Below are 52,095 nucleotides of genomic sequence, written 5' to 3'. Positions count from 1 at the left end.
GCCCGTGCCGTGTTGGACAAAAACGTCGGGAGCGTTTTTGAACAGCGTTTACGCTGGCCCGTAGGGCGAGCCCCAGGGATGGGGCGAGTAATCACGTCACGGGCGGCCCGAACCGCGAAGTCGAACGCCGAAGGTAGCGCGTAGCGCCGCAGTTTAGCCACCAGCCAGTGGTCAAGGAGAGGTGGCGCTTGCACCTCTCCTTGTCGTGCGTGCAATGAAGCAGCAAAGAAATTACACCGTTTATCCCGCACGAAATTATTCACTGACCGGACAAACTTCACCATTCACAAGACAATATAGCTGTTTGTCAACAGCCTCACACCGCCGTCGGCGGTGCTCTGCGCGGAGACGTAACCGCTGCCGACCGGGAGACGGCGGCAGCGGTCCGAATCAATAGTCGTCCGAATCAATCACAGGGCGGCTTACTTCATCCCCGCCGCGATGGTATCGACGTTGTGTTTAAACGCCGCGGTGTAGGTGGCGGCCGGGCCGTTGCTGTCGGTCAACGCTTCCGGATAGAGCTCGCCGCCTGGCTGCGCGCCGCTGGCGTCGGCGATTTGTTTCACCAGACGCGGGTCGGTCTGGTTCTCAATGAAGTACAGCTTCACGTGCTCTTTCTTGATCTGATTGATCAGTTTGGCCACGGTTTTGCTGCTGGCTTCGGACTCGGTGGAATAACCGATCGGCGACAGGAAATGCACGCCGTAGGCGGCGGCAAAATAGCCGAAGGCGTCATGACTGGTCAGCACTTTGCGCTTTTCTTTCGGAATAGCGGCAAACGTCTGGGTGGCGTAGTCATCCAGCTGTTGTAACTGCTGAATGTAGCTGTCGCCCTGTTTGCGGTACTCGTCGGCGTGCTCCGGGTCAGCCTTGACCAGCGCATCGACGATATTGTGGGCGTAGATGATGCCGTTTTTCATGCTGTTCCAGGCGTGCGGGTCGGTCACGGTTTTGCCGTCTTCTTCCATTTTCAGGGTTTTGATGCCTTTGGACGCGGTGATCACCTCGCCTTTGTAGCCGGAGGCTTTGATCAGCCGGTCCAGCCAGCCTTCCAGCCCCAGCCCGCTGACGAACACCACGTCGGCCTGCGACAGGGTTTTGCTGTCTTTCGGCGACGGTTCGAATTCATGCGGGTCTCCGTTCGGCTGCACCAGGTCGGTCACGTGTACGTGCTGGCCGCCAATCTGGCTGACCATGTCGCCCAGCACCGAAAAACTTGCCACCACATTCAGATCTTTCGCCATCGCCAGCGGGCTCAGCAGCAGGCTGGACAGCGCCATAACCAAAACAGAACGTTTCATTTTTTCCCTCTTCGTGTATTTGCCATGCAAAAACCATCAACTGTCAACGACGCGTGCGTAACATGCCGCCATTGGAACCGAACAGAACCGAAAAACAGAACAATAGCGTGGTGGTGAGGATCACCGCCGGGCCGGCGGGCAGATCGGCGTAATACGACCAGGTCAGCCCCACCAAACTGGCGCAGGCGCCGATGCCCACCGCGGTCAGCAGCATGACCGGCAGGCGATGGGACCAAAAGCGGGCGCAGGCGGCGGGCAACATCATCATGCCGACCGCCATCAGCGTGCCGAGCAACTGGAAGCCCGCCACCAGATTCAGCACCACCAGCGACAGAAACAGGCCGTGGATCAGCGCCCGCGACCGGCGCGACAGGATTTTCAGGAAGGTGACGTCAAACGATTCGATCACCAGCGCCCGGTAGATCAACGACAGCACCAGCACCGAGCAGGAACTGATGACGCCAATGGTGATCAGCGCATTGGCGTCGATAGCCAGAATGGAACCGAACAGCACGTGCAGCAGGTCGACGCTGGAACCGCGCAGCGACACCAACGTCACCCCCAGCGCCAGTGAGCCGAGATAGAACCCGGCGAAACTGGCGTCTTCCTTCAGTTCGGTGTGACGGCTGACCACGCCGGACAGCATCGCCACCGCCAGCCCGGCGATGAACCCGCCCACGCCCATCGCCACCAGCGACATGCCGGAAATCAGGTAGCCGATCGCCACGCCGGGCAGCACCGCGTGAGACAGCGCGTCGCCGATCAGGCTCATGCGGCGCAGCAGTAAGAAACAGCCGAGCGGCGCGGCGCTCAGGGTCAGCGCCAGACAGCCGACCAGCGCCCGGCGCATGAAGCCAAAATCGCCGAACGGTTCGGTCAACAGGTGAATCAGCATCATGGCACCAGCCTCAGTTGCGGCGGGGTGGTCGCGGCGGGCGCGGACGACAGCACCTCGCGGCAGTCGCCCCAGCGGTGACCTTCCGGGCGGAGCATCAGCACGCGCGGGAAGTGCGCTTCCACCTGTTCCAGATCGTGCAGCACCGCCAGGATGGTGCGGCCTTGCTGATGCAACTGCCGGATCACCGTCAGCAATGTGCGGGTGGTCTGGGCATCGATACCGGTAAAGGGTTCATCCAGCAGGATCACCGGCGACTGCATCACCAGCAGCCGGGCAAACAGCACGCGCTGCAACTGGCCGCCGGAGAGGGTGCCGATATGCACGGGCGCGAACTCCGCCATGCCGACGGTATCCAGCGCGTCGTGAGCCTTTTTCCGCCACGCGCCGGAAATGCGGCCAAACATGCCGCAATGCGGTACGCAACCCATCAACACCAGATCGTTGACGCTGAGCGGAAACTGGCGGTCGAACTCGGCCAGTTGCGGCAGGTAGCCCAATTGACGACGCGCCTGCGGCGCCATGCAGAAATGACCGCCAAGCGGCGGCAACAATCCCGCCAGCGTTTTCAGCAGGGTGGATTTGCCGGTGCCATTGGCGCCGACGATGGCGGTCAGCGAACCACTGTCAAAACAACCGTCCAGCGTGCCCAGCGGCGGCTGGCCCGGATAACCAAACATCAGTGTATGCAGTGTGATCATGTATGGTGCAGTCATGCCAGCGACACCGCCCAGGAAATCAAACCCCATAACAGCGCCAGCAAAACACCGGCGATACCCAGCCGGGCAACAGCGGAAAAAGCGTAAAGACTGGTCACAGTATCCCCCTTAATATCGTTATAATATAACATAACGTTTGTTCGCCAGCCGGCGAGAGGTAAAAAAATGTGTCTGAATCCTGAAGCGGCTGGTCAGCGAAGAAAATGGCGTGGCGAAAGGCGTTATGCAGGAATTTCAGTGCATTGGCGCAGCAGGTTGACCTCGTAACGCCCGATTGTGCGATCGAAATCACATATTTTGTCGCATTTTATTTTTTGAATTTGCCCGCATTCAGGAGGAGTCTCGTTGTTTCTTTTTTTATATAACGAATGGGGTAGAGAGTGAACATTCGGGTTAGGTATCAATTCGCCGTCGTGTTGGCGGCGGCATTATTCACGGGCAGCGCGGCACAAGCGCAGGATAAAATTCAGTTAACCTACGCCGGGTCGATGGGCGTGGTGATGGACAAGGCGTTGGGGCCGACGTTCGCCCAAAAAGAGAACCTGAGCTATCAGGGGCAGGGCCAGGGGGCGTACGGCATGGCGCGCCTGCTGGCCAGCAAGAAAGTGGTGGCGGACGTATTCGTGTCCATCACGCCGGGGCCGATGCAGATACTGAAAGACGCCGGACTGATCGACGACGCCATTCCGGTCGCCAGTACCCGTATGGTCATCGCCTACAATCCGAAAAGCCCGTTTGCCGCCAGACTGGCGGCGTCCGATAAGGCGAAGAATAGCGACTGGCTGAGCGTGTTGCGGGATAAATCGCTGAAATTCGGCCGCACCGACCCGTATAACGACCCGCAGGGCCAGAATATCGTCTTCACCATGCTGCTGGCCGAGAAGTACTATCACCAGCCGGATGCGGCCAAAAAGGCGCTGGGCGAGGTGCAGAACCCGGCGCAGGTGTTTATGGAAGGCGGGCTGCTGACCCGGCTGGAGTCCGGGCAGATCGACGCCACCTCCGGTTACGAGAGCGCGGTGCGCTCCGCCAAACTGCCTTATGTGTCGCTGCCGGATGAAATCAACCTCAGCAACCCGGCGATGTCGCAACAGTGGTACGACACCGTCAGCTTCACCATCAAAGACAGTGCCGGCAAGGATCAGGTGCTGCACACCCAGCCGCTGGTGTTCTACGCCGCGGTACTGAAAAACGCGCCCGATGCGGCGCAGGCCCGCAAATTCGTCAACTTTATGCTCAGCCCGGAAGGGCAGGCGCTGTTCCGCCAGAACGGCTATGACGTACCGAAAGGCGGTACGCTCTACGCCGCGAAGTAACCGAAGGATGGCGTTCTGGCTGGCGATACCGGCATTGCTGCTGCTGGCGGTGCCGTTTGTCACCCTGCTGGGGATTACGCCGTGGCATCATTTCCAACTGGCGTGGGGCGACGGCGACGCTATCGCCGTTTCCGTCAGCCTCGGCCTGCTGGCGATCGCGCTGGTGATACTGTTGGGGCTGCCGGTGGCGCTGTGGCTGGCGCGCGCGAACAACTCGCGCTGCCGCTGGCTGGTGGAATTGCTGGTGATGATCCCGCTGCTGACGCCGCCGCTGGCGATGGGGATCCTGCTGGTGTCGGTCTACGGGCCGTACAGCCCGATCGGCAGTCTGTTATCCCGCGCCGGGCTGGCGCTGGTGAACAATCCGGCGGCGTTCGTGACGGCGCAGGTCTACGGCGCGTTGCCTTATTTCATCACCGCGGCGCGTTCCGCTTTCGCCGGTATTCCCGTCACGGTGGACGAGGCCGGGCGCATTCTGGGGGCGAATGCCTGGCAACGCCTGATTTACCTGACCTTGCCGCAGGCCGCTTCCGGGCTGGCGGCGGCCGTCGCCATCGCCTGGGTGCGGGCGATGGGCGAGTTCGGCATCGTGATGATTTTCGCCTATTTTCCGCAGGGCATCCCGGTGAAGCTGTACATCAACCTGCAAAACGACGGCGTGGACGCGGTGTATGCGCTGGTGTGGCTGCTGCTGGTGATGACCTTGCCGCTGCCGTTGCTCTGCCTGCGCTGGGCGACGCGCCGGCAGGCGCGTGCGTGTTAAGGTATCAATATCAGGCGTAGAGCGCGTAGTGATTGACGGCGATCAGTCGCGCGCCGTCCAGCGCGTCGCCGGCGGGCGGCGATAGCCGCTGTTGCCAGGCTTCGGCCAGCCAGGGCCGGATATGCAAACCGATGCTGCCCATCAGCGACAGGCGGGGCAGTGGGTGTGTCGCCACCGCCGCCAGCAACCCTTCAATTTCGCGGGCGGTCTGTTGCAGCAGGCCGGTCGCCAGCGCATCGCCCTGACGGGCGCAGTCAAATACCGGTCGGGCGAAACGGGCGTAGTCGCCCGGCCTGGCCTGATCCAGCCAGACCGCTGCTTCCGCTTCGTTGTCGAATGGTAGCGCCTGCTGTCGGCTTAATGCCGACGGCGGTGCCCAGCCCTGTTTGACGCCCCAGAGGTATTGCAGGGTCGCCAGCCCGAGACGCGCGCCGCTGCCCTGATCGGATATCGGAAACTCGTGGCCGCCGTAAGCGGTGATGGCGCGTTGATGCCATGCCAGCCCGCAAGAGCCGGTGCCGGCGATCACCACCCCGGCGTCGTCCCCCTGATTGACCGCCAGACAGGCGCCCAACGCATCGGTATTCAACACCTGCGCGGCGTAGGAATGCGGCAACGTCAGAAACGCCTGATAGGCGCTACGGTGTTCGGCGCCGGCCAGCGCCAGCCCGACGTGCAGACGCGGGCGATCCTGCTCGCCCAGTCCGCTGTGTTTCAGCGCCTGCATCAGCGCCTCGTCCACCGCCTGACGTACCGTTTCCACGCCCAGCAGCAAATTGGCGCGGCCGCCAACCCCCTGACCGAGCGGCGTGCCGTCGGCCCGGTAAATTCGCGCCCGGCAGCCGGTGCCGCCGCCGTCAACGCCGGCATAAAGCGTTTCGTCGGCATAAGGCGTGGTGGTCGTGGTCATGAGCGGGCCTGCTGCGTGAAATAAGGGAGACAAGCCGCCGCCAGTGCGCCGCTAAAGCAGAGCTGTTCCGGCTGGCGTGCGTCAGACAGGCGCACCAGCGTAGCCAGTTCACGGGCGGCGCGTTTCAGCAGCGGCACCGCCAGCGGGTCGTCCGGCTGCGCGAGAATATCGGCCGCCAGCGCGGCGTAATCGCCGGCCTGCGCCTGTTTCGACCAGTCCACCACCTGTTCGATGTGGTTGTCGAAACGGGCAAACAGCGTGTCGGCCAGCGGCGTGAGCGGCGTCATGCCTTCCACCGCCTGCAGCATCGCCTGTACGCCCCACAGCCCGAGCCGCGCCTGACTGGCCGGGTCGCCCACCGGAAACAGGCTGCCGCCGTAGCGTTGCAGCCGACCCTGCTGCCAGCACAGCAGCCGGGTGAAAGTGCCGGTGACCACCAAAAAGCGGTCTTCATCCGGCCACCGCTGCTGGCAGAGGTCGTTTTCCGTCTGCCAGTCAAACGGCGCGTCGCCGTCGATAGGCAGGTGAATCAACTGGCGTTTCATACTCATCCGTTACTGACTCCTCCGTTACTGGGCTTTCTGCTGTTGCTGCCGGTTGGCGGCGATAGTCTGGTTAAGCCGTTTCACGTCGTTTTCCGTCAGGCGCAGATACTCGTCGTACGACACCTGATTGTTCAGGTACTGGGTAAAGCGGGTCAGGATGATCGGATACAGCTCGCTGCCGCCCAGACTTTCCATTTTTTCCCAGTCGAACACGTAAGCCGGGATGTTGGCGATCTCGGTGCGGGCGGTGTTCAACCCGTCGATCACGTGCTGATCCTTGGTTTGGTAATGCAGATCCGGAATATCGGCGCCAACGATGATATTGAAGTGTTCGGCGATCTCACGCTGGATGGCGTCGCTGCCCAGCCATTCCATGAATTCCGCCACTTCTTTCGGATGCTTGCTGGTCTTGAACGGCATGATAAAGGTGGCGCCGCCCATCGAGATGCATTTTTCCTTGCAGGGCGCGGGCAGCATTTTCCAGTCGAAGCCGTTGCCGATCTGCTTGCTGAACTGGTTCAACTGCCAGTTGCCGGAGAAGTAGGTGACGATGTTGCCGTTCACAAAGTCGTCGGCCATGCTTTTGTACTGCCCGCCGCCGGCGGCGCCCCACATTTCACGTGGGAAGATGCCCTCGTCCGACCAGCGCTTCAGGTCCTTGATCCATGCCTGCGCGGCGGCGTCCGGGAAGTTGATCAGGCCGTCTTTGTCGTAGCGCGCGCCGTAGGAGTAAGCCGGGCCGGAGAAGCGAAAACCGCTGCGGTCGATGGTAAAGGGAATGGAGACGCCGGTTTTTGCCGCCACCTGTTTCGACGCCTGCATCAGCTGCTCCAGAGTGTAACCCGGCTGCGGCAGCGGCATGCCGGCCTGCTGGAACAGGGTCACGTTGACGAACGGCAGGTCGGCGGTCCAGGAGGCGACGAAGCCCGGCAGGGCGTTATCCTTATGTACCCCTTTGATGCGCATGATTTTTTCAATGCCGGCGCCGTAGCGTTTTTCAAAACCGGCCGGGTCGGCCAGATAAGGGCGCAGGTCAAGCGTGTAGGAGAGCAGGCCCATCTGGGTGGTTTTGGCGATATCCGGCCCCAGACCGGCGGCCAGTTGCATCGGCAACTGCGTTTGCAGCGCGTTGTAGCCGGTGCTGACGAAATTCACGTCGATGTGATCGTTGTTTTGTGAAAACGTCTTCACCTTCTGTTCCATGAAATGGACCAGTTCCGGGTCGTCGTCGCTGTATAAAAAGGTGATTTGCGTTTTGGCGGCAATGGCATTGCTGCTGGCGAAAGCGCCCAGCGTCATAAAGGAAAATAACAGCGCGTGCTGATAGCGATTCATCATACTCTCCCACCCATTATAAATAGCAGACCCGTCATAGGTCAGGTTGCAGGTGTATTGGCTTTATTACTTCGGGTATATTCGACAGCCTGTGATGCATGAATGCAAATTTGCATGAATAAGCCATTCAGCAACTCATCATGAACAAAAATCGCGTTCTTTTTTGTGAAGCATATTAAATATATTTCGACTCATGGCTGAGTCAACGTCTTTTTGTGATAAGAATCGCATATTGTTCACGCGATAATTTACTCTATAATGCAAAAATACGATGTTAAGTGCAAATTGCCGGATTATGCAAATTTTGCATTTATCGCCGCCGATTTCTGGATCTGGCACTGAAAAGTTGCATTGCGCCAAATAAAGGCAGCACGCGCACAATAACGGTGCAAATAAATGCCATCAGGTATTTTTTTATTCATTAGTATTTTTTATTTGGCAATGCATTCTCGATATTTCATTTATTCACTCGTGCGGTAACAAGGATTCGCCATGAATATCGGTTGGGTGTTAAAGAAAAATAGCGTGATTAACCGGTTTATGATTAGCGACCTGGAGGAAAAATATTATCCTGCAGAAGCGGATACCCTGCCGGATAATGTTAATTACCGCTTTATTAATGGTTTTGTGGATGTCGGCGTATTACCTTGTCGGGTGCGGTTCTTAAAAGAAACCGCGCCGCGCGCCGTCAGCCTGCCGGAGCATCTCCGTTTTCACACCCTGTGGAGCGGCGGCGATGACAGTCAGTCGGTTAATTTCAGCGATTTCTGGCCTTGCCCCACCCATGTGCAGCGCTTTGCCCGCTGCTACCTGCACAGCGATAGCCTGCAACCGGCGCGTTTCCTGCTGTCTACCTGCGGCGGCGTGACCGTATGGCTTAACGGTCGCCAGATTTGCCGTTTCACCCCGTTTAGCCGCAACACCGAACAGCAGTGCGAACTGACGCTGCCGCTGCAACTGGGGTTGAACACGCTGGTGGTGCACGCCGAGGAGCTGTGCGAGCGCGATACCGACTACCTGTTCAGCCTGCGCTACCTTGGCGAGACGTCGCTGCGCTGGCAGGCCGCGCCGGACGCCGCCTGCAGCGAACGCATCCAGGCGCTGGACGGCTGGATCAACAGCCTGTCGCTGGCCGACAACCTGACCGACCGCGATGCCCTGACCCTGCGCGCCGCCACGCCGTTGCCGGAAGCGGTCGATATCCACCACCATCTGGTGTGCAACGTTAACGAATCGGCGCCGGACTGGCGGCAACAGCCGTCGCTGGCGGCGGGCAATACCGGCTGGCAGGTCACGCTGCCGGCGGGGCTGGTAGGGTATTACGATCTGGTGTGCCGCGCGGTGTGCGGCGGCATCACGCTGACGCGCAGCATCAGCTTCGGCCGTCTGCCTGCTCAAACTATGTCCACACAAACCATGCCGCCGTTACCGACGCTGGCCGCCCGGCGCGACCACCTGCTGCGTCACACCGCACTGCACGGTTTCGAGCGCATCGGCCGGGTGCTGGCTATCTTCGCCACCGGCGAAGGGACGGCGGAGATCATGCCGATCCTTAATCAGGCGCTGCATAAGATCAGCCGTCGGGAAGACTGCGCCGACTTTCAACTGGTGCCGCTGATCTGGCTGTGGCAGCGCTATCAGGGCCAGCGGCTGACGGCGCATGACTGGCGGCGCGTTCGCAGCGTAATCCTCGGTTTTCGTTACTGGATCGACGAACCGGGCAACGACACCATGTGGTTCTGGAGCGAGAACCACTGCCTTTGTTTTCATGTGGCGCAGTATCTGGCCGGGCAAAACTTTCCCGATTCGGTCTTCGTGTGCAGCGGTCGTCAGGGCCGCGAGCAGCAGGCTATCGCCCGCCAGCGGCTGGAGCGCTGGTTCGACGCCATTCTGGAACACGGGCTGGTGGAGTGGAACTCCGCCGCCTATTACCCGATCGATCTGATCGGGCTGGTGGCGCTGGCCGAGCTGGCTAGCGATGAAAGCCTGCGCGCCCGCGCCCGCACGGTTATCGATCGCATTCTACTGATGACCGCCTGGATGCATCAAAACGGTGTGGCGGTCGGCACCATGGGGCGCGCCTACGACAAGGAACTGCGCTCCGGCATGTTGACCGAACTGTCCGGCCTGTGCGCGCTGGTCTGGGGCGAGGGCTGGCTGATTCCGCACTGCGCGGCGCTGCCGTTGCTGTGCCTGAGCCAGTACCAGCCGCCGGAAGAGACGCACGCCATCGCCCACTGGCAGTCGCCGCAGGGAGCGCAGGCGCGCTGGGTGCAGGGGCTGAACCGCAGCGCCCGCGTCATCGCCTGGAAACAGCCGGACGTGGCGTTTTCCTCGGTGTTCGATCACCACCCCGGCCAGCCGGGGCACCAGCAGCATGTGCTGGATATCCGCCTCGGCCGCCACTACGCCGCCCGGCTATGGGTCAACCATCCCGGCGAAGATCGCCCGGACGGCGTGCACCGCCCGTCCTACTGGGCCGGCAACGGCCGCCTGCCGCACGTGATGCAGCACCGTAACCGCGCCTGGATGATTTTCGATTTGCAGCACGACCTGCGCCGCTGGACCCACCTTTACCTGCCGCGCACCGCGCTGGATGAGGTAGTGGTGGAGGCGCACTGGTGTTTCGTGCGCGGCGGCAACGGCTATGCCGCGTTGCACAACCCGGCCGGGCTGCAAACCCACACCCCGGACGGCGGGCAGCCGGACAGCGAATTGCGCGCCTTCGGCGAGCATAACGTTTGGTATATCGCGGTGGACAGCGGACAGGGCGCGGCGGATTTCCCGGCGTTTATCGAACGCTTCCGCCACTGTCAGGCGCAGCGGTCGGATGACGGCGCGGCGCGGTTCGACGACCCGGACTACGGCCTGATGACCTGGCATCCGGCGAGCGGTTTTGCCGTCAATCATCACCCCTTCGCATTTCCCGACACGGTGTCGGTAATACCTACGCGTACCGAGGAGGATCGGTAACATGACAATACAATCCATGAACGGACTCTCCGAACAATCCATGAACGGACTCTCCGACAGCCGGCATATTGATGCGCTGCTGGACAAGGTGGCGCTGGCGTTTTGCCGCCTGAAAGCCATCAACAGCGTGACCGACCTGAACGACGGCGCGCCGGCCGGCGAGGCGCTGACCATCCAGTTCGAAGAGTGGGACTGGGAAGTGGGCGTCGGGCTGTACGGCTTCTGGAAACTGGCGCGACAGCGGCAGGACCACGCCATGCTGGCGGCGCTGGAACAGTGGTACGAGCAAAAATTGCAGGCCGGGCTGCCGCCGCGGCAAATCAACTCCACCGCGCCGATGCTGGTGCTGGCGCTGCTGTGCCGCGATAACCCGCGTCCGCACTGGCTGGCGGCGGTGGAAGAGTGGGCGGACTGGCTGCTGCATTCGCTGCCGAAAACCGAAGACGGCGGCTTCCAGCACACGGTCAAGGAGCGCCCCAACACCGGGCAACTGTGGGACGACACGCTGTTTATGGCCGGGTTGTTTCTGGTGGTCAGCGCCGGGGTGCTCAAGCGCCGGGAACTGCTGGAGGAAGCCGAATACCAGTTGCTGACCCACGCCCGCTATCTGGCGGACGTCGCCAGCGGGCTGTGGTATCACGGCTGGACGTTCCTTGGTCGCCACCATTACGCCGGGGCGTTCTGGGGGCGCGGCAACGCCTGGGTGACGCTGGTGCTGCCGGAAATCTGTTGTCTGGCGGACTCGCCGATCTCGGTGCCGGTGCGCCGCACGCTGGAGGCGATCCTCACCCAGCAGACTCGCGCGCTGGCGGCCTGTCAGCATGATTCCGGGCTGTGGCACACCCTGCTCAACGACCCGGATTCGCCGCTGGAAACCTCCGCCAGCGCCGGTTTCATCGCCGGCATTCTCACCGCCCGCCAGCTCGGCATGCTGGCGGATTTCCCGCAGGCGGCGCTGGACAAAGGGCTGGCGGCGGTGATGGCGCAGATTGATGAACAGGGCGTGGTGCAAGGGGTGTCGGACGGCACCGCGATGGGCCACGACCTGCAGTTTTATCACGATATCCCCAATGTCGCCGTGCCGTACGGGCAGGCGCTGGTCATGCTGATGCTGCTGGCGCAGCGGCATTCTGTTTGAAAAACAGAAACGGGTTTGAAAACAGAAACGGGTTTGAGGAAACGGTGATGGCAAGTCTGGAACTGAAAAACGTCCATAAAAGCTATGGGTCGATACAGATTATCAAAGGCGTGGATCTGATCATCCGCGACGGGGAGTTCATGGTGTTCGTCGGGCCGTCCGGCTGCGGTAAATCCACGTTGTTGCGGATGATCGCCGGTCTGGAACCGATCACCGACGGCGAGCTGTGGATCGGCGATCGCAAGGTTAACGATCTTGGCCCGGCGGAGCGCAAAATCGCCATGGTGTTCCAGTCCTACGCACTCTATCCGCACCTGTCGGTGCGCAAGAATCTGGCGTTCGGGCTGGAAAACCTGCATTTCCCCAAAGACGAAATTGAACGGCGCATCGGGGAGGCCGCGCGCATGCTGGGGCTGGAACCGTATCTCGATCGCAAGCCGCGGGCGCTGTCTGGCGGGCAGCAACAGCGCGTCGCCATCGGCCGCGCCATCGTGCGCGACCCGGACCTGTTCCTGTTTGACGAACCGCTGTCCAACCTTGACGCCAAACTGCGGGTACAGACCCGCGGCGAGCTGACCCGGCTGCACCAGAAGCTGCGCACCACCATGATTTACGTCACCCACGATCAGGTGGAGGCGATGACCATGGCCCAGCGCATCGTAGTGCTCAACGGCGGGCGCATCGAACAGGTGGGCACGCCGCTGGAGCTGTTCAACCGGCCGAAAAACAAGTTTGTGGCCGGTTTTATCGGTTCGCCGCGCATGAATATGTTCCACGCCACCATTAGCAGCGCGTCGGACGACGGGGTGGAAGTCCGCTGTCCGTCCGGCAATCTGCTGCGGCTGCCGTTTCGCGGCGAAGAGGGAAAAACGGTGGAGCTGGGTATCCGCCCGTCGCACTGCCAACTGGTGAGCGAGCGTGACGACGGTGTGTCGCTGTGCATTGACCGTTGCGAAATGATGGGGCACGAAACCTTTATCTACGGCCGCTGCGCCGGCATCGACGACGAGCTGATCGTGCACCTGCCGGGGCACCACGAATTCCGCACCGGCGAGCTGGTGTTTGTCCGCTTCCCGCCAGACTATTGCCACCTGTTTGATGCCGACAGCGGTCAGGCGCTGCCGCGTCTGGCGGAACAGGATGTCTGATTGCGACAGCCATAATCAGGAGACAGGCATGAACCGAAAATCGTTGATTCAGCCCGGCGCGTCGTTGGTGGATACGCTGGTGACGCCGGTGGAAAAATCGGTCAATCTGCTACAAAAATTCGGCGGCCGCCGGGTGATGCCGTGGTTTTTCATCGCGCCGAACATGCTGCTGTTCGCCGTGTTCGTGTTTATTCCGATCCTGCTGGCGGTGTGCTACGCCTTCACCGGCGGCACCAATATTTTGCTGTGGGACCGGCCGTACGTCGGGTTGCAGAACTTCACTACTCTGTTGAGTTGCGAGCAGTACACGGTGCCCGCCACCTGCGAGCAGGATCTGTTCTGGACCGGCGTCTACAACACTGTTTCATTTACCTTTTTTAATGTGACGTGCACGCTCGGCGTGGCGCTGGTCACCGCGCTGATCCTCAACCGCAAGATCATCGCCCGCGGTTTCTTCCGCGCCATCTTCTTCTACCCGGTGCTGCTGTCGCCGGTGGTGGTCGGGCTGGTGTGGCAGTGGTTTCTCAACCGCAACGGCTTGCTGAATCTGCTGCTGTCGTCGCTGGGCGGCCAGCCGATTACGTTTTTGCTGGAGCCATCGCTGGCGCGCTTCTGGGTGGTGTTCGTGTCGGTGTGGTTTCACGTCGGTTTTTATACCCTGATTCTGCTGGCCGGGTTGCAGGCGATCCCGCGTGATATCTACGAAGCGGCGGCGGTGGACGGCACCTCGCGCTGGCGTGGTTTCTATAGCCTGACGCTGCCGTTGCTGGCGCCCAACATTCTGGTGGTGGTGATCCTGCTGACCATCAACAGCGTGCAGATTTTCGATGAAGCCTGGGTGCTGACCAACGGCGGCGGGCCGGGCACCGCCAACAACTTTATTGTGCAGTACATCTATCAGACCGCGTTTTCCTCCAACGCGTCGCTGTACGGGCTGGCGTCGGCGGCGTCGGTGCTGATGGGGTTGGTGCTGATGGTCCTGACGGCGTTGCAGTTCCTGCTTACCCGCCGTCTGGAAGGCAAAAAATAACCGGGAGCCGGCATGATGAAGATAATCACATTTCTTACCCGCACCCGTTATCCGGGGCGGATTCACGTCACCGACATCCTGAGCTGGGTGTGGCTGGTGGTCGGCACGCTGCTGGTGCTGATTCCGGTGATGTGGGCGGCGATGTCGTCGCTAAAAACCCCGGCGGAGATCAACCGCTTTCCGCCCAGTTTTCTGCCGGAGGCCGCCAGCACCGTCACGCTGCCCGACTACCCGAAACCGCTGGAGCTGTGGCAGGCGAAGCAGGACGACGGCAGCAGCAAAACGCTGGCGATGGTGCGGCGCATCGGCCTGCTGGCGCAGATGGTGGACCCTAAAGCGCCGCAGGAGGTGATGCGGGTGCCGGTGCAGAACCTGACGCCGCAGAAAACCCTGCATCTGGAAACCGACAACTACACCACGCCGATGTCGAAATTCCACTTCGCCACCTACCTGAAAAACACTGTGTTCGTGACGGTGATGGCGACGTTGCTGACGCTGTTGCTCAGTTCGATGGCGGCGTTCGCGCTGGCGAAGTATGAGTTTCGAGGGCGCGGTACGGTGCTGACGCTATTTCTGTCCACCATGATGATCCCGCTGTCGGTAGTGATGGTGCCGACCTTTCTGGTGGTGATTGGTCTGCGCATGGGCGACAACCTGTGGGGGGTGATTATTCCCACCATCGCCACGCCCACCGGGGTGTTCCTGCTGCGCCAGTACATGCTGACCATCCCCGATGAGCTGATCGAAGCCGCACGCATCGACGCCGCCAGCGAGTTTCGCATCTACTGGAAAATCATCCTGCCGCTCACCGCGCCGGCGCTGGCGGTGCTGGCGATCTTCTCGGTTATCTGGCGCTGGAACGACTTCCTGTGGCCGCTGATCGTGCTGTCCAGTCAGGACAACTTCACGCTGCAAATCGGCCTGAATGCGTTTCAGGGGCAGTTCTCGGTGCAGTGGCACTATATTCTGGCGATGACCATGCTGTCGCTGCTGCCGGTGACGGCGGTGTTCGTGTTCCTGCAAAAATACATCACCACCGGCATTGCCAACACGGGAATGAAATAAATGGCGACGCTCAAAGATATTGCCGACCGCGCGGGCGTGTCGATCAGCACGGTATCCCGGGTGCTGAACGGCACCGCGCCCATCAGCGCCAAAGTCCGCCAGCAGATTATGGCGATCGCCACCGAGCAGGGGTACCCGCTGCACAAGGCGAGCAAAACGGCGGACAACCCGGAGCCGCTGCGCCACATTATGCTGGCGACGCCGCGCAACCTGATGCTGGAAAGCGACCTCAATCTGGTGTCGCTGACGCTGATCAACCGGCTGAAAACCCTGTGCCAGCAGCGCAACATCCAGCTCAGTCCGTTTGTCGGCGAGCCGGACAGCATCAACGAGCAGCAACTGTTGCAGGCGCTGCGCGGCGGGCGGGAGAGCGGCATTCTGATCGTCAACGACGACCACCCCACGTTGCTCAACGCGGTGGCGGAAAGCGGCGTGCCGGCGGTGTTGATCAACGGTGAAGACCCGACCATGCGGCTCAACACCGTGATGCCCGCCAACCACTACTCGGCCGCCGCCGCGGTGCGTTACCTGATTGTGCAGGGGCATCGGCGTATTCTGCATTTGACCTGGCATTCCCGCCAGACCATCCGTGAGCGCGAACGCGGCTACCGCGACGCGCTGGTTGAAGCGGGTATCCCGCTGGATGAACGGTTAATTCTGTCGCTGCCGGATTTCCAGCCGCTGACCGCCCGCGACGCGCTGCTCGGCTGGCTGGCGCAACACCCGGACCGGCTTGGCGTCACCGCTATCTTCTGCGCCGCCGACAATCAGGCCATCGGCGTGGCGGAGGCGCTCAACCAGCACGGCCTGCGGGTGCCGGATGACATGTCGGTGATGGGGATGGACGATATCCTGCCGCTGGATATGCTGCCGCTGGCGCTCACCACCGTGCATCTGCCGTTTGAAGAGATGGCCCGCGCGGCGTTGCACCTGCTCACCCAGCAACTGCTGCCGACCCAGTCGCTCGGCGTCGCCCAGCGTATCGAACTGGCCGGGCATCTGAAGGTCAGGGGTTCGGTGCGGGGGATTATGTCGCCGGCCGTTTCAGCAGCGGGCTGATAGCGGCCCAACCCAATAGCAGGAACGATTCAGACTGCCGCCTGTGGTTACGGATTCCGCTCCCGCCGGTTTTTCCTGATGCGTTGCAGTACGGCGATGGTCACCACCACGGCGGCGAACAGTAGCAGGATCAGCGTCTGGTATTGTTGCCAGTACGGGTCGGCTACCAGCGCCAGCATTAGCGCCGCGGCGAACAGCACCACGAAACCGGCGAACCACAGCGAGTCGGTGACCTTGCGCACCGGGAACAGCCACAGGCTGGCGACGCCGGTGACGACAATCCCCCAGAAGGTGATAAACAGGATCAGGCGCAGCACCCAGCGGTTGGGGCAGATGATGTCGATAACCGCATTGACTGCCGCGGCTATCTGCGCCAGCGGCGCCGGCAGGTCGGCGGTGGGGTAGTACGTCTGGCTGATGAGCTGCTGGCTGGCTTCGTCGAGCGGCAGCGGCCAGTAAGCGGCGCTGAGAAAGCTCCAACTGCTGTAGCGCACCAGTTCCGCCAGATCAGTCGTCTGCTGGCGGTTGGCGTCGGTAATCAGGATCGGCACCATCTTGCGATACAGCTCAGGAACGGCGGCCTGCGGCTGCTGGCTTAAAAAATGGCGCAGATCGCTCAACTGGTCGAGCGCCCGACGCGGTTTGACCATGCCGTCAGGGGGCTCCGGCTGCAGAATAAACCGATCCACATACGGTAGCAGTTCCCGCAGGTTATCCAGCGTATAAAACCCCTGGCCCTTCAGCAGCGGCTCCACCGGCACCATCAGGTTGATGGCGTAGCGGGGCGGCGTCTCGGGCGTTTGGCCGACGGGCGTGAGGGTTTTGCGCAGCGCCTGCACAAAGCGCATAAACGTCTGCTGACCGGCGCGGGTGGTGAGCCGGGTCAGGTCGAAGTCCAGCGTTACGCCGTCCGCCATCGTATCCGACGGACTCAAACCGAAGGTCAGCCAGGGTTTGGCGCGGTTGATCCAGTCGTCGTCAAGCGGGGTTTGAATGCTGGCGCCGAGACGGGCGATCAGTGACGAGGTGAACAGGCTGACCAGCGCCGGCGACGGCAGTTTTCTCGGCGTGGACACCACCAGATCGACATGGGTGCGGTAGCGGTGCGCCAGCCGGATAAAATCGTTATAAGGGCGGGTTTTGCGCCAGTTGGGCGGCAGCACCAGTTGCGGGTCGCGCGCGCCCGGCAAGACCGCGGCGGAGAAATAGCCGATGCGGTCCAGTTGACGAAAGTTGAGGGTTTGCCCGTCGGTCAGCGGCTGCCAGTAAGGATAAAAACCGTAGAAGGTGGCGTCGGCGCCGTTAACGTTCGGGGTGCTGTCTTCACAGCCGCAGTCGGCGGGGGCGCGCCAGACCATCGGCGGGGTAGTTGCCGCAGGCGCGCCGTCTTTGTGGGCGATCTCCAGAATGCGTTGCCGGCTCTGGTGGCTGAGGCGGTCAAGCCCGGCCATTTTCATCGCCACCGCCAGTTGGTAGCGGTCGGCGAACGGGGTGTCTTTCAACGTTGCCAGCCGCGCCAGTGCGTCTTTGTCTACCGACACCAGATTGAGATCCAGATAAGCCAGCTCCAGCGCATTCTGATTCAGCGAATAGACGGTAACCGGCGCGGCGGTGCCGGCGTCGCTGTGTTGCCGGGCGTCGGCGACATCGGCACGCGCCTGATCGTCGGGCTGCGCCCTGTCGTCCGTCGGGTTGTCCTCCAGTGTGCTGTCCCCCGGCGTGGAACGCGCGGCGGCGGGTTGGGGACGGCTGCGGTTACCGTCGCTGGCCGGTACGGCGTCCACAATCTGTCGCAGGATCTGCTCCTCATTGCCGTGCAACTGGCGGATCAACGGGCGCACCGCGTTGTTCAGTTCCACCGGGCTGGTGAACTGGTGGCCGATCAGGTCGTCCAGTTGGGTCTGGATGGCGTTGCGCTCCGCCAGTTTGCGCAGGTCGTCCTCCGTCAGGGCGTAATACTGCGGCGACGTTGTCTCCGGCGGCGGGGGGATGACGCCGTCCATCTGCGTCGTGAGGAAGTCGATGGTTTTCTGCGCCGGCCACTGCAACAGTTCCGGCGCGCCCATGCGGTTACGCCAGTAAGGGTAGAGCTGGTCAAGTTCCGACACCTTGGCTAGCGACACCAGCAGCACTTCGGCGAAGGTGTTGCGGTTGGGCGGCGGCGTGATGTCGAATTCACCGCAAAACGTCGCCAGCCATTTGCGCGTCTTGGGGCCGAACAGCCCGTCGGCAAGGTAGTCGCCCGGTTGGTGATAATCCGCCTGATACGCCGAATTGTCGTGGTAGATGATCGCCAGTTTATCCTGCGTGATGCGGGTAAAGCGTCGGCTGTCCATCCGCTCCAGCGCTTGCAGGCATTGGGCGTAAGTCGGGGCGTCGGGCGCGACGGACGGCGCGGACGCCGATTCCGGCGGTGCGGTATAGGCAGCCGGCGGGAGCAGCAATGCCAATGGAAGCAACAAGGCCAGCAGCGGCGTCAGTGTCGCGTTGCGCCCGGTGAAGCGGTGAATCCTCATGGCGATGGCGTTCTCCCGTATGTTGGTCGGTGATGCATGTTGTCGGTAATGCATGGTCGTCGGTGATGCATGGCTGTCGGTAATGCATGGCTGTCGGTAATACGGAGGCTGCCCGGCAAGCGGCGTTCAACGCCAGACCACGTGCAGCGGCCGATCCATCCAGGGGTATTTGATGGTCGAATACCCCCACGGCAGCCGGTCGAGCAGCATGTCGAACGGGCCGGGAGCCACCTCCAGTTTCCAACTGTCCGCCTGCCGCCACAGGGTGCCTTCGCGTTGCAGAAAGGTCTGGCGCAGGCCGTCAACCGAAGTGTGGCCTAGCGCATTCCAGTGCTGAAGGATGGCGGCCAGCAATGCGTCCAGCGTGTCGCGGGCGGCGGCGTCAGGCGGCGGCGTTAACGGAATCGGCGCGTTGAGCGGCAGGCCGCACAGCAGTTTGTTCAGCGCCAGGTGGTATTCGGCGCAGTTTTGTCCCTGATCGACCAGATATTGCAGGCGGTGGATGGCCTGATAGCGGGCGTCCGGCTGCGGGAATGCGCCGTCCTGCACCAGCGCCAGCCGCGTCAGCAGGCGAGGGAGATAGGGGGCGACCAGCACCAGCCCGGCATTGGCGATCGGCACCGGTTCGTCGGTGTTCAACGTCTCGTCGCCCCGCCAGTCGATAACCGCCGGAACCGCGGTGTCCGGCACCGCCATGTCTGACACAGCACTATTCGACGCTGCATTATTCGGCATCGCAATATCCGGCACTGCGCTATCCGATGCTGCACTATCTGGTGCTGCAATGTCCTGTGCTGCAATGTCCTGTACTGCAATGTCCGGTACTGCAATGCCCGGTACTGCCATCTCCGGCGCCGCCGCTAGCCGCGGCGCATAGGCGACGTTTGACGGTTCAACCGGCGGCGTGGCGACGATGGCGGGTTCAGGCGCTTGCCCGGCATTCGCCACGGCGACAATCGCCGGCGGCTCCTGATGCAGGCCGGCGGCGGTGATCAACCGTTGCAGGCGTTCGGTCAGCACGTGGGTCATGGGTAACCGCTCGGCCTGCGCCTGTTGCAGCAGAAAACGGTAAAACGCCGCCGGCGACGGCTGATGGCTGCGTAGTGGCTCATTGGTAGCCAGTCTGTCCAGATAATCGATGATAAAGGCGGCGATATCCGGCGGTGAACCCGCAACGAACAGATGGTGGTACAGCGTGCGCCACAGCTGGCTCTCCAGCACCTGCGCCGCGCCGTGGTAGGCCGGGTGGCGATGGCAGAGGTTGGCGATAAAACGGCCATATGGGTGCAGCGCCAGAAAGTCGGCACGGCACAACAGCAGCAGTAAGGCCGTATGCAGGGTGTCGGATAGCGCGTCCGCCAGCCGCTCGGCCGTGTCCGCCGATCGCAGGGCGGGCAGCAGAAAACGGCGAACCGCCTCCGGCTGCGTGGGCAGCAGGCGCGCCAGTGCGGCGGAGAGCGCGGCAATGTCGTCGTCGGCTATCGTCGCTGAAGCGTGGCGTGTGAGCCGGTTCAACAACGCCAACGCGCTGTCGTCGTCCATCGCCGGTCGCACCGAAGCATCGGCCGTTATGGCGTTGACCGGCTGAGGCGCGACCACGTCAGACGACGGGGCGAGCTGGCTGACCGCATCGCGTATCGCCAGCCAGTCCGGCGTGCGGTTGGCGGCCAGCGCGTCGATCATCTGCCCGTAAAACGCCTGCCGCTGTGCCACGATCAGGCGGCGGGTGACGTTGTCGAGCGTGCTCGTCAGGCTACGCAGGTGGCTCGCTGGCTGACGCAGCGCGACCAACTGGGCGAGCAACTGGGCGGCCTGCGACGGGCGCAGGGCGGCGCACAGCCGCAGCCAACCGGCGGGGTGGTGCGTTGATGCCGCCAGCCAGCGCTGGAGCAGCAACGGGTGGTGAGTCAGTAACCGCTGCACGCAGCGCTGTAGGTCATTACCGGCATACGATGACGCGGCGCGCCAGGCGGTTTGCGCCTCAGCGGGCGGCTCAAAGCGGCGCGTCGGGTCGCCGAGGGCCAGTACGTCGTACAGGTACTGATAACAGGCGGCGTCAAGCAACGGGTGCGCCGGCACAGGGAGATCCGCGTCAATGTGGCATGACGCTGGGGGTTTTGGTGCTGGTGCTGGTGCTGGTGCCGGTTGCGGCGGCGGTGCGGGAGGCTCGCTTTCGCGCAGCCGGGTGAGCATCGTCAGCAGCGCCCGGCGCACCGCGGTAGCGGCCGCAGCGCTGTGCAGATGGTGCAGCAAGGCGTCGATCAGCGCCTGGCGCGACAGGTTATGATGCGCCGCCAGTTGCCGCAGCAGCGCGTCCAGATAGCTTTGTCGGTTGAATTCGCTGCCGCGTTCCGCCAGCAGATAGCTGAACGTGAGGCTCCACAGGCTGTGCGTCAACAACGATTCGCCGGGGGCGTTGGCCGAACGGGCGGCGATAGTCGGCTGGCTGGCGCGCACGTCGTCCATCAGGTCGCGGATGAACGGCGCGTCCGCCGGTTCCAGCAGGGTCAGCAGGCGATACTGCGTCGCCGTGGAAAAACGCACCACCCAGCGCTGGCGTACCTGACTCTGCTGGCCGCAGCGCATCAACAGCGGGCGTAACGTCAGCAGCATGGCGGGCGAGCACTGGCGCCACACCCGATTCAGCGCCGCGTCATCAGCCTGTTGCAGCGCCTCTGCCCACTGTTGCCGGAGCCTGTGGTCGGTGGTTTCTGCCGCGACCGGTTCCCGATGTCTAACCGCGTCGCCGGTAGTCGGCCGGTGTCGCACCGGCTGAGCGCCCGGCGTCATGTCCGGCAGATGGGGCAGCGCGCGGGCGAGCGGCGCCATTTCTCCCCACAGCGTGGTCAGCAGCGACAGCAACGGCTGTTTCAGCGCCTGGTCGCCCGGCCACGCCGCCAGTTGCAGGTACAGCGTTTGCAGCACGTCGGTCCGCTCGATGTTGTGGTGCGCCGCCATGCGGCCGACCAGCCCGGCCATGTAGCGCCGCTTGTTGAACTGGCTGCCGCGCTGCACCAGCAGATAATGCAGGGTGAATTCACGCAGCAGCAGATCCAGCGGGGCGCTCTGGTCCGTGGCGACGGTAGGTTCGGGATGGCGGAACCACGCCGGATGTCTGATTACCTGTTGGATGAACGGTTGCGCCTGCGGTGCCAACAGCGTCAGCAGATCGTCGAAGGCGTCGTCATCCACCGCCTGCGCCATGCCGCGCACCACCTCGGGCTGTTGCCCGCAGGCGTAAAGCGCCAGCAGAAATCGTGCGCGCTGGGCGCCGAGCAGCGTGGCCCAGATCGGCAGCAACTCCTGTCGCAGGCGGCGCTGGCGCAGCGCCTGATGGATGCGCTGGTGCCAGTAGCGATGCAGCCGCGCCCGTAGCGCGGCGGGCATCGCATCCGGTTCCGGCTGTGCGGCCAGACAACGCAGCGCGATGTCCTGATGGGCGGGCGTCAGTTGTTCCAGCCAGCCGTTTAACGCGGTCGCCGGTAGTTGAGAAACCAACCGGGCGATCGGGCTGGCCGGGCGGGCGCTGGCGTTCAGCAGCCGGTTTACTTCGGCGTAGTGCCGGCGCACGGCGTCGGCCAGCCAGTGGCGGTGGCTGTCTGCCTGTCGCCAGCCCTGGCGGTTGGAATAATGCCAGGGCATCACGCCGTGTTGCAGGAAAAACTGCAATTGACGCCATTGCGCCGCCGGGCCGTCCAGCACCTGTATTTCGGCGGCGTCGCCGTCGTGGTCTTTCTGCGGCTGGGTCGCGTCGGACGGTTGCCGCGCGCGCAGCGCATCCGTCAGTTGCTGTTGTAGCGCCGCCAGCAGCGCCGATTCCAGATCCGACGCGGGCAGCGCGCCCAGATCGAACGTCAGGTGGTCGATCACCCACAGCTGATGGGGCGGCGAAAACCGATCGAACAGCGTGTCAATCAACGGCAACAACTGCTGCTGCACAAAGCGTGGGGCGTCGCGCTCGAACCGTTCCGCTTCGGACGAATGGCGAAAGTCGAGCGTCAGGCTGGCGGTGTGAATCCGGTGTGGCTGCGTCATGCGTCCTGTCCTTGTTGTTGAGGAAAGGGTGGTTGAGGAAAGGGTGGTTGAGGATTGCGGGGGTAAGGAAAGGCTGTGTGAGGAAAAGGGGAATGCGCGTGCAACGATTGCAAAAACGCCGTCAGCCGAGCGGCGGCGTCGTCGCACGACGGTTGGCCGGCGGAGTCCCGTCTGGCGTCGAGCCACGCCAGCCAGGCGGTTTCAAACTCGTTTGTGGCGTGAATATCGAGCCAGTGACAGCGCGGCAGCAGATGGGCCGGGCACTGCCGGGCGATCAGCGCGTCGGCCTGCGCCCGGAACACCGGGTTGCCGCCGCGCGCGGTGTAACCGGGCAGGATCACGCTGAGCTGGCCGGGAAACGGGTCGCCGTCGGGGAGGGCGTCATCACCGCCGAGCGCCGGGCGCAACAGCAGGTGCTCCACCACGTACACCCCTTCGCAGCACTGATTCAGCCGGATAAGCTCACGGCGCAGCTGATTGATGACGCGCACCAGTTGCGCCGGCTGGCGGCTGGCGCCCAGATGCAGCCATAACCCGTTTTGCGCCCCCGGCGCCGGCGGTAGCCGAAACAGCGCCTGATAGCAGCCGTCGGCGCCGGGCGGCAGAATGCGGTAGTGTTCCAGCATCACGCCGCGTTGCAGCAGGGCGACCGGCAATGGCCGCAGGCGCAGCGCCAGTAGATCGTGCGCCGTCGCCACGTCGACGCCGCCCGGCGGCGCGTCGCTCAGCGGCACATCCAGCAAACTGTCGAGAGCCGGCTGATCCAGCCATTGCAGATGCGATTGCCCCGCTGCGCAGTGCAGGAAGGCGTCATCGGCCAGCAACTGCCACCCCTGCCGGGCCAGCGTCCGGCTATAAGGCCAGGCGTCGGCGTCGTCCATCCCGAGCAGTAGCGCTACCCGGTCGGCGAACCCGCCCCGGTTTTCCCGTTCGGTCATCGGCCGGCGGGTGTTGAAGCCGGCGCCGCGATCGCGGGTCAGGCGGTCGATGGCCTGGATAAACCGGCGCGGGTACTCAAGCTGCCGGCGGCCCTGCGCGCTGTCGTCGCCCGGCTGACGCCAAAGCCGGGCGTCCAGCGTTTCACCGTATAACGCCAGCAGATAGTCGAGCAGCCGCCCTTTGCGCTCCGGGTAGTGGTCGACGTCGGCCAGCAGGTGATGAAAACGCGCCGCCGCGTCGTCGGGATACAGCAGATCCACCCCGCGGAACTGTTCATCATCCAGCAGGTTGAAGACGTAACTGCGTTCGGTGTCGGTGGACGGCGAAAACAGCTCGCGCAGGTTGGCCAGGTTGGCGCAGAAGTTAGCCATCAGTTGCTCGAACAGCAGCAGATAGCCGCGAAATTGCTGTATTTGTCGCTGTTCCTGCCGGTTCAGCGCTGCCGGGACGCGCGGTGCGTCCAGCCGGTAGACGCCGGGGAAAAGCGACTGAATCGACCGGTAATCCGCCAGCGCGCGCCAGCTACCGTGCGGCGGCGGGATCAGGGTGGCGGTCTGGCGGCGGATGTGTTCGCGCAGCGTGCCGTTTTGCGCCTGACGCCGCACCAGCCGGATGCTCATGGCGCTGAAATCAACCGGCAGCGGGTGGCCCTGATGGGTCAGATTGAGGTCGATATCGTCGTGCTTTTTCGGCAGCAGAATCCAGTCGCCGGGGCTGAAGTGGTCCGGCGCATGATCGGGATTGTCGTCCCGACAGGACTGTGGGATCAGCCGTAACTGCCGGATGTGGCCGACGCCGTCGATGTTGATCAACCGGGTGTAGAGCGCCGATAGCGGTCGGGCGGCGGCAACCCGCTCGTCGCCCGGCGCGCCGCGGTTATCGGTATCGTTGTCGGTATAATAGTTGTCGGTGTAATAGTTGCCGGGGCGATTGTCGCTCTCGTCGCCCCGGATCCACTGTTCGGCCTGAAAGTAGATGTCGGCCGCCACTTCGTCGGCGTTATCGTGATATTGCAGCTCGATGTCGGCGTACAGCCGCAGCCCGTGGCTGTCGATGATGCGCACCCCGGCAAGGTCTTCGCCCAGATTGCGGGCGCGGTGGTAAAGATGCGCCGCCGCCTCGACAATCTCGTCGCGCAGCGTCGGGTGGTGGTCGCAACGCTGGCGCGCCGCCTCGGTCAGCAGCAGGTCGATGTGGTAGCGCCCCTGACCGTCCGGCGTGACCCACGCCTGTTCCACCTCGTCCATCGCGTCCAGCAGCGTCTGCTGATAATCCTGTCGGGTGCAGGGGCGGGGCGGGAAAATCTGTTCCGGCAGCATCAGCCCCTGCGCGGCGAAGTCGAGGCGGCCGTCCGGCTGCGTCAGGTAATCCGCGACCTCGAAATCGCTGCGGTAAATCAGGTCGGTGAGGGCGAAACACAGCAGCTCCAGCAGGGTGACGCCGGGATCGTGCAGGTTGTAGTCGGTCCAGCGGTTGCCGCTGAGTTGCTGAACCTGCGCCAGCCCCGCGCGCAGCAGGTTGGCGACGCTGTCAGGGTCATCAAGCGGCGTTTGTCGTGGAATAAACGACGGCGACGTCATGCTCACTCCTCGCCTGCCGGCAGCAGGCAGTCGTGCATGTAGGCGTCGTGCCACAGCCGGGTGAGGTGATAGCGAATCACGATGCCGTCGCCGTAGCTGGTGTGGGTACGGATCTGCAACCGGTAGGGGCGAATGCCGTCGTGGCCGCCGGCTGGCGTGTCGTCGCGCAGCCAGCGCAGCGTCAGCTTGTCGGCGCGCGAATGGTAATAGGCGTGGCGGGTGCCGATGCGGTTTTTGCGGTTGAAAAAATTGAAGAAGAAACCGCTCGGCGCGCAGGTGTTCAGCGCGATGGCGTGGATCAGTGCGTAGCGCCCGGAGTGGCGGATGCCGACGCCCGCCACCACCTCAAAGGCCTGGCACCCTTCCAGTTTCGGCGTGAGGTCGTGCCATTCACCGTCGGCGGGCAGGCGGTCCGCCCATTGCGCGCCGGCGCGCCCCTGTGCGCCGATCACCCCGTTGACATCCAGCGCGTGGCGCGGCGTAGTGGTGTTGATGCCCGCCCGGCCGTCGGGGGTGAACGTCAGCAAAGGTTCGGCGTCGGCGACGGTGCCGTTCCCGTCGCCGGCGTGGCGGTTGACCCGCAGCAGGTCGCTGTCCGGTTGCAGGCTGACCGACCACAGCGGCCGGGTCGGGTCGCTGTCGCGGTAAAACGTCATCAGTCTGGCGTGGGTATCGAGCGCGGCGATCTTCAGCCCCTGTTCCGGCGTTTTATCGAACCCTTCCTCGATTTTGTTGACCGACGAATCGATCAGGTCGGAAAAATGTTCGGCGGACGGCATGGCGCCCTGACGGAAATAGTTTTTCAAGGTGCCGCGATTTCGTTTTGCCACTCACATACTCCTCATGTCGCGGTTATTCCTCATTTCTCCGTTCCCCTTATCTCGCCGTTCCTCTCATCTCGCCATGCCGGGCGCGTTGCAGCGACGGACTAACGGACGGTGATGAAGCTGTCGCCGATGGTCAGGTCGCCGATGCCGATGGCTTCCGGCGGGCGCGGCCTGAAGTCCGAAATGAGCCGCAGGTCATGCTGCTCGACCGGCAGGATAATATTCCAGGGATAGCGCGGAGTTAGCCCGGTCAGACTCGGGCTGTTTACGGCGGGATCGCCGGTTTGGTAGTGCGACGCCAGCGCGGCGCTGTCGGTCAGCCGCCAGCGTTGTGTTTGCCCGTCGCTTTGGTCGAGGCCGGCCTGCCGGATGGTGATCAGTGAAAAGCCGGTCACGAAACGCACGTAATCCAGATGCGCGATAAAGGCTTCTATTTGCCGCAGCGCCACGCTGGTGCCAAATCCCTGGCTGATGCTGTCTTCGCGCCACGGGCAGAGGTAAGCGGAGATATCCCGGTTCAACCGGCGCAGCGCCTGTCCCGGATGGTGCCCCGGCTGGAAGGCGACGCTACAGCGCACCTGAACCTTTTCGTACACCGGCGAGTGCACCGCGATGGCGGCGCCCGGCGGCGCGACCGTCTGCAACCAGGTTTGTATCCGGTGCAGCAGCGCGGCGCTGGCGTGCAGCGGTTCGCACGGCTGGTGCCGGCAGGCGGGGTGACGCTGGCGCACCAGCAGCAGCACCTGCCCCGGCTGGTGGCCCGGCACGCCGAAACGGGTATGCGGAAAACAGCGCGCCTGATCGATATCGGGAAAGTGTTGCAGCACCAGCCGTTCATAGTCCCAGCCGGTTAACGCCCGTCCTTTGTGGCGTAACTGTTCGCTCAGCCGTTGCCGGAACTGCCGGGTGGATTCCCGCGGCGCGCCGCCGGTCGATGGCATCATCAGGCTAATGGCACCCAGCCCGGCCGGTGGATTGAGCGCTCGCCAGCCCGACGCCGCGGCGGGTGGCGTCGGCTCGTCATCCGGTGGTTGCCCGTCGGGCCACTGGCGGACGGCTCGCACCACGTGGGTGGCGACGTGCAGGCAACCGGCGTACTCGCCGATACCCTGCCGGGTACTGACCCGCAGCCAGTAGAGCCTGTCCGGCATTACGGTGTGCCGGTCGTTGATCTCCGGTGGGATATCCAGCGTAACGATGCCGGAGGTGATAAAACCGTGGGTGGTGTCGGCGATCACCTGATGCGGCGGCAGCACGCGCCAGTCGTTGTCGACCAGATAACGCCACTGGAACGCCTGACGGTGGCGGATAGCGGTGGGCGCGGCCCGATCGTCGAGCTGGAAAAACAGGTTCAGCGGGCCGCCGAGCGACGACGCCTGTAGCCCGATAAACAGGTTACCGTCGTCGTCGTAGCGCGGCAAAAAGGCCACCGGACGGGTATCCCCGCCGCTTTCGGCCGCCGGGTACAGCACCTCATGGCCGAACGGGTGCAGATGCAGGAGATGGCTGTCCGGCGACGGTTCATGGCCGGCGTGACCCGGATGGATCCGGGTACTGGCTCGATAGCCGAGCGTCAGCCGGTCGATCGCCGGGGTATAGGGCGGCTGGGGAAGCGGTAGCGGTTTGCGGCGCCGGGCGTTGTGCATCAGCGTCTGGCTAAGCAGCGAGCCGTACTGATGATGGCCGAAGCCCTGTTCCGGCTCGTACAGCGACAGGCGGATCAGACCGTTGCGGCTGGCGCGATCGAAATGGAACGCCTCTGCGTCGGCCGCGGGGCGGACGGGCTGAAAATCCTGCTTCAGGTCGGCCTGAATCTGTACGTCGGGGCGCAGCCGATCGCTGCCCGGTTCGCAGGCGAACAGCGCAAACGGCTTGCCGACCGCCTTCCACTCGCCTTCGCGCAACACGGCCAGCTGTGCCCGGAAACGATGGTTAGCGTAGTCGCCGGGGTAGCCCTGATAATGCTGGCGAAAGCCGTCGCTGCCGCCCGGCAGATTTGCCCAGTCGATCGTCAGCGTGACGTCCTGCACCGGCTTTTGGGCCAGCTCGTAACTGGCGAGGGTCAGCGACGGCTGCCCGGTGGGTTGCGCGCCGAACGGATAAAAGGTTTTGCCGACGTCGACGGGGCCGTCGCCGGTGTCTGCCTGGAACGTCCGCACGCCGGATACCCGCGTGGCGAGGAGCAACGGACCCAGCACGAAATCGCGGAACACCGAGTAGGGAAAAAGCGGCGTTTCCGGTTTCATCTCCAGTTGCAGCGCCGGCGCGCGGTAATGCCAGTGGTCGCCATGAAGGGTCGGGTCGCAGGGAATGACCGCCCCGAAGCCGGGCGACAGGGTGAAGGTGAGCCGAAAGCCGTAGGGGCCGTCGTCGTCCGCGCCCAACGGGTGGATACGGTAAGCGTCGAGGGTTTGCCAGCCGCTTTCGGTGCTGAGACGCAGCGTAAACAGCTCGCTGTAGAGGCGGTAAAAATTGACCTGCCGGTTACCGTTCAGCAGTTCCGCCAGCGTCGGCTGGCTGTCGTCGGGCAGCAACTGGCGGCTCTTGTCCAGAATCAACCGTCGTTCATTGTCATTCAACCAGTCGGTGCGGCTCAGGGTCTGGCGGCTGAACAGGTGCCCCAGCACTCGACAACCGCGCGTGGGATCGCTGGTCTGGCGCAGTACGCCAAGCAAAAAATACTTGTACAGCAGGCTGATGGCTTCGTCGTCCCGGCTGCGCCGCAACGCCTGTAACTGACGGGGCGTCAGCGCGTCGACCAGCGCGGCGATAACGACGGGCGCCTCGTCGTCGGGCAGCAGCGGCGTCAGCGTCTGCGCCAGCGTCAGCAGCAGGGTGGTCAGCCGATTTCGCAATACCGTCGGGTACGGGGCATCCCTGAGCAGGTGCAGCTGTTGCGCCAGATGCGGCCGCGCCGCGTCGTCCAGATTGACGGTCAGGCTGACCCGCCGCCGCCCTTCCGGCAGGTACAGCACCGGGTCGATGATGGCGAGGCCCGGCGCCGACGGCGACGGGTAGCGCTGCAAGGCCGGCGTTTCGCCAAACAGCGTCAGCAGCGTGCGAGAACGGGGCTGGTCGCTGCGCCACGGCCACAGGCTGTCGCTGTGGATGGCGGTGACGAAATCCAGCTCCCGTTCCGGCGACATCAACGGGTCCCGTTTGAGCAGCAGCGAATGCACCTGCTTGACCTCGGCGTCGCTAACCTGCAGCGATTGCTCGCTGCGATAGAGGATGTCGTGCAAGCGGGCATCCTGCCCGCCGCTGAAGACCACGCCGCGCTCCAGCGAGAGCGGCGTGGTTAGTCCGCTGTCCTGCGTCAGTTTCAGGAACACCGCATCGGCTGTGAGCGGTTGCGGTTGCTGCCGGAGCACCTGACGGTAGTAAAAGTCGAGGTGTCGTTCGGTGAAGCGGTTGAGCCGCGCCTGCGCTCGGGCGAATAGCTGCAGAAAGGTCAGGTACAGCGCGACTTCCGGGGCGTGATCGGCGTGAGACAGCGCCTGTTGCAGCCGTCGGCGGCCGTCTGTCTGTAGCTGGCTGACGGTGTTGACGGCGGCGGAAAAACAGAGCTGTAACTGCTCTTCCAGCAGTTGAATGCCCGGCAACTGCTGTTGCAGCAACTGTTGCTGCTCGCTGGCGATAAACCGGCCGTTGTCGTAGCGAATTCCCCACAGCGGGTCGAGGGTTTGCAGGCGCGGGTCGGCCAGCAGCGACGGGCGGTAGCTATCCAGCGCCTGCGCCAGAACCACCAGGTACTGGAACGGCCGCACCAGTTGTGCTTTCAGTACCGTCTGGATGGTCAGTTTGATGTGGTCGGCGCTGTCGGTCTGGACGGGAATAAAGGCGCGGTACCAGTGATCCAGATTGGCGTAGAGGGCGATCAGGTAGGCCAGCGTGTGATCCATGCCGCGCGACTGCGCCTGCCGAAACCGGTTTTGTTCCAGCGCGGCGTCGAACGACAGGATGATCGCCATACCGGTGACTTCGCTTTTGGCGAACAGCGCCTGCCAGTTGCCCTGCGGCGCTGCGCCGTTGCGATCACATGACAACGGCGCCTCGTCGCCGCCGTCAAATGACAGCTGCGCGGCGATATCGCTGGCCAGAACCAGCAGCGTTTCAAACGACATTTCATCCGCCAGGAACGCGCCGTCTTCCAGCGCCGGCGGCAGTCGCTGCCGCTGCGAGGTGGCCGGGGGCGGCAGCGGGGTGTTCCAGATGCGCGTCATGGGTTCGCCACCAGCGTGCCTTCGCGCAGATAGAACGGGTACACCATGTTGCTGCGGGTATTGGTGGCGATCAGGGTGTAGTCAATATGAATCAATAGTTTGCCGTCGATGGCCCGATCGTTGTCGATGACAATCGCCTGTAGCCGGATGCGCGGCTCGAAGAACAGGATAGCCTGTTCAATACGGGTCTTCATATCGGTGAGGGTGGAAAGGGTGAGGTCTTCAAACACCATGCCCTGAATATCGCAGCCGTATTCCGGCGCCATGATGCGTTCGCCGGGGCGGGTGGAGAGCAGCAACCCCAGGCTTTGCCGCACGTCTTCATCGCCGCTTACCATCCCGATGCTTTGTGCGGCGGCGTCAAACCGCGGCGGGAACCCCCAGCCGGTGCCGAGAAACGCATGATCGTTATCCACGGTTTATCCTCCTATCAATACGGTGAAGTCGCCGAGCGCGATATTGCCGCCGTGCGCGGTGGTATCGCCAAGTCGGGCGGCGGGCTTACCGCCGATCAGCACGGTGGCGGAGCCTTTGACGATGACGTCCGGCGGCCCGACGCACACACAGTTGTCGCCCAGCACCGCCGCCGGCAATTTGCCGATTAATACCGTTGGCACGCCGGGGCCGATCACCGGGCCACCGACATGGGGAATCGGCGGCAACCCCGGCGTCACCATCGGGCAGGCGTGTAAATCGGTTAGGCGGGCGGCGGGTGGCATAATTATTTCCCTCGTTGTTGGCTGCGGCAAGCAGCCTGGTTGCATTGATAATTCATGGGGTTATGGCAGAACCTGGCGCGGTTTCGTGCGGGGTAAGCCCTGTTTTTCCCTTGAAACGTTGTCGCACGCACGACAAGGAGAGGCTCAAACGCCGCCTCTCCTTGACCACTGGCTGGGAGGCTAAACTGTGCCGCTGGCGCGGTCCCTTCGGCATTCACCTTCGCTGTTCGGGCCGCCCGTGACGCGTTCCAGACGCGGCACGGGCTTTCGCCGCGTCCGTGCGGCTCACCCGGCGAAGTCGAACGCCTCAGCACAGTTTTGACGCCAGAAAAGGTCATGCTATTTCTGCATCTGTGTTGCTCACTTCTTTCAGGCATTCGATAACCACCGCTCTACTGATCTCAGTGAATCAACGCTAGTTGATCATCACGATGCCGCCTTTCACCACCGTTTGGCCGGAGGCCGACAGTTCGGCGGTGGCGGTTCCCTTGGCGGTCAGGCCGGTTTTGGCCGACAGGCTGACGTTCATCCCCTCGGCGGTGACGTTGGCTTTGGCGCTGATGTTGATGGCGCTGGCGGCGCTCAGCTCGATTTTCCCTTTGGCGTTGAGGGTGATGTTCTTCGGGCTGTCCAGCGTGATGCCGGAGGAATCCAGCGTGACGCTGTTGCCGTTTTGGTCCTGCAACGTCACCGTTTTGCCCTTGTCGCTCAGCACCGCCTGATTGCCGCCCGGGGTGGTCAGGGTGATCGACTTGTCCTCTTCGTTGAACTGCAACGTCAGCTGGCTGCGGGTCATCAGCGTTTTGAGGGTGTTTTTGGCTTCCGGCGCGACCGGCGGCGGGTTCTTGCTGCTGTAAAGGCTGCCGAGGATCACCGGGTCGGACGGGTTGTTGTTGAAGTAGCCCAGCACTACTTCGTCACCCACCTCCGGCATGAATTGCGCTCCGATGCCGGTCGAGGCGTAGTAACTGGCCAGCCGCGCCCAGACGCCGTCGTTTTCCGCCTGCATCACCGGCACCGATACCTGAACGCGGTGCTGCTGCTCCGGGTCGCCATCCAGTTTTTTGACGATGCCTATCTGTAATCCGTCCACGCCGGGCAGCAGGCCGGCGGCGGGCGGCGGCGTCAGATCCCGGTGCTCGGCCGACCACACCGGCGGCATACCGAAGTCGATGTGGGTCAGCCACTGGCCGTCCTGAATGTGATGGCGGACGCCGCTGACGTAGAGGTGGCCGTTAAAGCGCGCGCCGACCCCGGCCAGCTCGATCAGGGTGTTGATGCGCGCCCGGGCACTGCCCTGACAGGTCAGGGTGCCGCGCAGGCGGGAGAGGGCGGACTTCACCTGCTGGCCGCGCGCCCAGTCCCGTAGCGCGGTATTCACCAGCGGCGTGGCGCTTTGCAGCCGGTATTCCGCTAGCCCCAGCACTTTTGCCAGTTCGTCGGCGCTGAGGTTGCCCTGCTTGCTGACGGACTGGGCGGCGGCTTTTTCCTGTACCGGCTGCTGGTTTTTGATGTCCCAGCCGACGCCGGTCACCGAGGTAAACTGGTGGCGGGCGTCGATGTCGGCGGTGAGCGAAATCAGGTCGTCGCCGTAGGTGACGGTCAACACCGGCGAGGCGTTCAGTTTGGGGGCGGTAACGGCGACGGTGTTGTCGTCGTTACACACCACCAGCCCGTTGGCTTCCGCTCTGGCGAGCAGAAAGTCCCAGTCGGTGCAGTTGAACTGCACCAGTTCGTCGTGCTGGGTCGTCGTGGCGTCGACACGGGCGCTGAGTCCGGCGCAGCGGCCAATCAGCCGGCGTAAAATGTCGCTGTCTTTCTGTTTGAGGTAGTTGTCGTTGCGGCGGGCCACCGTCATGCCGATGGCTTTATCCCGACACTCGATCACCAGTCGTGAATGCCCTGCGCCGCCGATGCTGATGCCGTGGCGAATGATGATTCCCTCGAACAACAGCTGTTCCTGGCTGGCGTAACCGGCCGCGATGGTCAGGCTGTTGCCCGGCTTGAACAGATCGCCGCTGCTGAGCGGAAAACGGTTTTGCGGCATGTCGCCGTCCACCATCACCAGTTCCGCGCGGGCGATATGGTTCACCCGTTTACAGACGTGAAGCGATAACAGCGGGATATCGTTGCCGATCTCGGCGCCGTTACTCTTGATGGTGCAGGTCACCACGCCGTCGCTGTGTGTTGCCGGGGAGTCCGCCATGTCGTCATTCCGTTAGGCCAGTGGGGGAAAGTAGAGGCGGGTGCCGGGCACAATATGACGCACGCTGGTCAGATTGTTGTAACGGGCCACCGCCACGTAGTAGGCGCTGTCCTGATAGACAGCGTGGCAGAGCTGCGGCAGGGTATCGCCCTGTTTCACCACCACGCTGTGGGTGAGGTCAGGCGAGGAGCGGTTGGCGCGCAGCGCCTGCTCGCTGTTGTCCAGATAGTTGTCGAAACGCAGTTCGACGGTAGCGCGCAACGGCGCGCCGGCGGCGTCGAACAGCGAATAGCGGATGGCGAGGCGGGTCAGCCGCCCTTTGAACGACAGCGTGCCCCAGGTCAGCACCACTACGCAGGGCTCGTGCTTGTCGCCGACATAGCGGTACACCACGTTTTTGAGCTGGGCGATTTGACCGGCGACGTCCGGTTTTTGCGGCTGCTCCACCACACCGGTGCCGTCAATCATCATCTCGAAGCTGAGGCTTTCACTCTGATAGCTGGCGAAAGCGAGCCGCGGCGCCAGGCTGCCGAGCGCGCGATTGCCCGCGGCGGCGCGGTTGGTGTAATTGATGCCGTGCTCATGGCGGATGCCGGCGGGGTTGAGCATCACATCAAATTGCTGTTTTTTGTCGAGGGTGCGGATATTCAGCTTCTGCATGATGAACGGCTCCGGTTAACGTTCGCGCGGCTCGGTGTGCAGGTGATGAAATGCGATCGTTCCCGGCGTGGCGAGCGGGCTGGTCGACGGCCCGACGTCGCGGTTTTCCGCATCGCTTTCCGGCTGATGGGGTGAATCCGGCTCATTCGGTTGGATGACGCGGGAATAAATCGTCAGTTGTCGCACTTCTATTGCCATGATCGTGTTTCCTTCTGGGGTTACTGTTTGCGTTTGGAACGACTGAAACACAGCACGATCTCTTCAATCGCTACGTCATTACGGGCGGCGTGGAAGCGACCGATTTTCCAGCTGATCGGATAAGCGTTATAAAACAGCCAAATCCGCAGGGGATCGCCGCGTTCATCCAGCAAACTGACGCTTACCTCTTTGGTGACGATCGGTCGATTCAACTGCCCTTCGAAACAGCTTTTACACCAGCGCACCAGCGGCGAGTCGGCGGGGCTGAGGCCGCGGCGCAGCATCAGCGGCCCCTGTTTCACCGCGGTCGGCAGGTAATAGACGCTGTTATTGCCGCCTTCGGTGAACGCTTCGGTTTCCATGCGCGATTCGATGCCGGCCACTTCCTGAAAAGCCTGGTCGTCGCCGCTGTTGTCGATTTCCACGCTGAAATAAAACGCGGGTAGCGGCCAGTCGCCGCCGGGCGATTTTTTTTGCATCGGCATTACCGGGTCGGTTCATTGTTCTGTGATTAGCGCGGCGGTTGCCCGCCGCGTGAACGGGAAATCACACCGCAAGCGGGTGATTACACCGACACTTCCAGCCCTTCGTGTGCCAGCTCGATGGTTTCAATCGCCACTTCATTGCCGTCTGATTTCAAATCGGTACCGCTGACTTTGGTCGGCCAGGCATTTTTGAGCTTCCACGTCATGGCCGGGCTGCCGCTTTCATCCAGCAAATTGATGGTGACGGCGGTGCGGGCGATGGTGTTCATCTTTATTTTCGAGAACCAGTCGTAGAAGTTATTGTCTTTGACGAAAATGCCTTTTTTCAGCGTCACGTTGCCGGATTTGATAATGCCGGGCATTTTGATGGTGGAAAATACCGGGCTGTTGCCGGCGCGGTATTCGATGATCTGCGCTTCGATATCCAGGCCGGTAATTTCCTGAAACGACGCCACCATACTGGCGCCCGCGCCGCCGTCCCATTTCACTTCAAAGTGAAATTTGGGCATCGGCCATACGGTGTTCGACTGAGCGGAACCGTCATCTGCCATGAGTGTTCTCCTTAAATAGAGTGATAAAAAACATCAGGTCGTCAGCGGTCAGCATCAGGATTTCTGCATCTGCTGCTGGAAGGTAATTTCGATAAACTCGGCCGGGCGGCTAATCGCCACCAGCACGGTAATGCGCAGGATCCCTTCCAGAATGTCCTGTGGCGTCATGGTTTTGCCGAGCCCGACGTCCACGCTGTAGGCGTCTTCCGGCGAGGCGCCCGCCAGCCCGCCGCGTTTCCAGATCCCGAACAGGAAGTTTTCTATCATGCTCTCCATCGATACCCAGGTATTGGCGGTGTTGGGTTCGAACACGTAGGCTTTGGCGGCCTGTTTGATTGATTCTTCCAGCATGATCATGGTCCGGCGCACGTTGACGTAGCGCCAGTCGAGGCTGTTGCCGTCCAGCGTGCGGGCGCCCCACACCAGCGTGCCTTCGCCGGTGAAGGTGCGCAGCGCGTTGATCGATTTGCCCTGGGTGGTGACGTTCAGGTCTTCCTGTTCGTCGGCGCTGATGTTCACGCTGGGGGAAACCACCGCGTTCAGGCTGACGTTGGCCGGGGCTTTCCACACGCCGCGCGCGTTATCCACCATGGTGTAGATGCCCGCCATCGACGCGGCCGGCGGCAGTTGGTTCTGCTGGCGTCGGATGTTTTCCAGCACGCTTTTGTAGATGGGGCTGATGGAGAACAGGATCTTATGCAGCAGCGTTTTTTCCGCTTCGCTCTGCTCCACCGTCAGTTTGGCGACTTCGTCCAGCATCTGCTGCTTTTTGGCCGCTTTCAGCTTATTGCCGCCGCTGTTCAACTGCTCGGCGCTCAGCCCGTCCAGCTCTTTGAACGCCCCGGCGATCTCGGCGTTCAGCGCCGTGGTCAGGATGTCCGGGTTATTGACGTTGGCGAAGCTGATCTCGCTGTCCTGAATGATCGAGGTGTTCAGCCACGGGTAATACGCGGTGGCGTAATCCAGATAGTTGATGCCCAGTTTGGAACGGAAGTTGGCGATGCAGTCGCCGCTGGGGTCCTGTCTGTCTTTATAGCCTTCCCAAACGTCGAGAATGGCGACGCGGTTTTTCATGGTGCCGCCGCAGTGAGCCAGCACCGCCTGCTGTACGTTGATGCAGTCGTCTTCTTTCAGGCATACCGCTTCAGGCGTCAGCACCATAGTCGGTTCCGGCTCCTTGAGCAGCGGCGCGATGCCGTTTTTCAGGGTGTCGGCGTCGATCGCATCCTGATAGCCGCCCACTGAGATGATGTAGCAGGGGCCGCCGCCGTTCTGGAAAAAGAACAGCATGCTGTAATACAGCAGATAGCGGGTATTGGCCTGAGTGAGGGCATAGGTTTTGCCGGCCTGGCTGAACGCGGCGTCGCCCAATACCGTATCGGTTTTTTCGACGATATCGAATTTATGCAGCGGCGCGCCGCCGAAATAATGACGAAAATCCGACATAGACGTAATGCGCCAGGCTTTATTGCGTAGCGATACGCCGCCATTTTCTGCTTTTTCGGTATAGCCGATAAATGCCGGCACCGCGGTGGCGACTTCCACCACTGAATTGGGGAAGGCATTTTTTTCGACAATATAAACGCCCGGGGTTTTCATCACGCCCATAGTTTGATTCCTTCTGCTTGAGAGATATAACCACCCTCGGGCCTTGTGGTGCCGATAAATAGGATGGTGCCTGCTCCGGTTATTAATATGCTGGTTGATTATTTTTTCTTATTTTTCTCTATTACACTTTTTTAAGTCGGTATGTCAGTTAACAATAATTTCCGATACGATTTCCGATGTCTTTTCGGTTTTTAATCGACTCTGACTAAGTGGCGTCGCCACCGGTAATGGGTCAATTAATATTTTGTTTTCCTGATAAAGCTGAAAATGGTAATCAGATTTTTTCTGCATTTTTAATGGCTGACGGGAAATAAACGCCAGCGCGCCTTGGCCGTTAGCCAGTATTTCCATTCCCAGATAATCAAACTGATTATTCTGACGACTATCCTGAATACGCGATTGCGTATTCACATACGGCGCGGTGAACAGGTATTTCCAGCGCCGCCGTTGGCTGTGAAACGGCACAATCAATAACGGCGCTCCCCGCTGGCCGGCGAACGCAGTAATGGCGGCGGCGCTAATATCGATATCAACCCGCCAGAGCAGGCCCGCCGGCTGCGCGCGCGGGCTGAGGGATTTCTCTGGCGCAGTGCTATTGGCCGCTTCCAGACGCACCTCGCCGGGTTCTGATCCATTTAGCGTATAGCGAAAGTACGGCGTCTCCGGTTGCGCCAGCTCGGGCAGCGCAGTATAGCTGAGAAAACCGGGTTCCCGACTGTAAAACCACCACTGCAACGAGAGTGTTTCCGCCATAAGCAGGGCGTTCTGCGACCGATCCGCCAGCACCATCAGCCCGTCGACCAACGGTTTAATCAGCAGCCCGGTGCGAGTCGCCGCCGGCTGGCTGTGCGGCGCCAGTTCGCCATAAAACGGCAGGCTGGCGCAGCCGGCAAAAAATTCATGCTCGATGCGCAATTGAAACAGCTGGCCGTAATCGCTCATGGGTGATTAATCCTTGGTCACGTAATCCTTTGTCACGACAGTATGCAACTGCCTGACGCCTTCCGACTGAGACTGAATCGCCTGACTGTCGGCAATTTTTACCCGCAGGCGATATACCGCCGACGGTAAATAGCGGATTCCCAGCATCGTCCACATATTTCCCAGCTCATGACGCGGCAGGCTGTCCATTTCTAATAATATTTGCTCAATTGCCTCGTCCATATCTGGGGCGTTATAACGGTTAAGCTGGGCATTCTTATGAAGGAACGCCATCGCATGGGCGATCACCTGTAATCCTTCCGCGTATTGCGAGCCGGTAAAATTCGCCGCTACCACCATCGACACCCGCACAAATAACGGTGGCGTAGTCACCGCGAAGCGGTTGCCGGGGGGCGCGGCATTGCTCCGGTGGGGCAGCATTTCCCTTTCAATATTCGACAAAAATACCACCAGCTTATTTTTCGCCAGCGGAAACATCTTGCCATCGTCGTCGGCTGGGTTGGCTATCACCACGACATCGTCATGCAGATTCAGGGTATTTTTCAGGTATTGATTCAATTGCCTGGTGAGGTAATTGATGGAGGCGTGGATCATGGGGTTTCCTTTGTTAAATTCCCCCAATCTAAATAATGCCTATGATGAGGGGGACCGTTAATAAAAAGGAGTATTGCTGATGCAGTTCATGGCGAAAAGAGTATTCGATGGTTTGGCTGTATTAATCGTAAATTAAACAGGCAGGATGGGACTATTTCATCCTGCCTGTTTTATTAACGATCATTACCGATGTTTTTTCTGGATATTTTCTCTTTCTTGTTTTTATAGCCAGTAAGCGGATAGCTACTGTGAACGGTTATGGCTAGTGTTGGCTCACCGAGCTATCAATAGAAATTGCCATTGGCATCAATATCGACATTTCCGTCAATGCTCATATCGGTAAATGTTGCATTTTGGACGGTGAATTGAGCGTTGAGCCAGTTTCTAAATACTACCGGATCTGCGGTAATAAAAAGTGGCTGAAAATAAGGTATGAGCTCCAGGTCGGTAGGCTCCCTGTTGATATTTGGATTGGCATCTTTCCATTTCTGTATTGCCTCTGGAGCCAGTTCGAACTGGGATTGCAGGTTTTTTCCCCAACAGCCTCCATGGCCCTTGGCTTTAACAGCGACTACAATGTTGTTGCCGATCAACGCTTTCATCCGATTGATCAGCGTTATTCCACTGTCGCCAAATTGATAGGCATGGGCACCGACCTTACTGCCATTATTCAGGATGCAAGTGATCGACATACAACTGGACAAAGAGGGATAGTGTATTCCCTCTCCGGCGGCCGCAGCCCTTACCTCATTTTCTTGAATTTCTACAGCCATATACTTTCTCCTATGTGGTATTACTAAGAAGGTTTCGTCCCCATAAAGAGTACATAAAAAGCGGTAGTAAACTTGGTAAAAATCCCGGAATGTTCAGGTAAAGTGATGCAGGTAAAATTAAGTTCTCCATCTGTGCACCATAACGACAAATATATACCGCTAAATAGGAAGAATAAGTCATGAAATTATTACTAGCGGGAGTAACCGGGCTGGTCGGCCATCAGGTGTTATTAAAAGCGCTGGCAGAGTCGCGTATTAGCGTATTATCGGCCCATGACAAATTGATCGCGCCGCAGGTGAATTTTGAACAATTACCGGAAGACGCCGGCGGGTGGCAGGTGGATGCGTTGCTGGAGGCGGTGTTGAACCCCTGTGCCGGTGTGCGGAGGATTACCGCTGAGCATCTGGTGTAAAGTTAAGGGCAACATGCATAACGCAGGAGTCAATATGAATAGCGCGATTTCACCGGTTGAACTGGCAAAAGCCTATCGACTGGTTAACCACGGGCCGACGGTGCTGGTGTCGGCCTGTCATGACGGCGTGGAGGATGTGATGGCGGCGGCCTGGTGCTGTGCGCTGGATTTCGCACCGCCCAAGCTGACCGTGGTACTGGATAAGGCGACCAAAACACGTGAGCTGCTGGAAAACAGCGGCTATTTTGCCATTCAGGTGCCGACGGCGGCGCAACTGGAACTGACCAATCAGGTCGGCAGCATCAGCCTGCGGGATAATCCGGACAAGCTGGCACGCTGCCAGGTGGAACTGTTTCGCACCGGCGAATCGGATGTTCCGCTGGTTGCCGGTTGCGCCGCCTGGCTGCTGTGCAAACTGATTCCTGAATCCCACAACCAGCAAACTTACGACCTGTTTATCGGCGAGGTCATCGGCGCCTGGGCGGATTCTCACGTATTCCGCGACGGTCACTGGCATTTTGAAGACACCGACCCGCAATGGCGCAGCCTGCACCATGTGGCGGGCGGGCACTACTACGCCATCGGCGATGCGCTGGATGCGAAAGAATCGTGACTATAAAGCAACGCCCTGCTAGAGCAGGGCGTTGTGGGGAGGGGAAGGTGATGACGCTTATCAGAACGGAATGTCGTCATCAAAATCCATCGGCGGCTCGTTGCTCGGCATCGGCGCGCTTTGCTGCGGACGGGACTGACCGCCGCCGCTGAACTGGTTAGCTTGCTGCGGCTGTTGCGGCTGACCCCAACCGCCTTGCTGCGGATTGCCGCCCGCGTTGTTGCCCATGCCGCCGCCGGCCGGAGCGCCGCCGCCTGTGCGACCGCCCAGCATCTGCATGCTGCCGGAGATATCGACTACCACTTCGGTGGTGTAGCGATCCTGGCCGCCCTGATCCTGCCATTTGCGGGTGCGCAGCTGGCCTTCGATATATACCTGAGAGCCTTTGCGCAGGTATTCACCGGCGATTTCCGCCAGCTTGCCGTACAGCGCCACGCGGTGCCACTCGGTGCGTTCTTTCTGCTCGCCGGTCTGCTTGTCGCGCCAGCTGTCCGACGTGGCCAGAGTCAGGTTAGCGACTGCGCCGCCGTTCGGCATGTAACGGACTTCCGGGTCCTGACCCAGATTCCCGATAAGAATCACTTTATTAACGCCTCTGCTGGCCATGTTGGTGTCTCCTGATCAATCACTTTTTAAAGTTTAAGCGAAGAATTCTAGCATGTCAGTGCCACAGATTATACCGGTGTGAGAGTCGCGAGCCAGCTCCGGTCTTTTTTCCTGCGTTGCCGTTGTTGCAATCGGATACTGGATATCCATTCAGTTTATTTTGTGCCATAATCGGCCGTTTCTATTGGTTTCCTTTCATACGTGATGTCGTACGGAAAGGATGAAAGAACAGCGTCTATTGCGGGAAAAGTGTGCATGGATAAGATCGAAATTCGTGGTGCCCGTACCCATAACCTGAAGAATATCAACCTGATTATTCCACGCGATAAACTGATCGTCGTGACGGGGTTATCCGGTTCTGGCAAATCCTCGCTGGCGTTCGATACGCTGTATGCCGAAGGGCAGCGTCGTTATGTGGAGTCGCTGTCGGCCTACGCCCGCCAGTTCCTGTCGCTGATGGAAAAGCCGGATGTGGACCACATCGAAGGGTTGTCGCCCGCCATTTCCATCGAGCAGAAATCCACGTCGCACAACCCGCGTTCCACCGTCGGCACCATCACCGAAATCCACGATTACCTCCGTCTGCTGTTCGCCCGCGTCGGCGAGCCGCGCTGTCCGGAACACGATATTCCGCTTGATGCCCAGACCGTCAGCCAGATGGTGGACAACGTCTTGTCGCAGCCGGAAGGCAAGCGGCTGATGCTGCTGGCGCCGATCGTTAAAGAGCGCAAGGGCGAGCACACCAAAACGCTGGAAAACCTGGCGACGCAGGGCTACATCCGCGCCCGCATCGACGGTGAAGTGTGCGACCTGTCGGACCCGCCGAAGCTGGAGTTGCAGAAAAAACACACCATCGAAGTAGTGGTGGACCGGTTTAAAGTGCGCAACGATTTGGCGCAGCGTCTGGCCGAGTCGTTTGAAACCGCGCTGGAGCTGTCCGGCGGCACCGCCGTGGTGGCGGACATGGACGACCCGAACGCGCCTGAGCTGGTGTTCTCCGCCAACTTCGCCTGCCCGGTGTGCGGCTATAGCATGCATGAACTGGAGCCCCGGCTGTTTTCATTCAACAACCCGGCGGGCGCCTGCCCGACCTGCGACGGGCTTGGCGTGCAACAGTTTTTCGATCCGGCGCGCGTGGTGCAGAACGGCGAGCTGTCGCTGGCCGGCGGCGCTATTCGCGGCTGGGATCGCCGTAACTTCTATTATTTCCAGATGCTGCGCTCGCTGGCGGATCATTACCAATTCGACGTTGAAGCGCCGTTCGATAGCCTTAGCCCGGCGGTTCAGAAGGTCATTCTGTACGGCTCCGGCAAGGAAAATATCGAGTTCAAGTACATCAACGATCGCGGCGATACCTCGGTGCGCCGCCATCCGTTCGAAGGGGTGCTCAACAATATGGAGCGCCGCTACAAAGAAACCGAATCGACCGCGGTGCGCGAGGAACTGGCGAAGTTCATCAGCAACCGGCCGTGCGCCAGCTGTGGCGGCACCCGCCTGCGTGAAGAGGCGCGTCACGTCTATGTGGAACAGACTACGCTGCCGCAGATTGCCGACATGAGCATCGGCCACGCGATGGATTTTTTCCACAACATCAAGCTGAGCGGCCAGCGGGCGAAGATCGCCGAAAAAGTATTGAAGGAAATCGGCGACCGCCTGCGCTTTCTGGTTAACGTCGGCCTGAATTACCTGTCGCTGTCGCGCTCGGCGGAGACGTTGTCCGGCGGCGAGGCGCAGCGTATTCGTCTGGCCAGCCAGATCGGCGCCGGCCTGGTCGGCGTGATGTACGTGCTGGACGAACCGTCTATCGGCCTGCACCAGCGCGACAACGAGCGCCTGCTGGAGACGCTGATCCACCTGCGTAATCTCGGCAACACGGTGATTGTGGTGGAACACGATGAAGACGCCATCCGCGCCGCCGATCACATCATCGACATCGGCCCCGGCGCGGGCGTTCACGGCGGGCAGGTGATCGCCGAAGGGACCGCCGCGCAGATCATGGCGGAGCCGGAATCGCTGACCGGCCAGTTCCTGAGCGGCGCGCGCAAAATCGAGATCCCGGCGCAGCGCATACCGGCGGATCCGGGTAAAGTCCTCAAGCTGATTGGCGCACGCGGCAACAATCTGAAAGACGTCACCCTGACCCTGCCGGTCGGGTTGTTCACCTGCATTACCGGGGTGTCCGGTTCCGGCAAGTCGACGCTGATCAACGATACCCTGTTCCCGATAGCCCAGCGCCAGCTCAACGGCGGCGAGCTGAACGAACCGGCGCCGTACCGCGATATTCAGGGGCTGGAGCATTTCGACAAAGTGATCGATATCGATCAAAGCCCGATCGGCCGTACACCGCGCTCGAATCCGGCCACCTACACCGGCGTGTTCACGCCGATCCGCGAGTTGTTCGCCGGCGTGCCGGAAGCGCGCAGCCGCGGTTATAACCCCGGCCGTTTCAGCTTTAACGTGCGCGGCGGGCGTTGCGAAGCCTGTCAGGGCGATGGCGTGATCAAGGTGGAAATGCACTTCCTGCCGGATATTTACGTCCCCTGCGATCAGTGCAAAGGCAAACGCTATAACCGCGAGACGCTGGAGATCAAATACAAAGGCAAGAGCATCCACGAAGTGCTGGAGATGACTATCGAGGAAGCGCGCGAGTTCTTCGACGCCATTCCGGCGCTGGCGCGTAAACTGCAAACGCTGATCGATGTCGGTTTGTCCTACATCAGGTTGGGGCAATCGGCCACCACCTTGTCCGGCGGCGAGGCGCAGCGCGTGAAGCTGGCGCGTGAGCTGTCGAAACGCGGCACCGGGCAGACGCTCTATATTCTGGACGAACCCACCACCGGCCTGCACTTTGCCGATATCCAGCAACTGCTGGCGGTACTGCATCAGTTGCGCGATCAGGGCAACACCATTGTGGTGATCGAACACAATCTGGACGTGATCAAAACCGCGGACTGGATCGTGGATCTGGGGCCGGAGGGTGGCAGCGGCGGCGGCGAGATTCTGGTTTCCGGCACGCCGGAAACGGTAGCGCAGTGCGAGAAATCCCACACCGCCCGTTTCCTGAAGCCGATTCTGGAACGTGGTTAAGCCTTCCAAACCAAGGGTTTGTTGTTAAGCGCGGCTTGCCGCGCTTTTTTATCTGCAAATGAGCACCACCACAGGAGACGCAAAATGTGGAAACAATACGATATTCGGCTGAAACCCCGTTCCCGCGGCTTTCATTTGATTACCGATGAAGTGCTGGCGCAGGTGATGGATCTGTGTGAGGTCAGGGTGGGGTTGTTGCATGTGTTTATCTGCCACACCTCGGCCTCGCTGACGCTTAATGAAAACGCCGATCCGACGGTACGGCAGGATTTCGAAAGCGCCTTTAACCACCTGGTGCCGGAAGACGAGCCTTATTACCGCCATACCTACGAAGGCAGCGACGACATGCCGGCGCACCTGAAAAGCAGTCTGTTGGGTAGCAGCCTGATGCTGCCGGTGCGTAACGGCCGGCTGCATGTCGGCACCTGGCAGGGGATTTACCTGTGCGAACACCGCAATCATGGCGGCAGCCGTTCGCTGGTGGCGACGTTGCAGGGCGAGTAATTTTCCGTTATTACCGTTTCTCGTGTTCCGCCGATGGTAAGACCGGCGCGAATGATGCCGATACGTTAGCGTCCTGCGTCAGTGTGCGCAGGGTGGCTCTGTCTTTCCCCGCCTGCTTGGACTGATACAGTAATTTATCCGCCGTTTCGATCGCCATGACAAAATCCGGCGAGTGCTGATACTCGAAGTTACAACCGCCAATACTCACCGTAACGTGCCGGGCAATGTTGCCATCAAGCGTAATCTGCAACTGGCGGATGCTGTCCAGAATGCGCGCGCTAAGGGTGTCGAGATACTGCTCGTCCGGTGAGCGCGACAAAATCAGAAATTCTTCGCCACCCCAGCGCACGGCGAGATCGTGGGGCGAAATATGCGTTTTTATGGTGTGGGAGACGGCCTGAATAATTTTATCGCCATTGCCGTGCCCGTAGGTGTCATTAATGTGTTTGAAGTTATCAATATCGCAGATCAGCACCGACAGGGGAGTCTCTTTGGGTATTTCGCGGGCCTTTTTCCACAGGAATTTTCGGTTGTATAGCCCCGAGAGATAATCGGTATAAACTTTCCGCTTGATAATGTTGATGGCGAACCGTTTGGCATAATTCTTTTCACAAATCAGCATAATAACCAGACAGGAAATCAGGGTATTCAGGCGATAGGATATCAGGTTTTCAATATAGATAAGCGACGAGTCTTTCCAGTAATCGCCATAGTAGCGCGTGGAGATAAGGGTATAGACAATGGAGAGCGTCAGGCCCGACAGCAGGGCTGATGGATAGAAATTCAGTTTTATCGAGACTAGCGCCAGCGGAATGAGCAGCAGGATGGTTTGTTCCAGCGTGCTGCTTTGTATCAGTAGAATTTGCACCAGCACCGACGCAACGATCAGCACCGCGTCGGCTTTATACCGCTGAATCGTCTTGAATAATGGCGCACCGGTCCGTTTATAGTCCATGAATCCGGTAAGAATCAGGAACAGCAGGACGCCGGTGGCGATCTGTTCGGTTGCCCAGTCGAGCGACGCCACCACGTAATTACCGTTATCCAGCGAATACAACAGACCGGAATATACCAGCGACTGGAGAATACTGGTCGCCACTATTGGCGCGCACAAAATGACCGTTCTTCGAATGGGGTAGTACCGGTTTTTAAACCGGATGACGACCTGCAAAGTCAGGAAATACAGCGGCACAAACAGGCTGTCGATGATGCCCAGCAGCATCTGATTTTGCCGGGAAATATCCTGCGGGATGCTGAATGAGGCCGCCGTATGGCTAATAAAAAACAGCACAAAAAAAACGGAGTAATGGAGTTGTTTTCTGTTGGTTATCGCCATGAAAGCCATAAAGGCGTTAATCGGCCACAGCGGAGCAATTTTCGCATTCTGGATGTTAAACAAAAATAAATAAGATAAACAAAATGATACCAATAACCCGGTACAAAAAAGTTTGATTTTTTGACAGTCTGCCATTGTCGTTAAAAGTCCGGTTTTTTGTTCTGATACACGAATCTATAACATTAGGCAGGGTCTCACAATTCAGCGGATACGCCCGAACCGGGGGCACCGTCCGCCTTGCGGCTGACGAGGAGCCACGCCGCGACGCAGAGGTCGGGCGCGGTTAATGCTGTGCCAGAGAAATATCGTCAGAGAGGTATTCCACCACGACCTGATTACGGCCGCCATTTTTGGCTTTGTACAGCGCGTTATCCGCCGTTTTGATGGCGATATCCAGCGCCGACTTCTGTGGGTTAAACGTCGTCACGCCAATTGAAATGGTGACCTGATGGTGGCGGTAACCCGGCATATAGACGGTGTTGGCGACGTTATTGCGCAGCCGTTCGGCGATCACCGTCGCGACGTGAATATCCGCGCCCGGCAGCAGAATCAGGAATTCTTCGCCGCCAATGCGGCAGACCAGGTCGGTCTTGCGGAAGTTTTTACGGATCTGCTGGCTCAGTTTGCGGATCACCTCGTCACCGACGTCGTGCCCAAACGAGTCATTGATCACTTTGAAATGATCGATATCAATGGCGATCACCGAAATTTTCTTATATTCGCTGCGGATCTCTTCCATGCTTTCCTGCATGCCCCGTCGGTTCAGCATGCCGGAAAGCGGGTCGGTATGGGCTTCCGAGCTGAGGCGGCCAATGCGTTTGTGCAGCAATACGGTGCCCATCAGCAAGACTCGCTTTAACTGCTCGACTTCCAGATACCAGGCTTTGACGGCGCGGATTTTACTAATGACGTCAAGCTGATCCATGCTACTGGCCGATTTAGACAGCTGGCGTAGCGGCTTGGCGATGTAATAGGCCAGAATGCTGAGCGCCAGCAGGGTGAGGATGCCCAGCGGCGTGCCTTGTTTCAGAACGCTGATCATCACGTCGTTCAGCGCTTCCTCAAGAGAGTGGAACGACTGCTGGGTGATGATAATCCAGCCTGCCTTTTGTGTGCGGATAAACGATGCCGGTGACAAGATCCCTTGCTCGTCCGGCATCATAAAGCTGCCTTTATCCTGATTGGCGATTGAACTCAGAATATGCGAATCGTTGATTTTTTTGCCAATCTGGCCAGTGTCGCGGTGGTAAATAATGGTACCTTCTTTATCAATCACATAAGTATTAAAACTGTCATTACTGAATTGCGTATTCATGAATTCATTCAGAATACGTCGACTATTAAGATATAGAGAGCCGCCGATATAACCGAGATAATTACCGACATCATCGGCGATAGGGTAGGAAATAAAAATAATATAATTACCACTCAATGAGGTATAGGGTGCGCTGATAAAAAATCGCTTTTCTCTCAGTGTGGTGAGATGTCGATTAGAGGTCAGTGTGATACCAGTCAAATTTAGTGACGTCGGTGAGGCTGCAATGATCTGGCCATGTTCCGTCACGACCACCATTGAGTTGAATGCATGGCTTAACTGGTGAATGCGTTGCAGCTCGGCTTGTAATGGCCGTAAATTGCCGGACTGGATATGGCTGGCGATCAATTTGGCGCTGTAAGACAGTTGCTCTTCTGACATAGAGAAAAAATTATCCACGGTTACGGATAATTTGGATGAATAGCTTGAATTCACCTTAACTGCTTGCTCAATAAGTAATTTCTTTTGAACGTGATAAAAGGTTAAATAGCTATTCAAAAGCGTGACGAACATGCTGGCAAGAGAAATAAACAGGATTAAATGCAAAAGATTTATTTGTATCAGTTTTTTTATTCGCATTTAGTTATATTTACCGGATTATTACCATTTCTGGTTGCACAAAATGTGCAATTAATTCATTTCCCAATTAAGGTAGAGTGTCAGCCTTAATGATTAAGTATTAGTCAAGGTTCAAAATAGTGTCAACAGATGCTACGGGAAAATTTTATCCGGAGTAAGAATAGCGAAAGATACTGTGTTTTAATAAGATTTATTTCCTGAATGAGAATGTCAGATATAGGAATTGTTATCATGTCCGGCTAACTTTAATTAGCCTGGTATTAATTTCGTGTTTTTTCTTTTTTGCTCCATTTTGCTTACCGACAGGGAACAAGAAAGCCAGTCTGGCGGTTATCTTTTTCACTCAGGCGACCATATGCCGCGCTCGTCGTCCACCGCGTGTTTGCAACCGATTATTTTGGCTGATGAAAAACAGTTCGGTTGTTCTTCTTCCCCGCTCCCGATTTTTTAACCGGCGCTGTCGCCGCGCCTTGTTAACGCCTTGCTATTAATGCGATTTAACCTTGATGAAAGTATGTCTTTTTTGTTGTTATCTCCGATCGATATCGGAAAACCAATAGTTTTTTACTATCTATAGTTATTATTTAAATGTTTTTATCGATCGAATCGTAAAGGTTGATAGAATGAGGTGCCGATAGTAGGCCAGGGAGCAGGGCAGAGTGCATGTAATGGCGACTGGTGAAGACTATCCCGCGTCCGGTCTTAGTCTCGCACTATTTTTGAATCTCTTTTTTTATAATGTTTTTGTCTTACACACTGTGGAAAGGAAATGATTTTTGTCGCCTGAAAAGGGGATGAGAAGTATTTCATCGTGATGGCTGGCTGACGTATCAGTCTGGTTGTTGCTTTGCTTTTATCACGATTATTGACAGTAACGGATGCGATGCCTGTTTTAGCCGCGGCTCTGTGTTTTGCCCCTGAGGAAGTCATGTTTGTTTATGACATTGTGTTCTTAATAAGGAGTGAGGAGCTGAGTATGCGTTTATCTGATTGGCGAATCGGGTATCGTTTGGGGGCCGGTTTTGCTGTTCTGGCCGTCATGCTGGTCGTTGTAGGCATATTATCGATAACCAAGCTATCGAGTTTTCATGATAGCGCACGTGATATCGTGCAGGAGATTTACCCGCAAACCGTTGATGCCAACACCCTGATAGATAATGTGAATGAAGGCGTGCGGGTTTTTCAGCAACTGCTGTTGGTGTCGGGCGATGACCGTATCAAAGCGGTGTCTGACCAAATTCCCCCGATATCGAAGGAAATTACCCGGCTGATGGATGCGCTGGAAAAACATGCCAATGAATCCAACGATGCGAAGAACCAGCAGCTTATCGGCGATATTCGCCGTATTCGGGCCAAGTTTCTGGAGTCCGGGCAAAAAGTCATTGCGCTGGTGAAAGCCAACAATCGGGAAGAGGCGCTGAATGAATTTAATCAGCGTCTCAACCCGGCGCAGCGGGAATACCGCAATGCGGTGCGGCAACTGGTGGATTATCAGGACAACGCGATGATGAGCACGGTTGACGCCATGTCGGCCACTTATCACGATATTCGTCTGGTCCTGCTGGCGATTCTGGGTATCGGCGTGGTGCTCAGCGTTTGGGTGGCGATGGCGATCACCCGTAGCGTCACCCAGCCGATCCAGCAGGCGCTGGTCATGGCGGACCGCGTATCGCAAGGCGATCTTACCTCGCAGATTTCCTCCAACCGCAAGGATGAAGCCGGATTACTGTTGCAGGCGCTGGACCACATGAACGCCAGCCTGCGTCAGATTGTCGGCCAGGTGCGCGACGGCGCGGAAGCTATCTCCACCGCCGCCTCGCAAATCGCCGCGGGTAATCAGGATCTCTCATCCCGTACTGAAGAACAGGCCAGCTCGCTGGAGCAGACGGCGGCGTCGATGGAAGAGCTGGTATCGACCATCAAAAACACCGCTGAAAACACCCAGCAGGCTACGTCGATCGCCAATCAGGCGTCGTCGGCCGCGCACCGTAGCGGCGAAGTGATGCTGTCGGTCACCAGTAAGATGCGGGGGATTCGTGAAGCCTCAATGCGCATGGCTGAAATCATCGGCGTTATCGATGGCATCGCGTTTCAGACCAACATTCTGGCGTTGAACGCCGCGGTGGAAGCCGCGCGCGCCGGCGAGCAGGGGCGTGGTTTCGCGGTGGTGGCGGGCGAGGTGCGTTCGCTGGCGCAGCGCAGCGCCACGGCGGCCAAAGAGATCAAGGAACTGATCGACGATTCGGTGGACAAGATTCAGGAAGGGATGCAACTGGTGGATACCGCCGAATCCACCATGGATGGCTTAACCGGTCACGTTAAAGATGTGCATAGCATCATCAACGAGATCTCGCAGGCCAGCCATGAGCAGAGCGACGGCATCAGCCAGATCAACATCGCGGTCGGGCAAATCGACACTACCACCCAGCAGAACGCGGCGCTGGTGGAAGAGTCGGCGTCCGCCGCGCTGTCGCTGCAATCGCAGGCGTCGCTGCTGGCCGAAGCGGTCAGCGCCTTCCGCCTGACGCCGCAGGGCGGCAACGGCGCGCCGTCGCCGGTCCGCCAGCCGGCGGCGTTATCCCACGCCTTGCCTTCTGCCCGCCCGAACGTAACCGAAAAACGTGCCGCCGCCACCGCCGGCACCAATGACGACTGGACGTCGTTCTGACCGATGTATCCCTCCCCGGCCGGGGAGGGATACTGCCTGTGCGGCAGTGAACATTTTGCAGGTCACATAACTCGCTCAGTTGAGTTTCTAAGCTGCCTACTCGGCAGTGAACAGTGGTGAGTTTGACCTGCCCCCAGTATTAAACACAATAATCAGTTAGTAATGTCGGTTGATTTACTCCCGTATTCTCCGTTTCGCCATCCCGCTGCAAACTCTGAAGGGGTCTGATAATTCAACGAAGAATGAGGCCGACATTCGTTATAGTCCTGCCGCCATGCGCTTATAATTTCTTTTGCATGAACAACATCGTGGAACCAGTGCTCATTCAGGCATTCATCGCGAAAACGACCATTAAAACTCTCGATAAAGCCATTCTGTGTCGGCTTGCCCGGCTGAATAAGCCGCAGCTCAACATTATGTTCAAAGGCCCACTGATCCAGCGCACGGCAGGTAAACTCAGGTCCCTGATCTGTTCTTATCGTCGCCGGATAGCCACGAAACAGCGCAACGCTGTCCAGAATGCGTGATACCTGAACGCCTGTAATCCCGAAAGCAACGCTGATCGTTAGACACTCCTTCGTGAAATCATCAACGCAGGTCAGGCATTTAATCCGGCGACCACTGGCCAGCGCATCCATGACAAAATCCATTGACCACGTCAGGTTGGGACCTGCCGGACGCAACAGCGGAAGCCGCTCAGTTACCAGCCCCTTACGGCGCCGTCTGCGTTTTACGCCCAGGCCATTGAGATGATAAATGCGGTAGACCCGTTTGTGGTTAACGCAAAGACCTTCACGACGCAGAAGCTGCCAGATACGCCGGTAACCGAAGCGTCGGCGTTCCATTGCCAGTTCGGTGATACGTGCAGACAGATACGCATCAGTAGCCGGGCGGTGCGCATCATAACGGCAGGTCGACAGGGACAAACCTGTCAGCCTGCAGGCACGCCGTTGCGACAGACCTGTCGCTTTGCACATCACTGTCACGGCTTCCCGCTTCTGGTCTGTCGTCAGTACTTTCGGCCCAAAGCCACCTGTAGTGCCTCTTTATCCAGCATGGCTTCGGCGAGCAGCTTCTTAAGGCGGGCGTTCTCTTCTTCAAGTGACTTAAGCCTTTTTACTTCAGGTAATTCCATGCCACCAAACTTCTTACGCCACGTATAAAACGTGGCGTCGGAGATGGCGTACTTACGGCAAAGTTCGCGGGCGGAAACACCCGCCTCGGCTTCGCGAAGAATATTGATGATCTGTTCGTCGGAAAAACGGTTCTTCATGGGGATGTCCTCATGTTGCTGATGAAGACATTACTAACATCGCGGTGTGTTAATCAACGGGGAGCAGGTCAAGTTTGCTGAATTCTTGAAGAATGATTTCTAAGCTGCCTACTCGGCAGTGAACAGTAGCGAGGAAGCGTGGATCATTGACTGTCATTTCTAAGCTGCCTACTCGGCAGTGAACTGATGAACATGGCCCCGTCTGCCGATGCCATCTTTCTAAGCTGCCTACTCGGCAGTGAACCTCTGATTTTGCTGTGATTGTCACGGCCTGCTTTTCTAAGCTGCCTACTCGGCAGTGAACGGGAACCCCGCCACACGTCAGAACTCGACACCTTTCTAAGCTGCCTACTCGGCAGTGAACCAATGCAGGCGCTATCATGATTGCGCTCAACTTTTCTAAGCTGCCTACTCGGCAGTGAACGTTTACCGCCCAGCACCGGGATCATCACGCGCTTTCTAAGCTGCCTACTCGGCAGTGAACATTCAGATTCCGGCGGTAGAAACGCCGTCAGAATTTCTAAGCTGCCTACTCGGCAGTGAACTCACCGGGGCGAAGGTTTCACAGGTCGTTTATTGTTTCTAAGCTGCCTACTCGGCAGTGAACGTTGCGCGTGGTTGGTGCATTACATGCGACATTTTCTAAGC

Annotated in this window: 39 protein-coding genes, 1 pseudogene and 1 CRISPR repeat array; of the genes and pseudogenes, 13 read left to right on the top strand and 27 right to left on the bottom strand. The window is 59.8% G+C overall.

The features are described 5' to 3' along the window. The 4 genes and pseudogenes from DDA898_RS23745 to DDA898_RS17815 form a co-directional block, all read right to left on the bottom strand. Positions 1-194, bottom strand: a pseudogene (locus DDA898_RS23745) (hypothetical protein); the annotation flags it as partial. A gap of 228 nt (positions 195-422) precedes the next feature. Continuing rightward, positions 423-1,301 carry a metal ABC transporter substrate-binding protein gene (locus DDA898_RS17825; RefSeq protein ID WP_038911926.1) on the bottom strand — a complete coding sequence of 293 codons (879 nt, stop codon included), beginning with the start codon at positions 1,299-1,301 and terminating at the stop codon, positions 423-425. 43 nt (positions 1,302-1,344) lie between these two features. Then, positions 1,345-2,199, bottom strand: a complete 855-nt coding sequence (locus DDA898_RS17820; protein ID WP_038911925.1) for a metal ABC transporter permease — start codon at positions 2,197-2,199, stop codon at positions 1,345-1,347. Then, positions 2,196-2,912, bottom strand: a complete 717-nt coding sequence (locus tag DDA898_RS17815) for a metal ABC transporter ATP-binding protein (protein ID WP_236616681.1) — start codon at positions 2,910-2,912, stop codon at positions 2,196-2,198. The genes DDA898_RS17820 and DDA898_RS17815 overlap by 4 nt, the downstream gene beginning before the upstream one ends. 389 nt (positions 2,913-3,301) lie before the next feature. Between DDA898_RS17815 and DDA898_RS17810 the strand changes: the two genes are divergently transcribed. Both DDA898_RS17810 and DDA898_RS17805 read left to right on the top strand, forming a co-directional pair. Further along, on the top strand, positions 3,302-4,231 hold the full coding sequence (locus DDA898_RS17810) for an extracellular solute-binding protein (RefSeq protein ID WP_438830428.1): 930 nt from the start codon (positions 3,302-3,304) through the stop codon (positions 4,229-4,231). Positions 4,232-4,238: 7 nt separating this feature from the next. Next, a complete protein-coding gene (locus DDA898_RS17805) occupies positions 4,239-4,994 on the top strand; it encodes a molybdate ABC transporter permease subunit (RefSeq protein WP_038911922.1) in 756 nt (251 codons plus the stop codon). A 10-nt stretch (positions 4,995-5,004) separates the two neighbouring features. Here DDA898_RS17805 and DDA898_RS17800 read toward each other — a convergent pair whose 3' ends face one another. Genes DDA898_RS17800 through DDA898_RS17790 form a run of 3 tightly spaced genes read right to left on the bottom strand, consistent with a single transcriptional unit; the run spans position 5,005 to position 7,784 of the window. Then, entirely contained in the window at positions 5,005-5,904 is a 900-nt protein-coding gene (locus DDA898_RS17800; RefSeq protein WP_038911921.1) for a glucosamine kinase nucleotide-binding domain-containing protein, read from the bottom strand. Further along, positions 5,901-6,449 (bottom strand): glucosamine kinase, encoded by a 549-nt coding sequence (locus tag DDA898_RS17795; protein WP_038912636.1) that lies wholly within the window; start codon positions 6,447-6,449, stop codon positions 5,901-5,903. Before DDA898_RS17795 ends, DDA898_RS17800 begins: the two co-directional genes overlap by 4 nt. A gap of 24 nt (positions 6,450-6,473) precedes the next feature. Next, on the bottom strand, positions 6,474-7,784 hold the full coding sequence (locus DDA898_RS17790; RefSeq protein WP_038912635.1) for an ABC transporter substrate-binding protein: 1,311 nt from the start codon (positions 7,782-7,784) through the stop codon (positions 6,474-6,476). Positions 7,785-8,276: 492 nt separating this feature from the next. Here DDA898_RS17790 and DDA898_RS17785 point away from each other — a divergent pair, with 492 nt between their 5' ends. From DDA898_RS17785 to DDA898_RS17760, 6 genes are read left to right on the top strand one after another with little or no spacing between them, the layout of a single operon-like run. Then, positions 8,277-10,757: a hypothetical protein gene (locus tag DDA898_RS17785; protein ID WP_038911920.1), complete on the top strand. Its 2,481-nt coding sequence runs from the start codon at positions 8,277-8,279 to the stop codon at positions 10,755-10,757. 40 nt (positions 10,758-10,797) lie between these two features. Next, positions 10,798-11,895: a beta-galactosidase BglB gene (bglB, locus tag DDA898_RS17780; RefSeq protein ID WP_038911919.1), complete on the top strand. Its 1,098-nt coding sequence runs from the start codon at positions 10,798-10,800 to the stop codon at positions 11,893-11,895. A gap of 47 nt (positions 11,896-11,942) precedes the next feature. Then, positions 11,943-13,043 carry an ABC transporter ATP-binding protein gene (locus DDA898_RS17775; RefSeq protein WP_038912634.1) on the top strand — a complete coding sequence of 367 codons (1,101 nt, stop codon included), beginning with the start codon at positions 11,943-11,945 and terminating at the stop codon, positions 13,041-13,043. Between the two features lie 28 nt (positions 13,044-13,071). Next, positions 13,072-14,073, top strand: a complete 1,002-nt coding sequence (locus DDA898_RS17770; RefSeq protein WP_033112072.1) for a carbohydrate ABC transporter permease — start codon at positions 13,072-13,074, stop codon at positions 14,071-14,073. A 12-nt stretch (positions 14,074-14,085) separates the two neighbouring features. Beyond that, on the top strand, positions 14,086-15,138 hold the full coding sequence (locus DDA898_RS17765) for a carbohydrate ABC transporter permease (protein ID WP_038911918.1): 1,053 nt from the start codon (positions 14,086-14,088) through the stop codon (positions 15,136-15,138). Further along, positions 15,139-16,197: a LacI family DNA-binding transcriptional regulator gene (locus DDA898_RS17760; protein ID WP_038911917.1), complete on the top strand. Its 1,059-nt coding sequence runs from the start codon at positions 15,139-15,141 to the stop codon at positions 16,195-16,197. Between the two features lie 47 nt (positions 16,198-16,244). On the opposite strand, the gene DDA898_RS17755 is transcribed toward DDA898_RS17760, so the two are convergent. The 16 genes from DDA898_RS17755 to DDA898_RS21820 form a co-directional block, all read right to left on the bottom strand. Next, complete coding sequence (locus DDA898_RS17755; protein WP_038911916.1) at positions 16,245-18,713, bottom strand: hypothetical protein; 2,469 nt, start codon at positions 18,711-18,713, stop codon at positions 16,245-16,247. A gap of 126 nt (positions 18,714-18,839) precedes the next feature. Continuing rightward, positions 18,840-22,748: a contractile injection system tape measure protein gene (locus DDA898_RS23740; protein ID WP_038911914.1), complete on the bottom strand. Its 3,909-nt coding sequence runs from the start codon at positions 22,746-22,748 to the stop codon at positions 18,840-18,842. Then, complete coding sequence (locus DDA898_RS17745) at positions 22,745-25,267, bottom strand: hypothetical protein (protein ID WP_050570286.1); 2,523 nt, start codon at positions 25,265-25,267, stop codon at positions 22,745-22,747. Before DDA898_RS17745 ends, DDA898_RS23740 begins: the two co-directional genes overlap by 4 nt. A 2-nt stretch (positions 25,268-25,269) precedes the next feature. Then, positions 25,270-26,097 carry a hypothetical protein gene (locus DDA898_RS17740; RefSeq protein WP_038911913.1) on the bottom strand — a complete coding sequence of 276 codons (828 nt, stop codon included), beginning with the start codon at positions 26,095-26,097 and terminating at the stop codon, positions 25,270-25,272. 98 nt (positions 26,098-26,195) lie between these two features. Next, positions 26,196-30,317, bottom strand: a complete 4,122-nt coding sequence (locus tag DDA898_RS17735) for a baseplate J/gp47 family protein (RefSeq protein ID WP_038911912.1) — start codon at positions 30,315-30,317, stop codon at positions 26,196-26,198. After that, a complete protein-coding gene (locus tag DDA898_RS17730; RefSeq protein ID WP_013319392.1) occupies positions 30,314-30,733 on the bottom strand; it encodes a GPW/gp25 family protein in 420 nt (139 codons plus the stop codon). Before DDA898_RS17730 ends, DDA898_RS17735 begins: the two co-directional genes overlap by 4 nt. Before the next feature lie 3 nt (positions 30,734-30,736). Then, entirely contained in the window at positions 30,737-31,036 is a 300-nt protein-coding gene (locus DDA898_RS17725; protein WP_033112066.1) for a PAAR domain-containing protein, read from the bottom strand. Positions 31,037-31,451: 415 nt separating this feature from the next. Next, a complete protein-coding gene (vgrG, locus tag DDA898_RS17720) occupies positions 31,452-33,242 on the bottom strand; it encodes a type VI secretion system tip protein VgrG (protein WP_038911911.1) in 1,791 nt (596 codons plus the stop codon). Between the two features lie 12 nt (positions 33,243-33,254). After that, entirely contained in the window at positions 33,255-33,902 is a 648-nt protein-coding gene (locus DDA898_RS17715) for a LysM peptidoglycan-binding domain-containing protein (protein ID WP_013319389.1), read from the bottom strand. Positions 33,903-33,917: 15 nt separating this feature from the next. Beyond that, positions 33,918-34,100, bottom strand: a complete 183-nt coding sequence (locus DDA898_RS17710) for a hypothetical protein (protein WP_038911910.1) — start codon at positions 34,098-34,100, stop codon at positions 33,918-33,920. A 20-nt stretch (positions 34,101-34,120) separates the two neighbouring features. Beyond that, positions 34,121-34,579, bottom strand: a complete 459-nt coding sequence (locus DDA898_RS17705) for a phage tail protein (protein ID WP_038912631.1) — start codon at positions 34,577-34,579, stop codon at positions 34,121-34,123. Positions 34,580-34,665: 86 nt separating this feature from the next. Further along, on the bottom strand, positions 34,666-35,136 hold the full coding sequence (locus DDA898_RS17700; RefSeq protein WP_013319386.1) for a phage tail protein: 471 nt from the start codon (positions 35,134-35,136) through the stop codon (positions 34,666-34,668). Positions 35,137-35,190: 54 nt separating this feature from the next. Continuing rightward, complete coding sequence (locus DDA898_RS17695) at positions 35,191-36,744, bottom strand: phage tail sheath family protein (protein WP_038902030.1); 1,554 nt, start codon at positions 36,742-36,744, stop codon at positions 35,191-35,193. Between the two features lie 144 nt (positions 36,745-36,888). Beyond that, the gene (locus DDA898_RS17690; RefSeq protein ID WP_038911909.1) at positions 36,889-37,686 is read right to left on the bottom strand and encodes a hypothetical protein; all 798 of its coding nucleotides are present in this window, start codon (positions 37,684-37,686) and stop codon (positions 36,889-36,891) included. Positions 37,687-37,692: 6 nt separating this feature from the next. Then, on the bottom strand, positions 37,693-38,280 hold the full coding sequence (locus tag DDA898_RS17685) for a Pvc16 family protein (RefSeq protein ID WP_038911908.1): 588 nt from the start codon (positions 38,278-38,280) through the stop codon (positions 37,693-37,695). A gap of 284 nt (positions 38,281-38,564) precedes the next feature. Next, complete coding sequence (locus DDA898_RS21820; protein WP_050570284.1) at positions 38,565-39,053, bottom strand: hypothetical protein; 489 nt, start codon at positions 39,051-39,053, stop codon at positions 38,565-38,567. 179 nt (positions 39,054-39,232) lie between these two features. Here DDA898_RS21820 and DDA898_RS17675 point away from each other — a divergent pair, with 179 nt between their 5' ends. Together DDA898_RS17675 and DDA898_RS17670 are read left to right on the top strand one after the other, a co-directional pair. After that, positions 39,233-39,466, top strand: a complete 234-nt coding sequence (locus tag DDA898_RS17675) for a Rossmann-fold NAD(P)-binding domain-containing protein (RefSeq protein WP_038911907.1) — start codon at positions 39,233-39,235, stop codon at positions 39,464-39,466. 34 nt (positions 39,467-39,500) lie between these two features. After that, positions 39,501-40,079 (top strand): flavin reductase family protein, encoded by a 579-nt coding sequence (locus tag DDA898_RS17670; protein WP_038911905.1) that lies wholly within the window; start codon positions 39,501-39,503, stop codon positions 40,077-40,079. A gap of 60 nt (positions 40,080-40,139) precedes the next feature. Here DDA898_RS17670 and ssb1 read toward each other — a convergent pair whose 3' ends face one another. Then, positions 40,140-40,685, bottom strand: coding sequence for a single-stranded DNA-binding protein SSB1 (ssb1, locus tag DDA898_RS17665; protein ID WP_013319380.1), 546 nt, complete (start codon positions 40,683-40,685; stop codon positions 40,140-40,142). Positions 40,686-40,940: 255 nt separating this feature from the next. Here ssb1 and uvrA point away from each other — a divergent pair, with 255 nt between their 5' ends. Together uvrA and DDA898_RS17655 are read left to right on the top strand one after the other, a co-directional pair. Beyond that, positions 40,941-43,772 (top strand): excinuclease ABC subunit UvrA, encoded by a 2,832-nt coding sequence (gene uvrA / locus DDA898_RS17660; protein ID WP_038911904.1) that lies wholly within the window; start codon positions 40,941-40,943, stop codon positions 43,770-43,772. Positions 43,773-43,856: 84 nt separating this feature from the next. Further along, a complete protein-coding gene (locus DDA898_RS17655) occupies positions 43,857-44,276 on the top strand; it encodes a secondary thiamine-phosphate synthase enzyme YjbQ (RefSeq protein ID WP_013319376.1) in 420 nt (139 codons plus the stop codon). 10 nt (positions 44,277-44,286) lie between these two features. Here the strand turns inward: DDA898_RS17655 and DDA898_RS21815 are convergent, their stop codons facing one another. Together DDA898_RS21815 and DDA898_RS17645 are read right to left on the bottom strand one after the other, a co-directional pair. Beyond that, positions 44,287-45,567, bottom strand: coding sequence for a GGDEF domain-containing protein (locus DDA898_RS21815; RefSeq protein ID WP_161624730.1), 1,281 nt, complete (start codon positions 45,565-45,567; stop codon positions 44,287-44,289). A 328-nt stretch (positions 45,568-45,895) separates the two neighbouring features. Then, positions 45,896-47,506, bottom strand: coding sequence for a sensor domain-containing diguanylate cyclase (locus tag DDA898_RS17645; protein WP_038902023.1), 1,611 nt, complete (start codon positions 47,504-47,506; stop codon positions 45,896-45,898). 976 nt (positions 47,507-48,482) lie between these two features. On the opposite strand from DDA898_RS17645, the gene DDA898_RS17640 reads away from it, so the two are divergent. After that, positions 48,483-50,174 carry a methyl-accepting chemotaxis protein gene (locus tag DDA898_RS17640; protein ID WP_038911903.1) on the top strand — a complete coding sequence of 564 codons (1,692 nt, stop codon included), beginning with the start codon at positions 48,483-48,485 and terminating at the stop codon, positions 50,172-50,174. A gap of 152 nt (positions 50,175-50,326) precedes the next feature. Here DDA898_RS17640 and DDA898_RS17635 read toward each other — a convergent pair. Beyond that, a protein-coding gene (locus tag DDA898_RS17635; RefSeq protein ID WP_152490694.1) for an IS3 family transposase occupies positions 50,327-51,447 on the bottom strand; the annotation gives its coding sequence in 2 pieces (ribosomal slippage) (positions 50,327-51,189 and positions 51,189-51,447; 1,122 coding nt in all). Between the two features lie 96 nt (positions 51,448-51,543). Beyond that, positions 51,544-52,054: direct repeats of the CRISPR family, unit length 28 nt; unit sequence TTTCTAAGCTGCCTACTCGGCAGTGAAC. Positions 52,055-52,095 lie beyond the last annotated feature (41 nt).

It is taken from the genome of Dickeya dadantii NCPPB 898 (assembly GCF_000406145.1).
GTDB lineage: Bacteria > Pseudomonadota > Gammaproteobacteria > Enterobacterales > Enterobacteriaceae > Dickeya > Dickeya dadantii.
This window is presented reverse-complemented; position numbering and strand designations above follow the sequence as displayed.

Bases quoted from the DNA above. Each gene is read 5' to 3' on its own strand.
- DDA898_RS17825 (WP_038911926.1), bottom strand. From the start codon at position 1,301: ATGAAACGTTCTGTTTTGGTTATGGCGCTGTCCAGCCTGCTGCTGAGC.
- DDA898_RS17820 (WP_038911925.1), bottom strand. From the start codon at position 2,199: ATGATGCTGATTCACCTGTTGACCGAACCGTTCGGCGATTTTGGCTTC.
- DDA898_RS17815 (WP_236616681.1), bottom strand. From the start codon at position 2,912: ATGACTGCACCATACATGATCACACTGCATACACTGATGTTTGGTTAT.
- DDA898_RS17805 (WP_038911922.1), top strand. From the start codon at position 4,239: ATGGCGTTCTGGCTGGCGATACCGGCATTGCTGCTGCTGGCGGTGCCG.
- DDA898_RS17800 (WP_038911921.1), bottom strand. From the start codon at position 5,904: ATGACCACGACCACCACGCCTTATGCCGACGAAACGCTTTATGCCGGC.
- DDA898_RS17795 (WP_038912636.1), bottom strand. From the start codon at position 6,449: ATGAAACGCCAGTTGATTCACCTGCCTATCGACGGCGACGCGCCGTTT.
- DDA898_RS17790 (WP_038912635.1), bottom strand. From the start codon at position 7,784: ATGAATCGCTATCAGCACGCGCTGTTATTTTCCTTTATGACGCTGGGC.
- DDA898_RS17785 (WP_038911920.1), top strand. From the start codon at position 8,277: ATGAATATCGGTTGGGTGTTAAAGAAAAATAGCGTGATTAACCGGTTT.
- bglB (WP_038911919.1), top strand. From the start codon at position 10,798: ATGAACGGACTCTCCGACAGCCGGCATATTGATGCGCTGCTGGACAAG.
- DDA898_RS17775 (WP_038912634.1), top strand. From the start codon at position 11,943: ATGGCAAGTCTGGAACTGAAAAACGTCCATAAAAGCTATGGGTCGATA.
- DDA898_RS17770 (WP_033112072.1), top strand. From the start codon at position 13,072: ATGAACCGAAAATCGTTGATTCAGCCCGGCGCGTCGTTGGTGGATACG.
- DDA898_RS17765 (WP_038911918.1), top strand. From the start codon at position 14,086: ATGATGAAGATAATCACATTTCTTACCCGCACCCGTTATCCGGGGCGG.
- DDA898_RS17760 (WP_038911917.1), top strand. From the start codon at position 15,139: ATGGCGACGCTCAAAGATATTGCCGACCGCGCGGGCGTGTCGATCAGC.
- DDA898_RS17755 (WP_038911916.1), bottom strand. From the start codon at position 18,713: ATGAGGATTCACCGCTTCACCGGGCGCAACGCGACACTGACGCCGCTG.
- DDA898_RS23740 (WP_038911914.1), bottom strand. From the start codon at position 22,748: ATGACGCAGCCACACCGGATTCACACCGCCAGCCTGACGCTCGACTTT.
- DDA898_RS17745 (WP_050570286.1), bottom strand. From the start codon at position 25,267: ATGACGTCGCCGTCGTTTATTCCACGACAAACGCCGCTTGATGACCCT.
- DDA898_RS17735 (WP_038911912.1), bottom strand. From the start codon at position 30,317: ATGACGCGCATCTGGAACACCCCGCTGCCGCCCCCGGCCACCTCGCAG.
- DDA898_RS17725 (WP_033112066.1), bottom strand. From the start codon at position 31,036: ATGCCACCCGCCGCCCGCCTAACCGATTTACACGCCTGCCCGATGGTG.
- vgrG (WP_038911911.1), bottom strand. From the start codon at position 33,242: ATGGCGGACTCCCCGGCAACACACAGCGACGGCGTGGTGACCTGCACC.
- DDA898_RS17715 (WP_013319389.1), bottom strand. From the start codon at position 33,902: ATGCAGAAGCTGAATATCCGCACCCTCGACAAAAAACAGCAATTTGAT.
- DDA898_RS17710 (WP_038911910.1), bottom strand. From the start codon at position 34,100: ATGGCAATAGAAGTGCGACAACTGACGATTTATTCCCGCGTCATCCAA.
- DDA898_RS17705 (WP_038912631.1), bottom strand. From the start codon at position 34,579: ATGCAAAAAAAATCGCCCGGCGGCGACTGGCCGCTACCCGCGTTTTAT.
- DDA898_RS17700 (WP_013319386.1), bottom strand. From the start codon at position 35,136: ATGGCAGATGACGGTTCCGCTCAGTCGAACACCGTATGGCCGATGCCC.
- DDA898_RS17695 (WP_038902030.1), bottom strand. From the start codon at position 36,744: ATGGGCGTGATGAAAACCCCGGGCGTTTATATTGTCGAAAAAAATGCC.
- DDA898_RS17690 (WP_038911909.1), bottom strand. From the start codon at position 37,686: ATGAGCGATTACGGCCAGCTGTTTCAATTGCGCATCGAGCATGAATTT.
- DDA898_RS17685 (WP_038911908.1), bottom strand. From the start codon at position 38,280: ATGATCCACGCCTCCATCAATTACCTCACCAGGCAATTGAATCAATAC.
- DDA898_RS21820 (WP_050570284.1), bottom strand. From the start codon at position 39,053: ATGGCTGTAGAAATTCAAGAAAATGAGGTAAGGGCTGCGGCCGCCGGA.
- DDA898_RS17675 (WP_038911907.1), top strand. From the start codon at position 39,233: ATGAAATTATTACTAGCGGGAGTAACCGGGCTGGTCGGCCATCAGGTG.
- DDA898_RS17670 (WP_038911905.1), top strand. From the start codon at position 39,501: ATGAATAGCGCGATTTCACCGGTTGAACTGGCAAAAGCCTATCGACTG.
- ssb1 (WP_013319380.1), bottom strand. From the start codon at position 40,685: ATGGCCAGCAGAGGCGTTAATAAAGTGATTCTTATCGGGAATCTGGGT.
- uvrA (WP_038911904.1), top strand. From the start codon at position 40,941: ATGGATAAGATCGAAATTCGTGGTGCCCGTACCCATAACCTGAAGAAT.
- DDA898_RS17655 (WP_013319376.1), top strand. From the start codon at position 43,857: ATGTGGAAACAATACGATATTCGGCTGAAACCCCGTTCCCGCGGCTTT.
- DDA898_RS17645 (WP_038902023.1), bottom strand. From the start codon at position 47,506: ATGCGAATAAAAAAACTGATACAAATAAATCTTTTGCATTTAATCCTG.
- DDA898_RS17640 (WP_038911903.1), top strand. From the start codon at position 48,483: ATGCGTTTATCTGATTGGCGAATCGGGTATCGTTTGGGGGCCGGTTTT.